This window comes from Cryobacterium psychrotolerans (genome assembly GCF_900101115.1).
Classification (GTDB): Bacteria; Actinomycetota; Actinomycetes; order Actinomycetales; family Microbacteriaceae; genus Cryobacterium; species Cryobacterium psychrotolerans.
This window is the reverse complement of the sequence record NZ_FNFU01000002.1, coordinates 204349-249960: the sequence shown is the minus strand read 5'-3', so window position 1 is coordinate 249960 and position 45612 is coordinate 204349. Positions and strand designations below refer to the sequence as shown.

Below are 45612 nucleotides of genomic sequence, written 5' to 3'. Positions count from 1 at the left end.
CGGGAGTGGATCTTGTCCCAGGTCCCGTCGCCGCTGAACCGGCGATGCCGTTTCCAGACCGTCTGCCACGGACCGAAATTCTCCGGCAGATCCCGCCACGGAATTCCCGCCCGGAACCGGTAAATGATGCCCTCCACGATCGAGCGATGATCCCGGAACGGTCGCCCCGCACTGCCATCCGAGCTCGGCATCAACGATTCAATCCGAGCCCACTGGTCATCGGTCAGGAGAGCAGTACGCGACATTCCTCCACCCTCCCAAACGAATCACGATTCGATTAGGAGACACGCCCTAGCAGGCTGGTCTGGCCTGCTGTTCCGGCCGCTACGGCCGGGTCGGTCAGGGGTGCAGCAGTCGGTCCAGGCCGCGGTTGATCTGACGCGCCCAGAGCGGACCGCGGTAGAGGAAGGCCGTGTAACCCTGCACGAGGGTCGCGCCCGCCTCGAGGCGTTCGGCGACCTGCTCGGGGGTTTCGACCCCGCCGACGGAGATCACGCAGAGGCCCGCGGGGACCGTGGCCCGGATGAGCCGAAGCACCTTCAGGGAGCGCCCCGCCAGCGGCGCCCCGGAGAGACCGCCGGCACCGGCCGCGGCAACGGTGGCGGCATCCGTCTTCAGCCCGGCACGGGAGATCGTCGTGTTCGTGGCGATGATGCCGTCCAGTCCCAGCTCGACGACCAGCCCGGAGATGCGCGTGACCTCCTCGTCGCTGAGGTCGGGGGCGATCTTCACCAGCAGCGGGGTTGCGCCGGCCGCGGAGCGGACTGCCCGCAGCAGCGGGGCGAGCTGGTCGAGTTCCTGCAGGCCGCGGAGGCCGGGCGTGTTCGGCGAGCTGACATTCACCACGAGGTAGTCGGCGAGCGGGGCGAGGGCCGCTGTGCTGGCCAGGTAGTCGGCGGTGGCGTCCTCGACCGCCGTGACCCGGCTCTTGCCGATGTTGATGCCGAGCACCGGCCGGCCGGCCGTAGCACGCACCCGGGTCAGGCGCGCCACGGCGGCGGCCGCGCCCCCATTGTTGAAACCCATGCGGTTGATCACGGCGCGGTCCGGAATGAGTCGGAACAGTCGCGGCTTCGGGTTTCCGGGCTGGGCGATCGCGGTCAGGGTCCCGACCTCGACGTGGCCGAAACCGAGCTGGCCGAGGCCGATGACGGCCTTGCCGTCCTTGTCGAAGCCCGCGGCCAGACCGAACGGGGAGTCGAAGGTCAGGCCCAGGGCGCTCACCGAGAGGTCGGTGCGCGGCCGGGTGAACCGCCGGACGAACCGCCCGACTCCGAGGGCGGGCAGCGCCCGGATGACGTCGAAGGCGAGGTGGTGGGCGCGCTCGGGGTCGATGCGGGTGAGCACGAGCCGGAAGAAGAGGGGGTACACGGGCTCTACAGCTCGGCCAGGGGGGCCTTGTCCGAGGCCTGCCCGTCGTGTTCGCGGCGCAGCTGGGTGATGGCCTGCTCGAAGTCCTCGAGCGAATCGAAGCCCTGGTAGACGCTCGCGAAGCGCAGGTAGGCGACCTCGTCAAGTTCCCGCAGCGGCGGCAGGATGGCCAGGCCGATGTCGTTGGCGTCGAGTTGGGACGCGCCGGTCTGCCGCACGGTTTCCTCGACCTTCTGCGCGAGCATCGCGAGGTCGGAGTCGGTGACCGGGCGGCCCTGGCAGGCCTTGCGCACGCCGGAGACGATCTTCTCGCGGCTGAACGGCTCGACGACTCCGCTGCGCTTGATCACGTTCAGGCTGGCGGTCTCGGTGGTGCTGAATCGGCGGCCGCACTCCGGGCACTGGCGCCGGCGGCGGATCGAAAGCCCGTCGTCGCTGGTGCGCGAGTCGATGACTCGGGAGTCGGGGTGGCGACAGAACGGGCAGAACATTGTGTTGCCAGCCTATCGTGCCGACGGTGGCGACCGGAGGCCCGGTGTCACTCCCCCGGGAATCGCGCAGCGACCGCGTCCCCGTGCGCCGGCAACGCCTCGGCATCGGAGAGCGCCCGGATGTGCCCGGACACCGCCTGGAGCGCCTCACGGCTGTAGCGCACCACCTGCTGCGGGCGGAGGAATGTGTAGGCGCCGAGTCCGGAAGCGAACCGGGCCTGGCCTCCGGTCGGCAGCACGTGGTTGGATCCGGCCGCGTAGTCGCCCAGGCTGACCGGCGAGTGCGGGCCGAGGAAGATGGCGCCGGCGTTCTCGATCAGGCCGAGCACGGCATCCGGGTCGCTGGTCTGGATTTCGAGGTGCTCCGGGCCGAACGCGTTGCTGAACGCGGCCGCGGCGGACAGATCGTCGACGAGGACCAGCGCGGACTGCCGGCCGCCGAGGGCCGCGGTCACGCGGGCGCTGTGGGCCGTGGATGCCGCGAGCTCGGCCAGCCGCGCGGCGACGGCGTCGGCCAGGGCCGGCGAATCCGTGACCAGCACCGCGGCGGCGAGTTCGTCGTGCTCGGCCTGGCTGACGAGGTCGGCCGCGATGAGCCGGGGGTCGGCGGCGTCATCGGCGATGACGAGGATGTCGGTGGGCCCCGCTTCCGCGTCGATGCCGGTCTGGCCGCGGACCAGTCTCTTGGCGGCGGCAACGTAGACGTTGCCCGGGCCGGTGACGAGTTGCACCGGGTCGAGCCCGATGCCGGGCACGCCGTACGCGAACGCCCCGATAGCGCCGGCGCCGCCCATCGCGTAGATCTCCTCGACGCCGAGCAGTCCCGCGACGGCGAGGATGGTGGGGTGCACGCGGCCATCGAAGTCGCTCTGCGGGGGTGAGGCGAGGGCGATCGAGGTCACGCCGGCCACCTGGGCCGGGACCACGTTCATGACCACGCTCGACGGGTAGACGGCTTTGCCGCCGGGCACGTACAGGCCGACGCGGGCGACCGGCTGCCAGCGCTGGGTGATCTCCGCGCCCTCGGCGATCACGGTCGTGACCCGCGGCGGCACCTGGGCGGCGCTCGCCCGGCGCACCCGGGTGATGGTCTCTTCGACGGCCGTGCGAACCTGCGGGTCGAGCCCGGCCAGCGCCTCACTGATGTGGGCAGCAGGCACCCGAACCTGGGCCGGGCGCACCCGGTCGAGGCGCTCTGCCTGGTCGAGCAGCGCAGCTTCTCCCCTGGCCCGGACGTCGGCGATCAGGTCGGCCGCGATGTCGCTGGCGGACGCCACGTCGGTGAGCGCGCGCGGCACGGCGGCCAGCAGTTCGGCCGGCGTCGGCCGGGTTCCTCGGAGGTCAATCGTCTGGATCATCGCGCTCCAGCATATCCGCCCTATCCTTGAACCATCGGTGCCCGGGAATAGGGTGGTCACCCAGGAGATTGAAGCAGCAGTATGAACGACACGACCTCACCCCCGCCACCGCGGCCGCCTGCCGCCATCCCTCCCCTCGAGGGCGACCCGCACGCTCCCGTCGACCTGGCCGCCTTCAAGCACGCGTTCCGGCGCCACGCCTCGGGCGTCGCCGTGATCACCTCCGCTCGCACCGACGGCACGCCGGTCGGCTTCACCGCCACCTCCCTCGCCTCGCTCTCCGCCGTCCCGCCCCTGGCGACGTTCAACATGGCCCGTTCGGCCAGCGCCTGGCCGGCGATCATGGAGAATGACCGCGTCGTCATCCACATGCTCGGCGTGCGCAATCGCTCGGTCGCCGAGAAGCTGTCCGGCCCGAACGAGCAGCGCTTCGACGGCGACCACTGGTACCGCGGCCCCTACGGCCTCCCGGTGCTGAGGGACGTGACGTCGTGGATGGTGGGGCGCATCATCGAGCGGGTCCAGGTGCACAACAATGCGGTGGTCGTGGTGCAGATCGAAGAGGGCGGCATGGGTGAGGACGACCAGGCCCTGCTCTACCACGAGCGCACCTACCGGGTGCCCGGCGACCGGGTCTAGCCGGCCTTCGACCCGCCGACTTCGACGGTTGCGGTCGAGATTGCCTGGTGTGCCGGTCGAACTCGACCGCGACTGTCACGGTCGAGGCGCGCCTAGTGCTCGCGCTCCTCGCGGCGACGCCGGCGCTCCGCCTCGGCCACCGCGGCCTCCTCGGGAGTGGGTGCGGTGCCGCCGAGGTGTTCCGGCTGCCACCACTGGCCGGCTCCGTCTACGGGGTAGTCGGTCTGCAGCGAGTCGACGAGCCGCTGCAGCGTGTCGTGCAGGCGCAGGGTCTGCTCCGTCGGGTCGGCCGCCGGGTCGACCCGGATCGGTTCGCCGATCGCGTAGCGGATCGGCGTGGCGAAGGCCTCCCGCAGCGAGGGCTGGTGGTTCTTGGTCAGCACGCGGTGGCCGCCCCAGACGGCGACCGGAATCACGGGGACGCCGGCCTCCGCCGCCATCCGCACGGTCCCGGTCTTCAAGGCGCGCACCGTGAACGAGGCGTTGACCCCGCCCTCCGGGAACACGCCGAGCAACTCCCCCGATTTCAGGGAGGCGACCGCCAGCGCATACGCGTCCGCGCCGGCCTTCATGTCGACGGGGATGTGGCCCATCGAGCGCAGCACGGCGCCCGCAAGCGGCTGCTTGAACACGGCCTCTTTGGCCAGGAAGCGGATCCGCCGGCGGTTCTTGTGCCACAGCATCCACTCGACAAGGGCGAAGTCGAGGTAGCCGAAGTGGGTGATCGCCAGCACGGCGCCCCCGGCATCCGGAAGGTTGCGCAGCCCGGTGACCTTCGGCTTCAGCCGCAGGGAGCTGAACAGCGCCCGCCCGACGCCGATCGCGGCCGTGTACACCGGCTCACCCATGTTCATCGGCTCGGCCATCCTCATCCACAAATCCTATCCAAAACCCCATCCCGCGAAACCGCAGTTGTGCGCGCTAAGACCCCCGAATAACGTGCACAACTGCAGGTTCGCGGGGTAGGGAGCGGGGTAAGGAGGGGCGGAGGAGGGGCGGAGGAGGGGCGGAGGAGGGGCGGAGGAGGGGCGGAGGAGGGGCGGAGGAGGGGCGGGGTCAGCTCAGGCAGTAGGGCCCGAGGAGGCTCTTCAGCTCGCCGAACAGGTCGGCACTCACCTTCACCTGGTGCGGCAGCTCGAAGACCCGGGCGGAGGCTCCCTTGACCAGCTTGAGGCGCACCTCGGAGTCGCCGCCGTGCCGGGTGAGCACCTCGCCGAGCGCCCTGACCGTGTCGGCGGTCGCCCGCGCCTCGGTCAGGGTGATCGCCAGGGGTCCGCTCTCGAAGCCCTGTCCGAGGTCGGGGCTGAGCAGGCTGAACGCATGCAGGTTCATCCCGTCGTCACGCAGGCTCACCCGCCCGCGCACGACGACGATCGAGTCGCTGACGAGGTCGGCGGTGAACTCGAGGTAGGCCTTACCCATGAACATGACGGTGATCTCGCCGCCGAAGTCCTCGACCTGGATCATGCCGTACTGGTTGCCGGATTTCTTCGCCGTGCGGTGCTGCACGCTCGTGATCAGCCCGGCCACGGTGACGGTGTCGCCGTCCTGGGTCGCCTCGGACGCGATCAGGTCGGCGATCGTCGTGCTGGCGTGCTTGGCCAGCGGGATCTCGAGCCCCGCGAGCGGATGGTCGGACACGTACAGGCCGAGCATGTCGCGCTCGAAGGCCAGCTTCTCCTTCTTGCTCCACTCGGGGCGCTCCGGCACCTGCTCGGTGTCCTGCGGGTCGTCGAAGAGGCTGTCGAAGTCGAAGCCGACCATGCCGTGCACTTCGTCGCGTTTGATCTTCACGGCCGATTCGACGGCGCCCTCGTGGATCTCGACCATGGCCCGCCGGGTGGCGCCGAGCGAGTCGAACGCGCCGGCCTTGACCAGCGACTCGATGGTGCGCTTGTTGGCCACCGGGAGCGGCACCTTGCGCAGGAAGTCGTGGAACGACTCGAAACGGCCCTTCTCGTCGCGGGCGCCGCGGATGGCGTCGACGACGTTGAAGCCCACGTTCCGCACAGCCCCCAGCCCGAAACGGATGTCGGTGCCCACGGCCGCGAAGAAGCCGATGGACTCGTTCACGTCCGGCGGAAGCACCTGGATGCCCATCCGGCGGCACTCGTTGAGGTAGAGCGCGAGCTTGTCCCTGGCGTCGCCGACGCTGGTGAGCAGGGCGGCCATGTACTCGGCCGGGTAGTGCGCCTTGAGGTACGCCGTCCAGTAGGACAGCACCCCGTAGGCGGCGGAGTGCGCCTTGTTGAACGCGTAGTCGGAGAACGGGAGCAGGATGTTCCAGACCGTGTTCACGGCATCCATCGAGTACCCGTTGGCCGTCATGCCGGCGGAGAAGCCCTCGAACTGCTTGTCCAGCTCGGATTTCTTCTTCTTGCCCATCGCGCGCCGCAGCAGGTCGGCCTGGCCGAGGGAGAAGCCGGCCAGCTTCTGGGCGATCGACATCACCTGCTCCTGGTAGACGATCAGGCCGTAGGTGTTGCCGATCACATCGACGAGGGCCTCTTCGAGCTCCTTGTGGATCGGCACGATCTCCTGCTGGCCGGTCTTCCGCAGCGCGTAGTTGGTGTGCGAGTTCGCGCCCATCGGGCCCGGCCGGTACAGCGCGATGACGGCGGAGATGTCCTCGAAATTGTCGGGTTTCATCAGCCGCAGGAGCGAACGCATCGGCCCGCCGTCGAGCTGGAAGACGCCGAGCGTGTCGCCGCGGGCGAGCAGCTCGTAGGCGAGCGTGTCGTCGAGCTCGAGGTCCTCGAGGATGGGGCGGTGGCCGCGGTTCACCTCGATGTTGTCGAGGGTGTCGTCGATGATGGTCAGGTTGCGCAGCCCGAGGAAGTCCATCTTGATCAGCCCGAGGGCCTCGCAGGCCGGGTAGTCGAACTGGGTGACGACCTGGCCGTCGACCTCACGCTTCATGATCGGGATGATGTCGATCAAAGGGTCGGAGGACATGATCACGCCGGCCGCGTGCACGCCCCACTGGCGCTTGAGGTTCTCCAGGCCGAGGGCCGTGTCGAAGACGGTACGGGCCTCCGGGTCGGATTCGATCACGGCCCGGAAGTCGCCGGCCTCCCGGTAGCGGGGGTGGTCCTTGTCGAACATGCCCGTCAGCGGCACGTCCTTGCCCATGATCGCCGGCGGCATCGCCTTGGTGAGCTTGTCGCCCATCCCGAACGGGAAGCCGAGCACCCGTGAGGAGTCCTTGAGCGCCTGCTTGGCCTTGATCGTGCCGTAGGTGACGATCTGCGCCACCCGCTCGTCGCCGTACTTCTCGGTGACGTAGCGGATGACCTCGCCGCGGCGGCGCTCGTCGAAGTCGACGTCGAAGTCGGGCATGGAGACGCGGTCGGGGTTGAGGAACCGCTCGAAGATGAGGCCGTGGCGCAGCGGGTCGAGGTCGGTGATGCCCATCGCGTAGGCGACCATCGAGCCGGCGCCGGAGCCGCGGCCGGGGCCCACCCGGATGCCGTTCTTCCGCGACCAGGTGATGAAATCCGCCACGACGAGGAAGTAGCCGGGGAAGCCCATCTGCAGGATGACGCCGACCTCGTAGTCGGCCTGCTTGCGCACGTTGTCCGGGATGCCGGCCGGGTAGCGCTGGTGCAGCCCCACCTCGGTTTCCTTGATGAACCAGCTCTGCTCGTCCTCCCCCTCCGGCACGGGGAAGCGCGGCATGTAGTTGGCCTGGGTGTTGAACTTCACGTCGCAGCGTTCGGCGATCAGCAGGGTGTTGTCGCAGGCCTCCGGGTTGTCCCGGAAGATGTGCCGCATCTGCGCGGCGGTCTTGAGGTAGAACTCGTCGGAGTCGAACTTGAACCGGTTGGGGTCGTCGAGGGTCGACGCGGACTGCACGCAGAGCAGCGCCGCGTGGGCGGTCGCGTCATGGGCGTGGGTGTAGTGCAGGTCGTTCGTGGCCACGAGCGGCAGGCCGAGCTCCTTGGCGAGCCGCAGCAGGTCACTCATGGTGCGCCGCTCCACGTCAATGCCGTGGTCCATGATTTCGCAGAAGAAATTCTCGCGTCCGAAGATGTCGCGGTAGTCCGACGCCGCCTTCTTCGCCTCCTCGTACTGCCCGAGACGGAGCCGGGTCTGCACCTCGCCGCCGGCGCAGCCGGTGGTGCCGATGAGGCCGGCGGAATGCTGGCTGAGCATCTCCCGGTCCATGCGGGGTTTGAAGTAATACCCCTCGAGCGACGCCCGCGAGGAGAGCCGGAACAGGTTGTGCATGCCCTCCGTGTTCTCCGAGAGCAGGGTCATGTGCGTGTACGCGCCGCTGCCGCCGACGTCGTCACGGTTCTGGGCGCCGGTGCCCCACTTCACCCGGGTCTTGTCGCGCCGGTCGGTGCCCGGCGTGATGTACGCCTCGGTCCCGATGATCGGCTTGATCCCCGCCTCGGTGGCCGTGCGCCAGAAATCGAAGGCGCCGAAGACGTTGCCGTGGTCGGTGATCGCGACCGCGGGCATCCCCTGCTCCACGGCCGCCTCGATCAGCGGTTTCACCCGCGCGGCGCCGTCGAGCATCGAGTACTCGCTGTGCACGTGGAGGTGCACGAACGAGTCGTTCGCGCCTCCCGAATTACCCTGAGGCGCCAAAACTGCTCCGAATTCGTGGGTGGTGGTGGTTGTCCAGCCTAATCGCCACAGAGGACAGAGAGGGCGTGTGCCAGGTCGTCCGGGTAGGGCGCGGTGAACGTGACCCATTCCCGGGAGTCGGGGTGGGAGAAGGCCAGCTGGGTGGCGTGCAGCCACTGCCGGGTGAGCCCGAGCCTGGCCGAAATGGACGGGTCGGCCCCGTACATGGCGTCGCCGACGCACGGATGCCGCTGAGCGGCCATGTGCACCCGGATCTGGTGGGTGCGGCCCGTCTCCAGGTGCACCTCGAGCAGCGACGCGGAAGGGAAGGCCTCGAGCGTCTCGTAGTGCGTCACCGAATGCTTGCCGCCCTCGACCACGGCGAATTTCCAGTCGGAGCGCGGGTGGCGCCCGATCGGGCCTTCGATCGTGCCGCTGAGCGGGTCGGGGTGGCCCTGCACGACGGCGTGGTAGATCTTCTCCACCTCGCGGTCGTGGAAGGCACGCTTCAGCGCCGTGTAGGCCGCCTCCGACTTGGCAACGACCATCAGGCCGCTCGTGCCGACGTCGAGGCGATGCACGATGCCCGCGCGCTCGGCCGCGCCGGAGGTCGCGATCCGGTACCCGGCGGCGGAGAGCGCGCCGAGCACCGTCGGCCCGGTCCAGCCGACGCTCGGGTGGGCGGCGACGCCGACCGGTTTGTTGACGACGACGATGCTCTCGTCGTCGTGCACGATCGTCAGGTCGGGTACCGGGATCGGCACGATCCGGACGGCCTCCTTGGGCTGCCAGCTGACCTCGAGCCAGCCGCCGGCACGCAGCCGGTCGGACTTGCCGACCGTGACGCCGTCGAGGGTGACGCCGCCGCCCTCGGCGACCTCGGCCGCGAAGGTGCGCGGGAAACCGAGGAGGCGGGCGATGCCGGCGTCGACGCGGACGCCGTCGAGGCCGTCCGGGAGGGGAAGTGAGCGGGTTTCCATCGTGGTGGCTAGAGTGCACTCTCTGTGGGAGCTGGACCGACGAGACCGTCGGCGGTGGAATCCGCCTTCGACGAGGAATCCTCTGCGGGTGCGTCCTTACCCGCCGCGGCGGGCGTGCGCACACCGTCGAGGCCGATGCCCCGGATGGTCAGGATCATGAAGATTCCCATGCTGACGACGATGGACATGTCCGCCACGTTGTAGATGGCCGGGATCATCCACGGGGTCGAGATGAAGTCGACGACGTGTCCCACCCCGAAGCCGGGCTCACGGAGCAGACGGTCGGTCAGGTTTCCGAGGACTCCGCCGAGCAGCAGTCCGAAGACGACCGACCAGGCGACCGAACGGATGCGGCCGGCGAACCAGACGATGAAGACGACGACGCCGGTGGCGATGATGGAGAAAATCCAGGTCATGCCGCTGGCGAGGGAAAATGCAGCGCCCGGGTTCCGGACGAAGTGCAGTTGCAGCACATCGTCCAGAACCCGGACAACATCACCCTCGGTCAGGTTGGTGACAACGAGGAACTTACTGATTTGATCAAGCGCGTACACGCCCAGCGCAACAACGGCCAGGACGAGTAGGGCGCGGAAGCTGACCTTCGCTGTTGAGCTACGCGCCAAAGCCCTGGAAGCTCGACTTCGGAGCGTTGCCTGCGTCGCTGCCGACTCCGGCACCAACCGGCGAGGTGGCGTCGAGGTCGCGCAACTGGCCCTCAATGTAGCTCTTCAGCTTCTGGCGGTACTCGCGCTCGAACGTGCGCAGCTCTTCGATCTTGCTCTCGAGCGTGGAACGCTCCTTCTCGAGGACGTTGATCTGGGCGCGCTGCTTCGCCTCGGACTCGGCGATCACGCGGGCGGCCGTGGCGTGGCCCTCGGCGATCAAGGCGTCGCGCTTCTCGGCGCCTTCCTTCACGTGCTCCTCGTGCAGGCGGCGAGCCAGCTGGAGCAGGTTCGTGGTGCCGGCCGTCTCGTCGGTCGAATCGACCACGGGAGCAGCGACGGGAACGACGGCTGCCTTGACCGGCTCGGGCACGGCAACCGGCTCCGGTGCGGCTTCGGCCACGGTCTCGGCGACCTTGGTGGGCGCTGCGGCCCCGTCGGCTCCGAGCTGAGCCCGGAGCTCCTCGTTTTCCTTGGTGAGGCGGCGCAGTTCGACGACGACCTCATCGAGGAAGTCATCGACCTCATCCTGGTCGTATCCCTCACGGAACTTGGTCGACTGGAACCGCTTGTTGACTACATCTTCCGGAGTTAGCGCCATGGCTTTCCACCCTTAGAACTAGGTTGTGAATTGAAAAGAAAACGTTCAGGTAACGCTAGCAGCGTCACTGGTCAAGGATACATCCCGCAGTTGGGGGGCCTATCCGATTCCGCGCAGCCACGCCGCAATCGTCATTCCGATGATCGTGCAGAGCATGGTGAGGCTCCAGCCGAAGTCGAAGGCGATCGGCCCGACGCGCAGGGACGGCACCACGCGGCGGAAGAACTTCAGCGGCGGGTCAGTGAGTGTGTAGACGAGTTCCACGAGCACGAGGAGGAAACCGTGGGGGCGCCAGCCCCGGTTGACGCCGCGCACGAGGTCGACGATGAACCGACCCCAGAGAACGAAGAAATAGAGCAGGAGAAGGAAGTAGGCGATGCCGGCCAGCAGGGATAACACTCTTCGATACTACGGGGCGTCGGGACTACGACTGCGCGAAGAAGGACGCCTCGGCGTCGGCTCCCTCATCGTCGTGGTCGCCGGAGACGACGACATGCGACGGTGACAGCAGGAAGACCTTGGCCGTGACCCGCTCGATCTTGCCGTACAGGCCCTGGGAGAGTCCGCTCGCGAAGTCGATCAGGCGGCGGGCGTCAGCGTCGCTCATCTGGGACAGGTTGATGATGACGGGGATGCCGTCGCGGAAGGATTCGGCGATCACCTGGGCGTCGCGGTACTGGCGCGGGTGAACGGTGAGGATTTCATTCATTTCGGATGCAGCCACATTCTTGGGGGTGGAGGTCTTGCGCAGGGGCGTCACCGGGGCGCGCCCGGCCGGGTTCTGACCGCTGGTTTTCTGCGAAGACGGGGTGGGAACGGCAGAGACGTTGGCCGCGGCCGGCGCCTCATACTCCAGCTCTTCGTCTGCCAGACCCAGGTAGACCATGGTTTTCTTGAGCGGGTTGGACATCTCGACCTCCGTGTTGGTGATGCTTCATCTTTGAGATTAACCGTGCTCCGGGCGTTTCCCGGTGATTGCGGTGCCAATTCGTAGGTGTGTCGCCCCTTCGACTATCGCGTCGACGTAGTCCGAGGACATCCCCATCGAGAGGAATCGCGCCTCCGGGGCCAATCGCCGAACCTGGTCCCCCAGCTCGCGCACGCGAGCGTAGGACCGGCGTGGTTCCGCCCCGAGCGGCGCGACGGCCATCAGTCCCAGCAGACGGATGCCCGGGGTCTCGAGGACCCGACCCACGAGCGGTTCGAGCAGCGCGGGGGCCACTCCGCCGCGCGCCGGATCCTCGGTGAGGTTGACCTGGACGAAGCAGTCCACGGTGGATTCTTCCGACGCCAGGGCGGCAGCCAGCGACTCGCGGTCCAGGGAATGGATCACGTCGGCGTAGGCCCGTACCTGCCTCGCCTTCTTGCCCTGCACCTGGCCGACGAAGTGCCAGGTGAGGCCCAGGTGCGCCAGTTCGGCGGACTTCGCCTGGGCCTCCTGGTGCCGGCTTTCCCCGAAATCCCGCACGCCCAGGGCGGCCAGTTCTTCGATCAGGGAAGCCGGGTGGAACTTGGTCACGACAATCGTCGTGATCTCGTCCGAGGACCGTCCGGCCGCCGCCGCGGCGTCGGCGACACCGGCGCGCACGGCGGCGAGACGGTCGGCCAACGGAGCCGGCGCTGGAATCACAGGCTCACTCATGGTCGACCGCCCCGCCCCCGCTCTCGCTACTCGTCCCGGCTCTCGCTACTTGAGGAAATCGGGGATGTCGAGGTCGTCGGCCTCGTCTTCGAACGCCGGGTCGGCCGCGACTGCCCCGCCCGGTGCCGGCTCGCCGCTGGACCAGACCGACGAACCGGTGTGCTCCTCGACGTACTGTCCCGAACCGGACTGACCAGAACCGGACTGTCCCGTTCCGGACTGTCCCGAACCGGACTGCCCCGAACCGGACTGCCCCGAACCGGACTGCCCCGAACCGGAGGACAGTGCGCCTGTGGTCGACGCCCCGCTCGAGGCGCTGCCGGCGGCGATGCCCGCGGCTACCAGGTCGGCACGGCGGACCTCGACCGGCTTGGCGCCCGGCTCTCCGCCGTCGAAGCCGGCCGCGATGACGGTGACCCGCACCTCGTCGCCCAGGGTGTCGTCGATGACGGCACCGAAGATGATGTTGGCTTCGGGGTGCACGGCTTCCTGCACGAGGCGCGCGGCGTCGTTGATCTCGAAGATACCGAGGTTGGAGCCACCCTGGATCGAGAGGAGCACGCCGTGCGCGCCGTCGATGGATGCTTCGAGCAGCGGGGAGGCGACGGCCAGCTCGGCCGCCTTGATCGCACGGTCGGCGCCGCGGGCCGAGCCGATGCCCATCAGTGCCGAGCCGGCACCCTGCATGACCGACTTGACGTCGGCGAAGTCGAGGTTGATCAGGCCGGGGGTGGTGATCAGGTCGGTGATGCCCTGCACGCCGGCAAGGAGAACCTGGTCGGCGGTCGCGAAGGCCTCGAGCATGCTGATGCCGCGGTCGCTGATTTCCAGCAGGCGGTCGTTCGGCACGACGATGAGCGTGTCGACCTCGTTCTTGAGCGAGGCGACGCCGGTCTCGGCCTGGGCCTGGCGCCGCTTGCCCTCGAAGCCGAACGGTTTCGTGACGACACCGATGGTGAGTGCGCCGATGGATTTGGCGATGCGGGCGACGACGGGGGCGCCACCGGTGCCGGTTCCGCCACCCTCTCCGGCGGTGACGAAGACCATGTCCGCCCCGGCAAGGGCCTCTTCGATTTCCTCTGCGTGGTCCTCGGCAGCGCGACGGCCTACCTCGGGGTCTGCTCCGGCGCCGAGGCCGCGGGTGAGGTCACGGCCGACGTCGAGCTTCACGTCGGCGTCGCTCATCAGCAGCGCCTGGGCATCCGTGTTGATGGCAATGAACTCGACTCCGCGGAGGCCAAGTTCGATCATGCGGTTGACGGCATTGACACCGCCACCGCCGATACCGACAACCTTGATTACGGCTAGATAGTTCTGATTGTTTGACACGTCCGGCCTCCGGGTGGAACCCTAAACCTCTAGTGGAGGCTTAAAGTTATGCTGAGTATGCAATTCCTAATTCCGAAGGTAAGCGCGCGCAGGCCACGTCCGGGGACGCGCCCCGCGTGTCGCGAAGAATCGGTCACAATTGCCTCGAGACGGCCGCCGGGCCGGCGCGCCGCGGCGGGTCAGCGACGGGTCAGCGACGGGTCGGCGACGGGTCAGCCACGGAGCATTGACGGGGCAGCGACCAGTCAGCGGAGGACTGCACTGTCGGGTGAGGACACATCGTATTCATCCACCTCGCCGACCGGGTGCTCGACCATCAGCGCGCCGAGCACGACCGCCTTGTAGTCGGACTCCTCGACACTCCCCCACACGACGCGAGCCCCGCCGTCCAGGGTCAGGGTGACGTCGTCCTTCGTGGCGGCAGCGACCGTCGTGAGCTGGGTGCGGATGCCGGCCGGCAAGGACTCGACGACGGCCGCGGCGGCCGTGAAGCCCGAGCTGCCGACCTCGGCCGTGATGGCCGGGTAGCCGTCCTGGGGCTCGTCGCCGCTCTCGATCACGACTCCGGCCGCGTCGACGAGATCGAAGCCCGAGTCGGACGGGATGACGCCGATCGGTTCGCGTTCGACGATGCGCACGACGATCGTGCCGGGCGGGCGGCTTTCGACGGCGTAGCTTCGAATGAGCCGGAACCGGGAGAGGTCGTCTCGGACGGCGGTGAGGTCGACGAGGGGCAGCGGGGTGCCGAGCTGGCCTTCCAGTGCCGCCCGCACCTGGTCGGCGGGGACCCGGTTCGCCCCGACGACCTCGATCGTGCGCAGGGCCATCAGGGGCGAGTAGGCGCCGGCGACGACGAAGGCAATGAGCGCGGCGAGCGTGCCGAGGGAGACCAGCCAGGTCGTGCGCCGACGCCGGGAGCGCCCGGTGAACCGGCGCACCTCCTCGCGTTCGTACTGCTTCCGCGCGCGCCGGGCGCCACGCAAGCGGCTGCGCGCAGCGGCCGGGGTGAGGACGGGGGTGAATCCGGGGCTGAGTCCAGGGGCGGGCTGCGGGTTCGCCGTCTCCCCGGCCTCATCGGTTCGCCGCAGCGGGAACACGGGGGCGAGCAAGGCAGGGGCGGGCACCGGTTCGCCCGGCTGGGTTCTGATCGGCTCCGTCTGCGCGGCGTCCCGGGAAGAGGGCTCCGCTGATTTCGGCGTGGCTTTCGGCGTGGATTTCGACCCGGATGCCCCGGGGCGCGCCGGGCGGCCCGGAACGGCCGGCGGGAGTGGCGCGGGGCGGTGTTCGAAGCCCTGGGGCCGCTTCATGCCCGGTCGCGCGTCATTCGCGCGCCCGGCCGAGGGACTCGAGCACCTGCGGCACGATCCGGTAGACGTCGCCGCAGCCGAGCGTGACGACGAAGTCGCCCTCCCGGGCGATCGAGGCGACGTAGTCGGCGGCGTCCTGCCAGTCCGGGATGAAGGCGACGTGGGCCGGGTCGCGGAAGCGCCCGGACACGAGCGCTCCGGTCACGCCGGGCTCCGGGTCTTCGCGGGCGCCGTAGACGTCGAGCACGATGGTCTGGTCGGCGTGCTTTTCGAGCGTGTCGGCGAATTCCTGGGCGAACATCCGGGTGCGGCTGTAGAGGTGGGGCTGGTGCACGGCGATGATGCGCCCGGGGCCGACGACGGTGCGGGCGGCGGAGAGCGCGGCAGCCACCTCGGTGGGGTGGTGGGCGTAGTCGTCGTAGACGCTCACACCCCGAACCGTTCCGTGCAGCTCGAACCGGCGCTGGGTGCCGCCGAACGCGGAAATGGCTTCGAGGGACGCCGCCGGGTCTAAGCCCAGGCCGACGAGCACGGCGAAGGCGCCCGCCGCGTTGATGGCGTTGTGCTTGCCGGGAACCCGAAGAGTGGTGGAGTAGTCCCGGCCCGCCCAGTGCACGGTGAAGCTCACGGGGCCGACGGTGCCGATGGTATGTACCCGGACGTCCGAGCCGGCGTCCTCACCGAACGTGATCAGCTTCTTGTCGGCCAGCCTGGTCGTCACGTGCACCGCGCCGGGATCGTCGGAGGAGATGACCACGAGCTCGGAGGCGTTGCGGGCGAATTCGACGAAGGCGGCCTCGAAGGCCTCGAGCGACCCGTAGTGGTCGAGGTGGTCGGGGTCGACGTTCGTGATCAGCGCGACGGCGGTGTCGTAGAGCAGGAACGAGCCGTCCGACTCGTCGGCCTCGACGACGAAGAGGTCGTCGGCGCCGCTGGCCGCGCTGACGCCCAGCGATTCGATCACGCCGCCGTTGACGAAGCTCGGGTCCTGGCCGAGTCCGAGCAGGCCGGTGACGATCATTCCGGTGGAGGTGGTCTTGCCGTGTGCGCCGGCCACGCTGACCAGCCGGTGTGACCTGATCAGCCAGGCCAGGGCCTGGGAGCGGTGCAGGACCGGGATGCCCCGCTCGCGGGCGAGCACGTATTCCGGGTTGTCCTGCCAGAGGGCGCCGGTGACGACGAGCGTGTCGGCGTCGCCCAGGTTCGCTGCGTCGTGCCCGATACTGATGCGTGCGCCCAGCTCGCGCAGGGCGAGCACGTTGTCGGATTCGCGCAGGTCGGAGCCGGTGACGGTGTGACCCGCGGCTAGGAACAGGCGGGCGATTCCGCTCATGCCGGAGCCGCCGATGCCCACGAAGTGCACCGCGCCGAGCTCGTCGGGAACGGTGAGGGTGAGGTCGGGTTCAATCACGGTCTGGGCTCTTCTCGGTGGGTCGGCGGGTGCCGGGTGACAAACAGGTGCTGGGTCAACGTTACGCGCCGCCGGCGCCGAATGACGGATTGGCTCGGGTCGGCACGGTCTCGCGGGTCACGGGGCCAGGGGTCACCGGGCGCGGCGGATCAGCTCGAGCATGCGGGCCGACCCGTCCAGCACGCCCACGGATGCCGCGGCCCGGCCCATGGCCTGCACGCGTTCCGAGTCCGCCAGCACGGGCACGAGTTCGCGGAGCACCCAGTACGGCTGGAAATCCGCGTCGTCGACGAGGATCCCGCCGCCGGCGCGGACCACGTCGGCGGCGTTGAACCGCTGCTCGCCGTTGCCGACCGGGTACGGCACGTAGACCGCCGGGATGCCGAGAGCGGCCAGTTCGCTGACCGTCGCCGATCCCGCGCGGGACACGGCGAAGTCCGCGGCGGAGAGGGCGAGATCCATCCGGTCGCAATAGCGGACCATGCGGTAGTGGTCCAGCTGCGGGTCGCCGACCTCGGACTTCTCCCCCGTGATGTGCAGCACCTGCCAGCCGGCGCCGATCAGCGCCTCCGCCGAGTCCAGGACCGTGCTGTTCAGGCTCCGGGCGCCCAGGGAGCCGCCGGTGACGAGCAGGGTGGGCCGGTCCGCGGAGAGGCCGAAGAACGCCAGCGCTTCCGGCCTCACCGCGGGCCGGTCGAGGTGCTCGATTTCGGGGCGGAGGGGCATCCCGACGAAGTGGGCGTGCCGGATCGGTGTGCCGGGGAACGCCACCCCGACATGGTGGGTGTAGCGCGCGCCGAGCTTGTTCGCGAGGCCCGGCCGGGCGTTGGCCTCGTGAATGACGATGGGCACGCCGGCACGCCGGGCGGCGAGGTAGGCCGGCGTGGAGACGTAACCGCCGAATCCGACGACCACGTCGACGTTTCGGGACCCGATCACGTCGGCGACCTGGCGCACGGCTCGGCCCAGCCGCGGCAGGAAGGTCAGCGCCTGCCGGTTCGGGCGCCGGGGAAAGGGCAGCCGCGGAACAATGACGAGTTCATAGCCCCGGGCCGGCACGAGGCGGGACTCGAGGCCCTCGCTCGTGCCGAGCACGAGCACCGTGGCATCCGGCTCGCTCTGGTGAATCGCGTCGGCGACGGCGAGCAGCGGGTTAACGTGGCCGGCGGTGCCGCCGCCGGCGAGGAGGTACGTGGTCACTGGGCTTCTGCCTCCGTGTGGTCGCCTCGGGCAAAGGAGAGCACAACTCCGATGGCGAGCAGGGTGGTGAGCAGGGCGGTGCCGCCGGCGGAGATGAGCGGGAGCGGGACGCCCAGCACGGGGAAGACCCCGAGCACGACGCCGATGTTGACCAGGGCCTGGCCGATGATCCAGACGAGAACGGCCGCCGTGCTGACCTTCACCTGCAGGCTGGTGCTCGCGCGCATGATCCGCAGGAAAGCAAAGGCCAGGAGGATGAACATCCCAAGCACGACGATCGCCCCGATGAGGCCGAGTTCCTCACCGATGATCGCGAAGATGTAGTCGTTGTCCGCCGCGGGCAGCCACGACCATTTGGCCTTCGAGTTGCCGAGGCCGACGCCGAGGATGCCGCCGTTGGCCAGCGCCCAGGTGCCGTGCAGCGGCTGCCAGCAGGCGGCGGAGATCGCGCCCTGCTGCTCGTCACACCCGGAGCCCATGAAGCTGAGGATCCGGGTCATCCGGTTCGAGCTGGACAGCGCCACCACGACGGCGACGACGGCTCCGGCCAGGAGGGGCAGCACGAGCAGGCGCAGCCGCACGCCCGCGAAGAACAGGGCGCCGAACAGGATGCCGGCCATGATCATGACCGTGCCGAGGTCGCCGCCGATGAGCACCAGGAGCACGGCTCCGCCGCCGACGCCGAAGACCGGGATGAGCACATGCCGCCAGTCGTCGAGCTTGCCCTCCTTCTTGCCGAGGATCACGCCGAGCCAGATGACCAGGGCCACCTTGATCACCTCGGAGGGCTGGAACTGGAAGCCGCCGAGGGTGAGCCAGTTCGTGTTGCCGGCAATCTCGTAACCGAGAGGGGTGAACACGACGAGGCCCTGCAGGAAGCAGGCGACGAGCAGGGCCGGCCAGGCGACGCGCTGCCAGAATTTCACCGAAAGCCGGCTGACGAGGAGCATCATCGGCAGTCCGACCAGGGCGAAGATGCCCTGGCGCAGGAGCCCGCCGAAGAACCCGGCGTTTTCGAGGTACGAATCCACCGACGAGGAGGAGAGCACCATGACCAGGCCGAAGATGACGAGGAACAGGGTCGTGCCGAGCAGGAGCAGGTAGTTCGCGGACTCGGCCCGGAAGACCCGGCCCAGGGTGATCCGCGCGCTGGCCCCGGCCGTGGCCGGCTCGGGCGGCGAGGAGGCCGGTCGCCCAGCCTGCTGCCGCTGCTGGTTGCGCTGGTGCTGGCTGAGCTGCTGCGCGTACTGCTGCGGCTGGGACTGCTGCGGCTGGGACCGCTGCGGCTGCCGTTGCGGCTGCTGCGGTCGGTCGGCTCTAGGCGCCCGGGTCCTGGGTGGATTCGTCATCCGGCTCGCCTCCCACGTGGTCTCGAACGGCTCTCGCAAACAATCGTCCACGCTCCGCATAGTCGGCGAACTGGTCCATCGAGGCGGCCGCCGGGGCCAGGAGCACGACGTCGCCGGCCTCGGCCAGGTCCGCCGCCACCCGGACAGCGTTCGGCATGACCTGTCCAGTGTCAACCGCGTCGATCTCGATGACCGGCAGTTCGGGCGCGTGTCGCGCGAATGCCTCACGCAGGGCGACCCGGTCGACACCGATGATGATGGCGGCCCGCAGACGCGCAACGTGGCTGCTGACCAGTTCGTCCACGTCGACGCCCTTGAGCAGTCCGCCGACGAGCCAGACCACGGAGTCGAAGGCCCGCAGAGAGGCGTCGGCGGCGTGCGCGTTGGTCGCCTTGGAGTCATCGATCCAGCGAATGCGTCCCGCCGTGGCGACGAGCTCGATCCGGTGCGCGTCGAGGCGGAAGGCCCCCAGGGCCGCGCCGATCGTCTCCGGGGAAACCCCGAATGAGCGGGCCAGGGCGCTGGCGGCCAGGATGTTGGCGACGACGTGCGGCGCATCCAGCCCGGCGGCAGCCAGCGCGGTCACCGTGGTCAGCTCCACCGCACGGTCGAAGCGGTCCTCGAGGAAGGCGCGGTCGCAGAGGATCCCCTCGACGATGCCGACGTCGCTGGGCCCGGGCACGCCCAGGCCGAAGCCGATCGCCCGCGCACCCTCCTGCACATCGGCGTCCTCGACCATGGCGAGGGTGGCGTCGTCGGCCTTGTTGTACACGCAGGCGACCCGGGTGTTCGCGTAGACCTTCGCCTTCGCGTCGCGGTACGCGGCCGCGGAGCCGTGCCAGTCGAGGTGGTCGTCCGCGACGTTGAGGCACACGCTCGCCCACGGCACCAGGGCGCCCGGTCCGGTGCGCGGCAGGTGGTGCAGCTGGTAGCTGGAGAGCTCGACGACGAGAACGTCCCAGCCCTGCGGGTCCCGGATGGCGTCGAGCACGGGCACACCGATGTTGCCGCACGGCGCGGCGCGGCGGCCGGCCGCGGCGAGCATGGTCGCGGTGAGTTGAACGGTCGTGGTCTTGCCGTTGGTGCCGGTGACGAGGATCCACTCGGCGGGAGCGCCCACCTTGTCGCGCAGGCGCCAGGCCAGTTCGATGTCGCCCCAGACCGGGATGCCCGTTTCCGCTGCCCAGAGCAGCAGCGCGTGGTCGGGATGGAAGCCGGGCGACACGACGATGAGCTCCGGCCGGTGCTCGAGGAGTTCGGCCGGCGGGGTGTCGAGTTCGGCCTGCACCAGCGCGACGCCGAGCACGTCCAGGAGCCGGGCGCGCTCGTCGGGCGCCGCTCCGGCCACCACGAGCACGTCGGCGCCGAGTTCGGCGAGTGTGTCCGCGGCCGCGAAGCCGGTGACACCGAGGCCGTAGACGGCCACGCGCAGCCCGGCCCAGTCGGCGTGCCAGCTGGTCAGCGCATCGAGCCTGTCACGCACCGGATCGGCGGGAACGGAGCGGTCAGGATCAGGGAGGGCAGGGCCTTGCGGCACTAGCGCGCCAGCCATTCGAGGTAGAACGAGCCGACGCCTGCGGCCACGAGCAGCCCGCCGATGATCCAGAAGCGCACGACGACGGTCACCTCGGCCCAGCCCTTGAGCTCGAAGTGGTGGTGGATCGGGCTCATCAGGAAGATGCGCTTGCCGCGGGTGAGCTTGAAGAAGACGCGCTGCACGATCACGGACCCGGATTCGATCACGAACAGGCCGCCGATCAGGATCAGCAGCAGCTCGGTGCGGCTGAGCACGGCCAGGGCCGCGATGGCGCCGCCGATCGCGAGCGAACCGGTGTCGCCGAGGAAGATCTTGGCCGGGGAGGTGTTCCACCAGAGGAAGCCGATCAGGCCGCCGACGATCGCGGCGGAGACGACGGCCAGGTCGAGCGGGTCGCGGATCTCGTAGCACCGGTACTGGTCGGCCGCGTCGGCGCCGCCGAAGCAGGACTGGTTGAACTGCCAGAAGCCGATCACGACGAAGGAACCGATCGCGAGAATCGAGGAACCGGTCGCCAGGCCGTCGAGGCCGTCGGTCACGTTGACGCTGTTGGAGGTGGCCGCGACGATGAGGCAGATCCAGAGCACGAAGAGCGCGGTGCCGACGATCGCCCCGAGGGCCATGAAGTCCAGCGGCGTGTCGCGGATGAACGAGATGTGCGTGGACGCCGGGGTCAGCCCCTGGCGGTTGGGGAACTGCAACGACAGGTAGGCGAACACGCCGGCCACGAGCACCTGGCCGGTGATCTTCGCCCAGCCGCCGAGCCCGAGGCTCCTCTGGTTGCGCGTCTTGAGGAAATCGTCCACGAAGCCGACCAGGCCGAGGCCCACCATCATGAACAGCACAAGCAGCGGCGAGGCGGTGATCGGTTCCCCGACCATCAGCTTGGCCGAGAAGAAGCTGATCAGCACGCCCAGGATGACGATGATGCCGCCCATGGTGGCCGTGCCGCGCTTGGCGTGGTGGCTCTTCGGACCGTCGTCGCGGATGAACTGTCCCCAGCCCAGCTTCTTGAACAAGCGAATGAACAAGGGGGTGAGGAAGAGGGTGAACGCGAGCGACATGGCTCCGGCGATCAGTAGCGCTCTCATGAAAACAGGTCTCCCAGTCGATCGCCCAGAAAGCGCAGGCCCGCGGAGTTCGAAGACTTCACGAGCACAGTGTCCCCCGGTTGGAGTGAGTCGCGCAACAATTCGAAGGCCGCGTCTGGCGTGTCGACGAATGCCGACTCGCCGTCCCACGAGCCCTCGTTGATGGTGCTGATGTGCATCCGGCGTGCTGCGGCGCCCACGACGATGAGCTGGGAGATGTTCAGCCTGACCGCGAGCAGTCCGATCCGGTCGTGCTCCTCCCCCGACAGTTCGCCGAGTTCGGCCATCTCGCCGAGCACCGCAACCGTGCGCATCCCGGGCTCCCTGATCTGGGCGAGTGTCTTGAGTGCGGCGGTCATCGAGTCGGGGCTGGCGTTGTACGCGTCGTTGATGATCGTCACGCCGTCACGTCCGCCGAGGACTTCCATCCGCCAGCGTTCGGCCCTGGCCACGGATTCGAGGCCCGCCACGATGTCGTCGATTCCCACTCCGAGTCGCTCGGCGGCGGCCGCCGCGGCCAGCGCGTTCGTCACGTGGTGCTCGCCCAGCACCCGGAACGACACGGTCCGGCTCTCACCGGAGGCCAGGCGGAGCACGAACGTGGTGCCGCTCCTGGTGGCCTGCACGTCGCTCGCGCGCACCGCGGCCGCATCGCCCTGGCCGAACCAGACGACCTCGGCGCGGGTCTTCGCGGCCATGCCGGCGACGCGAGGGTCGTCGGCATTCAGCACGGCGAGATCCGTCTCGACCAGATCGGTGACCATTTCGGCCTTGGTGTCGGTAGTCGCCTCGATGCCGCCGAACTCGCCGGCGTGGGCGAGGCCGACGTTGAGCACGATGCCGATATCGGGCCGGGCCAGCCGCGTGAGCCGTGCGATGGATCCGGTACCGCTGGCACCCATCTCGACGACGAGGAACCTGGTCTCTTCGCTGAGGTCGAGCATGGTCATCGGTGCGCCGACCCAGTTGTTGAAGGATCCGCGCGCCGCGACGGTCGGGCCGACCCGCTCGAGTACCGCACGCAGGAGGTTCTTCGTCGTGGTCTTGCCGTTGGAGCCGGTCACGCCGACGATCTTCAGCCGGCCACGCGCGCGGACGCGGGTCACCACCTCGGCGGCCAGCGCGCCGAGCGCGACGACGACATCCGGCACGATGACCTGGGCGACGGGCAGGTCCAGGTGCCGCTCGACGATCAGGAGGTCGGCCCCCCGCTCCACCGCGGTGGGCGCGAAGAGATGTCCGTCGGTGACCTCGCCGGGTTTGGCGACGAAGATCGCACCGGGCTCCACGCCGCGGGAGTCGGTGTGCACGGGCCCGGTGATGACCGATCCGGCGGTGAGCGTGCTGCCGTCGAGGCAAAGCTCACCCGAGACGGCCCGGGCGATCTCGGCCAGGCTGAGGGCGATCATCAGAGCCACCCGGCGTCGCGCAGCGCCTGGCGGGAGTCTTCCCGCGCGGAGTAGGGGATCTTGACGCCGGCGACCTCGTGGTAGTCCTCGTGGCCGGGGCCGGCGTAGAGGATGACGTCGCCCTCCTTCGCGAGGGCCAGTGCGGCGCGGAAGGCCGCCCGAGGGTCGGGGACCTCGTGGAACTCCCCGTCAGGAACCGCGGCTCGTGCCGCCTCGAGCAGGGTGGCGCGGATGGCGGCCGGGTCTTCGAAGCGCGGGTGGAAGTCGGTCACGACGACGACGTCCGCGCCGCGGGCGGCGATGGCGCCCATGTCGGCACGTTTGGTGGTGTCGCGATCGCCGTCGGCGCCGAACACCATGATCAGCCGGCCGTCGGTGGTCTTCCGGATCGCGTCGAGGGTGTTGAGGAAGGCGTCGGGGGTGTGCCCGTAGTCGATGTAGACGAGCGGGCCGCGGTCGCCGGAGATGCGCTCGGCGCGCCCGGGAATGTACGCGGCGATGCCGCCGTCCCGGTCCAGCGTGTGTGCGATGGCTTCGAGGTCGTAGCCGGATTCGACGAGCATCACGATGGCCAGGGCCGCGTTGGCGGCCATGTACCAGCCGAGCAGGGGCACGCGGGTTTCCAGGCGACGACCCTCCGGGCCTTCCAGCGCGAACTGCGTGTACAGGGCCGTTTCCTCGATCACGAACATGCGCCAGTCGGCGTCGATGTCCGGCCTCGTGGTGAGGGTCGTCACCGGGATGCGGCAGTCGTGGACGATGCGCCGGCCCCATTCGGAGTCGACCGTCACCACGGCGCGACGGGACCGGTCGGGCTCGAAGAGTGCGAACTTGGCCTGGAAGTAGTCCTCCATGACCTCGTAGTCGTCGAGGTGGTCGTGGCTCAGGTTGGTGAACCCGGCGACGTCGAACACGAGCCCGTCGATCCGGTGGCGGCTGAGCGCCTGGGCGGAGACTTCGATCGCGACGGCGCGCACCTCGGCCTCGCGCATCCTGGCGAGCAGGGCGTGCAACTCGCTGGCTTCGGGGGTTGTCAGCGCGCTGGTCACGGCGAGGTCACCGATCCGCCGTTCGGCGGTCGAGGTGAGGCCGGCGACGATTCCGAGCTGGTTCAGGATCGCGAAGAGCAGGTAGACGACGCTGGTCTTGCCGTTGGTCCCGGTGACCGCGAAGAGCGTTGCGGGGTTCTCCGCGGTGCGGTAGATCCACGCGGCGACGGAGCCGAGCGCGGCCCGGGCATCCGGGGTCACGAGCACGGGCAGGCCGCTTCCTGCCGCGATGACCGCGCCGGCGGCGTCGGTGAGGATGGCTACGGCGCCGGCTTCACGGGCACCCTCGGCAAAGGATGCGCCGTGGCTGTTTTGGCCGGGCACGCCGACGTACAGGTCGCCGGGCTGGACGGTGCGCGAGCTCAGGCTCACGCCGGTGACTTCGAGTCCGTCGATGTCACCGCGCAGCTCGAGCCCGAAGTCGTCGACGAGACCGGACAGGGAGCGGGAGATGGGATGCTGAGGACGGAGCGCCGAGGGCGACAGTTCGGTCACGGGGCTCACTTTCTTACCAATTGGCAGGGAGTTCGGGTGCTGGAGTGCCCGACGGGACTGCCCGGTACTTCTTCAACGCCTGGCTCATGACCTTCTGGAAGATCGGAGCCGAGGCGGCAGACGTATTCATTTTAACAGGATCCGCGAGGCTCACCGACACGACGAACTGCGGCGCATCCGCCGGGGCGAAGCCGGAGACCGAAACCAGGTAGCCCCTGGAGTAGCCGCCTTTGCCGTTCGGCATCTGGGCCGTGCCGGTTTTCGCGGCCACCCGGTAGCCGGGAATCTCCCACTTGGACGCCACCCAACTATTGGCGTAAACATTCTCGAGCACGTCCGAGGTGTCGTGGGCGGCGGCGGCCGAGATGACCTGCCTCCCCCTGGAGCTGGGCTTGTCCCGCACGCTGTCGTCGGCCTGTCGGCATCCCGCAACCAGCGTCACGGGCATCCGCACGCCGTCGTTGGCGATGGTCTGGTACATGCTCGCGACCTGGAGCGCCGTCGTGGTCAGGCCCTGGCCGAACATCGTCGCGTACGCGGTTTGGGGGTCCCATTTCTGGTACGGGTGCAGGATGCCGGAGTCTTCGCGGGGGAAGCCGGTTTCGGTCGGGCTGCCGACCCCGAACTTCTTCATATAGTCATAGCGCTCCTGATCGCTGAGGAGCTCCCCGAACTTCGACATCCCGGTGTTCGACGACTCGATCATCACGCCGGTCAGGGTGAGTTTCTCATCCTCGTGCCGGTGGCTGTCGTTCACGTTGGCGCCGTTAACGGGCCGGTATCGGTACGGCGCGACGACGTGCGTCTTGATCGTGGCCTTGCCGGAGTCGAGAACGGATGCCGAGGTGAGCGTCTTGAATGTCGACCCCGGTTCGAAGGAGTCGGTGAAGGCCCGCGAGCCGCGGTTCTTCGGGTTTTTCGTGCCGCTCACGTTGTTGGGGTCGACACTCGGGTAGTCGGCCACGGCAAGGAGCCTGCCGGTCTTGACCTCCTGCACGACGACCGTGCCCCAGGCGGCGCCGGTCGCCTGCGCCTGTTCGGCGAGCACCTGCTGGACGAACCACTGCAGATCCCTGTCGATGGTGGTGACGACGTCCCCGCCGTCGACGACCTGCTCCGCGGTGACGGTGCTGCCCGGGATGCGCACCCCGTCGGCGCCCTTCTCGTACGTCTCCACGCCGTTGGTGCTCGCAAGGCAGGAGTTCTCTCCGACCTCGAGGCCCGCCTGGGCTTCACCGTCAGAGGAGACGAAACCGACCACGTTCCCGGCGACGGCGCCGTTCGGGTACACCCGGCTCGGGTTCTTCTTGAAGTAGATCCAGGGGATGTCGAGGTCGCCGACCTCGCGGAACACCTCGACGTCGACCTTCCTGTCCACGTAGGCGAAGTCGGAGTCCTTGTCGCCGGCCAGGGCCTCGGAGATGATCCCGAGGATCTCATCCCCGGTCTGCCCGGTCACGGCCCCGATCTCGGCTGCGGCCTGAGCGACGGTGACCGTGACGGTCCCGGCGTCCGTTGTGCGGGTGAACTCCCCCGCGTTCCGGGGGGAGATCGTGATGTCGTAGCGCATGACGGTGCCGGCGAGCACGTCGCCGTCGGAGGAGAGGATGTTGCCGCGGGAGCCGTAGACGGTCTGTTCGACGGAGCGGTTGCCGAGCGAGTCGGCGCTGAGGGTGTCGGCCCGCACCACCTGGATGTCGATGAGCCGCACAACGAAGACGCCGACGACCGCGAAGAGCACGACGACGGTGACGGCCATGCGACGCCGGCCCGAGATGGTCTGGCGAGCCCCGGTGTTCAGCGGCATCGTCACATCCTCACTGCGGCCGGGGCCGCGTTAGCGCGTTGACTCAGCGAGTAGACGGGGACGGAAGTCCGCTGGGCGGAGTGGCGGGAGCGGCGGGAGCGGGAGCGTGAGCTGCCCGCGCGTCCGCCGAGCGGCCGTGGGTGCCCGCGGGGCCGATGCCGGTGCCCTGGGCCCCGGCCGGAGGCAGGTCCGTCACGAGGGGGACGCCGGCGAGGAGAGCGTTCGGTACGAGGCCGGACGCGCCGCTCCGGACGTCGGCGGGCGTGCCGGTGGCCGAGACGGGTGCGCCGAGCACGGCCCCGTCCGACAGTCGAAGGTAGGCGGGGGTGGAGTTGCTGACCATGCCGAGGGCCGCAGCGTTCGCGGCCAGGTTCTGCGGCGATGACACCTTGACGAGGTCCTCGCTCAGGCTTTCGGCGGTTCGTCCGAGCTCGACCTGGCTCGCCTGGAGGGTCGAGATCTCGTAGGCGCCCTGGGAGATTCCCACACTGAGCAGGAGCTGGGTGATCACGATCGCGGCCATGCCGGCGCCCGCGGTCAGGGCGTAGACGATCCGGGGCCGGGCCCGACGCTCGGCGCGCGGCGCGACGGCCTCGATGTGGCTGCGCGCCGCCGGGAGGGCCTGGGCCCACGAGTCCTGGCCGTTCGGCCGGAACACACGGGCGAGATTGTCGCTCATTCGACCCTCCTCAGTCGTTCGGCGGCACGGAGCCGCACGGATGTTGCGCGCGGGTTCAGCGCCTTTTCTTCATCGGTGGCTTGTTCGGAGCCTCGGATCAGCAGTGTGAAGACCGGCTTGTGTTCCGGCAGCTCGACCGGCAGCCCGGCCGGCGCGCTCGAACTGGACGCCTTGGCGAACACCTTTTTCACGATCCGGTCCTCGAGCGACTGGTAGGCCATGACGACGATGCGGCCGCCGACCGTGACGGCTTCAAGGGCGGCCGGGATGGCGCGTTCGAGAACGGCGAGTTCCTGGTTGACTTCGATGCGGAGCGCCTGGAAGACCCGCTTGGCCGGGTGGCCCATGCGCTGCACGGCGACCGGGGTGACCGCGGTGATGACGTCGACCAGCTGGCCCGAGCGCTCGAAGGGGGTCTTTTCACGGGCGTCGACGATGGCCTTCGCGTAGCGGGCCGACAGCTTCTCTTCGCCGTATTCCTGGAAGATGCGTCGCAGCTCCGCCTCGCTGTACTCGGCGATGATGCGCTGGGCGGTGAGGTCGGAGGTGCTGTCCATGCGCATATCGAGCGGCGCATCCTTTGAATAGGAGAAGCCGCGTTCGACCCGGTCGATCTGGAGCGAGGAGACGCCGAGGTCGAACAGGATGCCGTCCACCTCGTCGATGCCGAGGCCTTCGAGTGCGTCCAGGATGCCGTCGTAGACGGTGTGCACGAGGTGCACGCGGCCGCGGAAGGGCTTCAGCCGCTCCTCGGCGATCGCGAGGGCGTCGAGGTCGCGGTCGAGCCCGACAAGGATCAGCCCGGGAAAACGCTGGAGCAGCGCTTCGGCGTGGCCGCCCATGCCGAGGGTGGCGTCGACGAGCACGGCGCCGGGCTTCTGCAGTGCGGGCGCGAGCAGCTCGATGCAGCGCTCGAGCAGGACTGGGGTGTGGATGTCGTTGATGGCCATAGTTCTTGCCGGGTCCTGGTCCCTGGTGCCTGATCCCCATCCATTCTTTCCTGGCACCGGGGAAGTGTGTCAGGCATGAACGGCTGGGAGTCAGGCGCCAGGGGCTAGAAGAGTCCCGGGATCACCTCCTCCGTCGTGTTGGCGAATGAGGTCTCTTGTTCGGCGAGGTAGGTCTCCCAGGCCTCGCTGTCCCAGATTTCGACTCGGCTGCCGGCACCGATGACGGTGAGCTCGCGGTCGAGTCCCGCGTAGGCGCGGAGGTTTGCGGGGATGGTCACCCGGTTCTGCTTGTCCGGCGTCTCGGCGCTGGCGCCGGAGAGGAAGACGCGGAGGAAGTCGCGGCCCTGCTTGCTCGTGATGGGCGCCTGGCGGATCTTCTCGTGCAGGTCCTCGAACTCACGGGAGCTGAAGACGTACAGGCAGTTCTCCTGGCCCCGCGTCATCACGATGCCGGTGGAGAGTTCGTCCCGGAACTTCGCCGGCAGGATGATGCGGCCTTTGTCGTCGAGTTTGGGGGCATACGTTCCGAGAAACATGCATCCCCCCTTTCTCGACCGGCCGTGTTCCGAGTATGGCTCCACTTTACTCCACTATCCACCACATCTAGGCAGAAATACACGATTTCTGATCCGATTTACCCCGAAAGCCCCCCAGTCCGCGGGGCAGGGGCAAGTGGAGGGATTTTGCGCGTCCAGGGACCGTCGGGGCGGTTTTCGGGAGCCGAAGCCCGTTTTCGGGCAAGAAAAAAGGGCCGATCAGTGGATCGGCCCTGTGATGGGATCGGTGCGGCGGTTGCCGCCACGTTTGTGGAGGGACGGTGGAGAACCCGGGAGCGAGGCTGGTTCAGCGCGCGCGACTCAACTCGCGTGCTTCAGCGCTGGTCGTCCTGGCGGCGGTCCCAGCGTTCGTTCAGGCGGTCCATGAATCCCTGGTTGGCACCGGCGCGCTGACGCGGTCCGGATCCCGGGCGACCGGCGGATGCTCCGCCGGTACTGCCGCGGACGCCCTTCCCCGGTGTGATGGCAAGCAGGACGCCGGCGAACATGATGATGAATCCGAGCACCCCGAGCCACAGTTGCTGCAGTGCCACGCCGGCGATGAGTGCGCCGATCCCGGCGACCGCGAGGAGGACACCCACTACAACCGACCGGTAATCGGGTCGAAGCCGCGTCACCCCTGCCGTTGACACGAAGTCAACGTCATTGTGATAGAGGCTGCGCTCCATCTCTTCGAGGAGTCGCTGCTCTTGCTCAGAAAGCGGCATCTCATTCCCCTCCAATTTCGGGATCGAGCGGGTTAGGTACTGATTCTAGTCCAGCTGGGATGGCTAGGCTAGGCACGTGGCTGATAGCAATCGTCTTGTCGAACAGGTTCAGGTCCGCATCGACGAATTCCTCAGCACGCGTGTTCCAATTGTCGCCGCCATCAGCCCTGATCTCACTCCCCTGGTCGCTTTCTCACGGCAGTTTCTCAGCGGTGGCAAGCGTTTCAGGGCGCTCTTCTGCTACTCCGGCTGGCAGGGCGCCGGGTCGAGTGCCCAGGACCTCTCCCCCATCATTTCCGCGGCCGCCGCGCTCGAGATCTTCCATGCCGCGGCGCTCGTCCACGACGACATCATCGACAATTCGGACACCCGCCGGGGCTCGGCATCCGCGCACAAGCTGTTCGAGGGCATGCACGGCGAGAACGCCTGGGCCGGAAGCCGGAGCGAGTTCGGTCGCGCCGCCGGGATCCTGCTCGGGGATCTGCTGCTCGGCTGGAGCGACGAGCTCCTGGACGAGGGCCTCGACGCCGCCCCCGACCAGACTGCCGCCCGCCTCGCCCGCGCCGAGTTCAACCGGATGCGCACCGAGGTCACCGCCGGCCAGTACCTCGACATCCTCGAGGAACGCGCCTGGCTGACCCAGCCGGAGGCCGAGCTGCTGGACCGGGCCCTGCGCGTCATCGTTTACAAGTCCGCGAAGTACAGCGTGCAGGCGCCGCTCGTGATCGGTGCGGCCCTGGCGGGTGCGAGCCCGGCCCAGCTCGATACGCTCCGGGCCTTCGGCCTGCCGCTCGGAATCGCATATCAGCTCCGGGACGACCTGCTGGGCGTGTTCGGCGACGCCGCCGTCACCGGCAAGCCCAGTGGCGACGACCTCCGGGAGGGCAAGCGCACCGTTCTCGTGGCGCTCGCGCGCCAGGGGCTCTCCGACACGATGCGCCACGACCTGGACGAACAGCTCGGTGACCCCGCCCTCGACGAAGCGCGGATCGCCGCCCTGCAGCGCGTGATCCTGGCCAGCGGCGCCGTCGACCGGGTCGAGGCGCTGATCGAAGCCAACGTGGCGGAGGCCGTGCTGGCGTTGGAGGATTCGCCGATCGGTGAGGACGCCAGGGAACAGCTCCGCTCCCTGGTTGAGAGGGTCACGCGCCGCGCGTTCTAGCGTCCACCAGGTCCGAGCGCCCACCAGACCTGGGCGCGTGCTGATGCGACCGAACGGCCCTACCGGGGCACGGCACTCGCTGCGCGCTCGACTGCCGCGAGGCACAGCTCGACGTCGGCGGCATCCGTGGACCAGTTGCTCACCGAGATCCGCAGCACATCCCGGTCGTGCCAGCGGGACCCGGACATCCAGGTGGTTCCCTCCGCCAGCAGCCGCTCCGTCACCCGGCGGGTTCTGTCGTCCTCGCCGAAACTCACGCAGACCTGGGTGAAGACGACGTCGTTGAGAACTTCGGCTCCCGGTATCCGGGCCATGCCGGCCGCCAGCGCCCGGGCGTGCTCCGCGAGCCGCTCCACCAGCGCCACCGTTCCGGACCGGCCGAGCGAACGCAGGGCCGCCCAGACCGGGATCCCGCGCGCACGGCGGGACAGCTCAGGGACCTTCTCGAACGGATCGCCCGGGCCGTTCTCGTCCGCGACCAGGTAGGCCGTGCGGACCCCGAAGACCGAGCGCACAACGGCAGGCCGGGAGACGATCGCAAGGCCGCAGTCGTAAGGCACGTTGAGGGTCTTGTGCGCGTCCGTCGCCCAGGAGTCCGCGGTCTCCAGTCCGGACAGGTGCTCGCGGTAGAGCGGGCTCGCGGCCGCCCAGAGTCCGAAGGCGCCATCGACGTGCACCCAGGAGTCGTGCCCGTGGGCGATGGCCGTGGCCTGACCGATCGGGTCGAACGATCCGGAATGCACGTTGCCGGCCTGCAGACAGACGATGGCCGGGCCGGTTCGGCGGTCCATCGCCTCGGCCAGCGCGTCCGCGCGCAGTCGGCCCTGCTCGTCCACCGCGATTTCGACGGGCGCGCCCAGGCCCAGGTAGCGGAGTACAAGGTCGATGACCTCGTGACGCTCCCGGCCGACATAGACCGTGATGCGCGGCGCACCGAACAGTCCCTGGGCGTCGAGGTCCCACCCGGCCCGGCGCAGAAGGTACTGCCGGCCGGACGCGAGGCCGACGAAGTTCGCCATCGTGGCTCCCGTTGTGAAGCCCACGTCCGCGTCGTAGGGCAGGCCCAGGAGCTCGATCAGCCAGGCGCCGGCGGCTTCCTCGAAGGCGGCGGTCGCCGGTGTCGCGAACCGCAAGGCCGCGTTCTGGTCCCACGCGCTCACCAGCCAGTCGGCGGCCATGGCTGCCGGCAGGGTTCCGCCGATCACCCAGCCGAAGAAACGGCCGGACGGCATGGCCATCAGACCGGGCTCGGCGACCGCCGCAAGTTCATCGATGACGTCGGCCGGGTCCATGGGCTGGTCCTGCAGGGCCATCGACAGCCGTGCCGCCAGCTCGCCGACGCCGATCCGGGGGCCGACCGGGCGCTCGGGGACCGAACTGAGCCAGTCCATGGCGTGCGCCTTCGCTCGTTCCAGCGCCTCACCGTAGGCGTCCGCCTGAGCCGACATGACGGAAGTGTACTGCCGCCCCGCCCTGCGGGAAAGGCTGTCGCTCGGGGAAGCTAGGCGAGTGCCTGGGCGACCCGTCGCACCTCGGCCTTACGGCCGGCTCGCAGCGCGACGATGGGCTCGGCGCTGAGGCTGTCGTCAACCTCGAGCAGCCACTCCATCGCCTGCTCGTCGGTGAAGCCGTCATCGGAGAGCACGATCAGCGTGCCGCGGAGTTCGGGCACGGGCGCACCGTCCCGGATGAAGAGAGCGGGAACCTGCAGCTTGCCGTCGCGGCGCACCGCCAGGAGTTGCTTGTCGTCAATCAACTGCCGCACGCGGCTCTGGCTCTGACCGAGCAGGTTGACGAGGTCGGGAATGGTCAGCCACTGCTGCTCTGAAATCGAGTCGGTCACGGATCAAGCCTGCCATGAAACACCGGGAGCGACAAACATCCGCGCGAATGAAATCCCACGAGTTTACTCAAACCACACCCGTCACGTTGATTGACTCTGATACCTATCTATGCCAGCGTTGGGGGCATACGCAACACAGGAACGGGAGTGCCATGTCGGCTGAGTCGCAGAGTATCCCCGCAGGGGATGCCGCGCCGGGCGACACGCCCCGCCGGCCCGGCTTCCTGGCGGCCTGCTGTTCCCGCGGCCTGTTCGCGAGCATCCCGATCGTGATCATCAGCACGATCGCGATGACGCTGAATCTCGCGTCGCCGGCCGATGCCGCGACGATCGTGAAGAAACCGCCGAAGGTCAAGAGCACCCTCCCGGCCGCCGTCCCGGCGCCGAGCCCGGGCGCCGTCGCTGCCAGCGCACCGGCCAGGGCCGTCCCCGCCCAGTACGTCGTGGTCGAAGGCGACACCGTCAGCAGCATCGGCGGGCGGTTCGGCCTGTCGACGGCATCCGTGCTCGCGCTGAACGGCCTCGGCTGGTCGTCGATGATCTTTCCCGGCCAGAAACTCACCCTGACCACCCACGCAGCTGCCCCGACCGCCGTCCCCGCCAAGAAGCCCGTTGCAGCGGAGATCACGCGCTACAAGGTGAAGGTCGGTGACACGATCAGCGGCATCGCGGCCGCCCACGGCCTGTCGACCGCCGCTGTACTCAGCGCGAACGGCCTGGGCCGAGCGAGCATCATCTTCCCCGGCCAGGCGATCGTGCTGCCCCACGGTGCCCCCGCTGCGAGCTCCGCCGCGGCCGCGACGACTCCGGCCCCGGCGCCCGTGCCGACCACCGCCGCCCGGCCGGCGGCGGCGGCCCCCGGTCCTGCGCCGTCCAGCTACACGATCGCCCGCGGCGACACGATCAGCACCGTCGCCGCCACCGCCCGGGTGCCGGTGCAGGCAATCCTCGACGCCAACGGCCTTGGCTGGTCCAGCATCATCTACCCCGGGCAGGTCCTGAAGATCCCCACCATCACCCGGTTGACGGCCGAGATGCGCGTGAACGCCGAGATCATCGTCGCGGTCGGCCGCAGGGCCGGCGTCAGCGACCGCGGCCTCGTGATCGCGCTGGCCGCCGCCGCCCAGGAGTCGGGGCTGCGCAACGTGCAGCACGGCGACCGCGACTCGCTCGGGCTCTTCCAGCAGCGGCCCAGCGCCGGCTGGGGAACGGCCGCGCAGGTGCTCGATCCGGTGCGCGCCAGCCGCGCCTTCTTCGGCGGTACCGACAACCCCAACCGCGGCGTGACCCGCGGGCTGCTCGATATTTCCGGGTGGGAGTCCTTGACGGTCACCCAGGCCGCCCAGGCCGTGCAGGTCTCGGCCTACCCGAACCACTACGCCAAGTGGGAAGTCTCCGCGCGCCTCTGGGTCGCCGAGCTCGACTGACCTGTCGCCAGGGTCTGACGTGCCCCCCAAACACCCGGCTCACGGTGTTTTATCGGGGTTCTGGCGGCCGCGTTCCCTAGACTCGACGGGTGAGTGATAGCCCAACCGATCCGATGATCGGCCGTCTGATCGATGGCCGCTATCAGGTGCGCTCGCGGATCGCGCGCGGCGGCATGGCGACGGTATACCTCGCGACGGACCTCCGCCTCGAACGGCGTGTGGCCATCAAGATCATGCACGGCCACCTCGCCGACGACAACAGCTTCAAGGCACGCTTCGTGCAGGAGGCGCGTTCCGCCGCGCGCCTCGCGCACCCCAACGTAGTCAACGTCTACGACCAGGGGCAGGATGCCGACATGGCCTACCTGGTCATGGAGTACCTCCCCGGCATTACCCTGCGCGACCTGATCAAGGATTACGGGCGGCTCACGCCGGAGCAGACCATGGACATCCTGGAGGCCGTGCTCGGCGGCCTGGCCGCGGCGCACAAGGCCGGGATCGTGCACCGCGACCTCAAGCCGGAGAACGTACTCCTCGCCGACGACGGCCGGATCAAGATCGGCGACTTCGGACTCGCCCGCGCCGCGAACAACAACACCGCGACCGGGCAGGCCCTGCTCGGCACCATCGCCTACCTCTCCCCCGAACTCGTCACCCGCGGAATCGCCGACGCCCGCAGCGACATCTACGCGCTGGGCATCATGACCTACGAGATGCTCACGGGCGAGCAGCCGTACGTGGGCGAAGCCCCGATGCAGATCGCGTACCAGCACGCGAACGACACCGTGCCCATGCCGAGTGCCAAGGTGCCCTCGGTCCCCCGCGAACTCGACGAACTCGTGCTCTGGGCGACGGCCCGCGACCCTGAGCAGCGGCCGAGGGACGCGCGCGTCATGCTCGACCAGCTGCTCGAGGTGGAAAAGCTGGTCCGCCCCGCGTCCGCGGGCACCGGCATGGCGCCCACCATGATGTTCCCGGGTGGCTTCGGCGACGCCTCGGCCACAGCGGACACGCAGATCCTGGGACCGCAGCCCCTCGCCGCTGCGGCGACCGCCTTGCCGAGCAGCAGCGCGATGCTGGCCACGAAGGCCGACAAGCGCAAGCGCCGAGGCTTCTGGCTGTTCACGCTCGTCGTTTTGCTCGCGGCCCTGGCCGGGGGAACCGGCTGGTACTTCGGCTCCGGTCCCGGCTCACAGATCGCCGTCCCGAAACTCACGTCGCTGACGCCGGAGAAGGCGGCGTCGGCGTTGACCGAGCTGGGCTTCACCGCGAAGCCGGGCGAGGAGTACAACAATGAGATTGCCGCGGGACTCGTCTCGAGCACCAATCCCGGCGCCGGCGCACGTCTGGCCAAGGGCAGCGCCGTGACGGTCCTCATCTCGAAGGGCCGCCAGCCGATCACACTCCCAGCCCTGGCCGGCCTGAGCCAGGACGAGGCGGAGACCGCGATCACCGACCTCGCGGCGCTGGTGGGCAGCACGGACGAGGTCTTCAACAGCTCACTCGAGCAGGGCACGGTCGTCGCGGCCAGCCGCGAGAGCGACGGAGGCGACGTCTCCAAGGGCGGCCCGTACTTCGAGGGTCTCGCGGTGAACCTCGTTGTCTCCCTGGGCCCCATCCCCGATGTCACAGGCAAGTCCGTTCCCGATGCCACCGCCATCCTCAAGGCCAAGGGGCTGGGCGCGGAGACCGGAGAGCAGCGATACAGCGACACGATCGCCAAGGACGCCGTGATCAAGATTTCCGCAGCCAAGAGCGGTCCGGTCCGTGCGGGCGACGTGCTCGTGCTCACCACCTCCCGGGGCCCGGAGCCGGTCGAGGTCCCGAACGTCATCGGCAAGCCGTGGAATGAGGGCAAGAAGATCCTCACGGACCTCGGCTTCAAGCTCAAGTACAACCCCGGCGCGGATGCGGTTGCGGCCCTGCTGACCATCGAGGCCACGGACCCGGCCGCCGGACAGACAATCCCCAAGGGCGCCACGATCGCGCTCACGCCCAAGTTCTAGCGAACCTCCCGCCGAACCGTGAGTTCGGCACGTTCATTCCGGTGGGAAGGGTCCGAACTCACGGTTCGGCGAGCCGGAAGGGTGACGTGTTAGGAGGGCTGTTCCTCTGAACTTCCTTCGTCGGTTCGCGTGGCCTTCTGTCGGAGTTCGGCGCTGATGGCGGTGCCGATTATGGTCTCCGATTCGGTCACGTAGGTGTGGCCGGTCGGGGTTGTCCAGGTGAGGGTGCCGGTTCCGTCCTTGGCCTGGCTGACTTTCCAGCCGGCCTCGTGTTTGAGGGCGTGGCTGACGGGGCAGAGGTGGGCGAGGTTGTTGTGGTCGGTTCGTCCGCCGAATGCCCAGTCGAGGCCGTGGTCGATGTCCGAGCGGCTGGCCGCCCGGCTGCACCCGGGGTGCCGGCAGGTTCCGTCGCGCACCTGAAGCATCGTGCGGAGCGAGGCTGGGATCGTGTACCGGTCCCGGCCCACCGAGAGCACCGCGCCGGTCTCGGGGTGGGTCAGGATCCGCACCGCGCTCGGACACTTCGCCGCCAGCGCCCTGGCCGTGTCGGGATCGATCGGCCCGTACCCGTCGAGGCTGCCGGGCTCCTCGGTGACACCGAGGAGGGTGAGCATCGGGACCGTCACGATCAGGTTCGGCCGGAGCCCGCCCAGGCTGCCGGCCGTCCCTGCGGTCTCCGTGCAGCCGGGCTCCGTGCCGCCGGCCTCCGTGCAGCCGGCCTGCGTGCAGCCGGCTTGCGTGCAGCCAGTCTCCGCGCAGCCGGTCTGCAGGAGCAGGTCGCGGAACACGTCCGCCCGCAGCTGGGTGAGCGTGCGCGGCTCGTCCGGCCCCTGCAGGGCGATCGCCCGGTCCGTCACCTGGCCGTAGATGCCGAGGGCGTCCGACGCCGGCAGGTAGGCGCTCAGCCAGCCCATCCCGTCGCGGGCCGGGTCGAACCGTACGGCCCGGTCGGCCACGCTCCGCACATGCCGGGCCGTGATCGACTCCGGATGGATCCTCTCCCGCAGCTTCCTGGTCTTCCTTTCGAACTGCGACGCGGTCAACCGGCCGGCCGACGGCAACGCCTCCTGCTCCAGCTGCCGGGCCGCCGCCTCCGGAAGTCCCGCGGTTTCGTTGACGAGGGTGATCGCCTGCCGGTAGCCGATCCGCCCCGCGGCCAGGGCCGCCAGAGTGTCGGGCAGGTCGTGGACCAGGGCCCGGCTGCTCTCCAGCAGGCTCAAGGCGGTCGACTCCGGGATCCGCAGCGCGCAGGCCAGCTCGGCCACCAGCGACCGGCGGGTCAACGCCGGACTGAACGCGCTGCCGTCGAGCTCCCGCTCGCTGCAGACCCGCGCGGCGTCGATCGCGACCACCCGCGCCGCGGCCTGCACCGCCATCGCCTTGTCGATGGCGGTGACGTCGTCGATGAGGGCGCCGAGTTCCTCCAGGTGGACCGCCGCTGGTGTCAGCGGGCCCGGGTCAACGCCCGGGTTCGCGCCGCCCGGGTCAACGCCCGGGTTCGTTCCCGGGCCAGCGCCCGGGTTAGGGCCGGCCGGGAGTGCCCGACCGGGTGGTGCTGTGAAGGTTTTCATACGCCAACGGTACGGCGAACCACCGACATTCCTACCGCCCGAAAGCACCCTTGACCGGCCCTTGTGCATAACTTCCGGCCCGCCCGACCTGTGGAGGACAGGCGCAGGAACCGCACCCCTCGCGCCGCGGCCCGGCGCACCCCTTGCGCAACACCAACACGCGATATATCGTGTTCAGATGAGACGCGATATATCGCGTGCAGATGTTTTGTAAGAATGAAGGAGCAGAAGTGGAAAAGTGGTTAGTCACCCCCGGGCAGACCAAGGTCATCGACGTCGAACTGGTGCGGAATCTCAAGGTCGGCATGATCGCCGGCAAGGTTGACGTGATCGGACACGACGAGCAGGGCGCCCGCGTCGAGGTGCACAGCGTGACCGGCAAGGACCTCAAGATCTCGATGGACGGCGACACCCTCGAGATCGACCACCCGCAGTTGCGCTGGGACAACTTCATCGACGTGTTCGCGTCGTTCCGCGGCACGGCCAGGGCGGACGTCAGCATCATGGTGCCGCGCGACGTGGCCTTGAAATTCGGTGTCATCTCGGCCAGCGCACTCGTCTCCGGGCTCCGCAACGGCGCCCGGCTGAGCACCGTCTCCGGCGACATCGTCGTGGATGATGTGGTCGGCGACCTGGAACTCAACGGCGTGAACGGCGAGATGTCGGTTCAGGGTCATGCGGGCAACATCACGGCGCACACGGTCTCGGGCGAGATCACCGCGAGCGGGAGCATCCGCCGCTTCTCCCTTGACGGGGTCAGCAGCGACGTCTTCCTCGACATCGAAGGCACGCCGGACGAGATCAACACCAACACCGTCAGCGGCAACCTCACCGTGCGCCTCGGCGCCGACGTGGCCACCCGCTACCGCCTCAACACGGTGTCGGGCACCCTGCAACTCGACGACCAGACCATCAAGGGCACGCTCGGCAAGGGATACGAGGCCAGCAGCGGCGCGCTCGACGGCGCCTGGCTGGAGCTCCGGGCGAACTCCGTCTCCGGCAATATCTCGGTCGTGCGCCGTGCCAATGGGAGCCAGTCTCCCGCCGGCGAGGGGTCGACGGATGCCTCCGGGCAGGCCCGGGCATGACCCCCGTCTTCGCGCACGGCAGCCTCCGCCTGTACCTGCTCAGCCTTTTGGCCGAGCAGCCGCGACACGGCTATGAGCTGATCCAGGCGCTCAGCGAGCGGTTCGGCGGCACCTACAGCCCGAGCGCCGGCACGATCTACCCGCGGCTGTCCAAGCTCGAGGAGGATGGGCTCGTCACCAAGTCGACCGACGGACGGAAGACGGTCTACGTGATCACGGATGCCGGCCGCACCGAGCTCGCCGCTCGCGCCGGTGAGCTCGACGCGATCGAGAGCGACGTGACGGATTCGGTCCGACGCCTTGCGGACGAGGTGCGGATGGGCGTCAACGCGGCGATGAAGAGCCTGCGGGCCGACCTCGCCTCGGCCGCCCGGCAGGCCAGGGACGAGTCGGCCGGCCAGGCCGGGCACGGCGCCACCTCGAACCAGCACACCGAGTCGAACCTGGCGCTGCACGAGGCCGACATGGTGCTGAATGAGTTCCGTCAGAAGTTGCGCGCGGACCTGCGCACTCAGGCCTCCCGCGGGCGCGTGCCGGCGGAAGCCGTTCCGGAACTCCGCCGGCGCCTCGCCGAGGTGCGCGCCGACATCCTCGCCTCGCTCACCCGGTAAGCCCCGTGAGGGGTCGCATATCGACCTTCGTTTGCCCGCTGAAGGTCGATTTGCGACCCCTCAGGGGGAAGGTCAGAGGGGGTGAGGTCAGGGGGGCCTCAGGGGGTTACGTCGGGGGCCACGCCGGGCGTCGGGTGGTAGATCATCGTTCGCTCGCCGGAGCGGTCCACCTCGTGCAGAGACATGAGTTCACCGCAGATCGGGCAGACGGACCGCGCCTTCTCGGCCCGCACCTCGGCATCCGGCACGTCGGTGTACGGCCCGAGCGGCGGCGGCCCGATCCAGGGCAGCAGGGTCCGGTTGAGCCAGGCGGTCAGGCTTCCACGCTCTCGTGCAGGTTTGCTTAGTGCCATAACCGTTAGTCTACTAACCAATGGGACGGTGAACGCCGCCCGCGATTGGAGACGTCGATGGCCACGGATGAGTCGAACCTGCTCCGCCTCGAAAACCAGGTCTGTTTCGCCCTCGCGATCGCCTCCCGCAGCGTGATCTCGGTGTACCGGCCGATCCTCGAGCCCTATGGCCTGACGCATCCGCAGTACCTGGCGCTGCTGGCGCTCTGGGAGCGGAGCCCCCGGTCGGTGAAAGACCTCGGCGCCGAGCTTCGTCTCGATCCGGCAACGCTTTCACCACTTCTCAAGCGGCTGGAGGCGGCCGGCCTGGTCACCCGAAACCGCAGCGTGGTCGACGAACGCCTGCTCGAGGTCGCGCTGACCGAGGCCGGTGCGGACCTCCGCAGTGAGGCCGAGACGATCCCCCCGCGCGTGATCGACAGGCTCGGGATGACCATGGACGAACTCGAGGCCCTGCGGGTCTCCCTGTGGCGAGTGATCGACGCCGCCGGGACTCCGTAACGGATCGCGTGCGACTCCCCGCTGTGGCGCGCCGGTCCTGCAGCATTTGACAGGGGGGTGCAACAGAGTAGTGTCGTCCCTCGTGGCACCAGAGGGAACCCCCAAAATACCGGAAACGCGTTCACCGAAACGGTGGATCATCGGCGATCCGCTGCCGAGCGAGCACCTCGAGGGCCAACTGCTCCCCAAGCACCTCGCCCTGCCGATCTTTGCGAGCGACCCGCTGTCGAGCGTCGCGTACGCCCCGCAGGAACTTTTGATGATCCTCACCCTCGGCGGGCTCGCCTTCCTGAGCTTCGCGCCGTGGGTCGCCGGCGTCGTCGTGCTGCTCCTGATCACCGTCGTCGCGTCCTACCGGCAGCTGATCAAGGCCTACCCCTCCGGCGGCGGTGACTACGAGGTCGCGCACAAGAACCTCGGCGAGAAGGCCGGCCTCGTCGTCGCATCCGCCCTGCTCGTCGACTACGTGATGACGGTCGTCGTCTCGGTCGCCAGCGGCGTGGACAACATCATCTCCGCGATCCCCGAACTCAATCCGTTCCGGGTCGAGATGGCCGTCGTGTTCGTGATCCTGCTCGCCGCGGTCAACCTGCGCGGGGTGCGGGAGTCGAGCAAGGCCTTCGCCCTCCCGACCTACCTCTTCATCGCCAGCGTCGTCGTCATGGTCGTCGTCGGCCTCACCAGGACGATGCTCGGCGATGCCCCGGTGGCCGAATCGGCCGGATTCGACGTAGAGGGCGAGAACCTGGCCCAGACCGCGTTCATCCTGTTGCTGCTGCGCTCCTTCGCCAGCGGATGCAGCGCGCTCACCGGCGTCGAGGCAATCGCCAACGGGGTGCCGGCATTCAAGCACCCGAAGGTCAAGAACGCGCAGTCGACGCTCGCCCTGATGGGCGGCATCGCCATCGTGCTGTTCATCGGGCTCACCACCCTCGCGCTGATTGCGCAGGTGCATTACGCGGAGAACCCCTGCGACCTGATCGGCTGGGACGAGTGCGCGACGAATCCGCAGCGCAGCCTGATCGCCCAGATCGCCGCCGCCACCTTCGGCAACAACTCGATCATGTTCTTCGTGTTGCAGGCCACAACCGCGGCCATCCTGCTGCTGGCGGCCAACACCGCCTTCAACGGTTTCCCGCTGCTCGGATCGGTGCTGGCGAAGGACTCGTACGCGCCGAAGTCGCTGAGCACCCGCGGCGACCGCCTGATCTACTCCAACGGCGTGCTGATCCTGGCCCTGGCGGCCATCATCATCATCATCGTCTACCGGGCGAACCTGACGCTGCTGATCCAGCTCTACATCATCGGCGTCTTCGTCTCCTTCACCCTGGGCCAGACCGGCATGGTCAAGCACTGGATCGCCCTGCTCCGCAAGAATCCGCCGAACCGCGGAGAGATCATCCGGAGCATGTCGATCAACGCGTTCGGCGCGCTGCTCACCGGGGTCGTGCTCATTGTCGTGACCGTGACGAAGTTCACGCACGGCGCCTGGCTCGTGTTCCTGCTGATGCCGGTGCTCTTCGTGCTCATGCTCGGCGTCAACCGCTACTACCGGGATGTCGCCAAGGAGATCGAAGTCGACCCGGTGACCACCTTCGGATCCAAGGGCGACCACGCGATCGTGCTCGTGGGCAAGATGCAGAAGCCCGTGCTCAAGGCCCTCGACTACGCCATCGCCGCGCGGCACGAGAGTCTCGAGGCCGTGCACATCTCGATCGACGACCAGGAGACCAAACAGCTCAAGCGAGACTGGGTGAAGCAGAACATCCAGGTGCCGCTGCGCATCGTCTCCTCGCCGTATCGCGACATCAGCTGGCCGCTGATCAGCTACATCAAGGATCGCCGCGAGGAGCACGGCTCCGAGGTCGTCACGGTGTACACGCCGATTTACATCGTCGGGCACTGGTGGGAGAACCTGCTGCACAACCACAAGGCCAGGCGCCTGCGCCAGAAACTCATGCTCGTGCACGGCGTGACCATCGCACTCGTGCCGTGGCTGCTGGACTCCTCTGAACTCATCTACGGGCGCCGATCCCGGCCGATCCCCGGCCAGGACCGTCGCGGCGAGCCGGTGCGTCCGCGCCCGGTGCCGCGCAAGCCGCTGACACCGGCCGCGGTGGAAGCGGCGAATCGGGCTGCCGCGACGGCGAAGCCCCCGGTCGTCGGCTCGACCCCGCCGCAGTCCCGGCCGTCGGCGTCGCGCCGTCGGAAGCGCAAGTAAACCAGATGCCGCTCGCGCTGGCAGCTTTCCTCGGCGGCGTGCTCGGCACCGGCCTGCGCCTGGCCACCGACCTCGTTTTCCCGCATGCGGATGCCGGCTTCCCGGCCGGCACGCTCGGCGTCAACGTGCTCGGGGCGCTCATGCTCGGCTGGCTGGTCGGCGGGCTGTGGACGCGCCCGGGCATTCCCCGCTGGTTGAAGGTCGCGCTCGGTCCCGGCCTGCTGGGATCGTTCACGACGTTCTCGGCCGTGACGGTGTCGCTTGTGGAGCAGTCCTCCGCCGGGCTGTGGGGACTCGCGGGCCTCTACCTCCTGGCCACCCTCGCCCTCGGCTTCGGCGCCGCGGCGTTCGGCCTCTGGGCGGGCAGCCGGCTCGCCCACCGGCCGATCCCGGTCGAGATACCCGACGACGGGAGCACGCTGTGAGCGGCTGGGTCGCCCTGAGCGTGCTGGCCTGCGGGGGCGGGGCAGCGGTCATCCGTTACCTCGTGTCCCGGGCGCTGCCGGTGCGGCCCGGTCACATCCCCGGCGGCGTGCTGCTCGTGAACGTGACGGGCGCGATGATCGGCGGCGCGGCGCTCGGGCTCGCCGAGCGGGCGGCCATCTCCGAGGACCTCCGACTGATCATCCTGACCGGGGTATGCGGCGGCCTCACCACCTTCAGCACCTGGAGCGTCGAAACCCTCGAGCTCGTCGACAACGGACGCTGGCGGGCCGGCCTGGTCAACGTCGGCGTCACCCTGCTGCTCGGCGTCGTCGCCTGCGCCGTCGCCTACCTCCTCGCCCGCTAGGTTTCCCCCCGCACCTCCCCCGCGAAACCGCAGTTGTGCGCGTTATTCGTGCGTTTTAGCGCGCACAACTGCGGTTTCGCGGGGGCTGAGGTCAGAGCAGGGCCATGACCTGGCGGGCGATCACGCGACCCGCCCTGGCCGCACCGATCGTGCTCGCCTGCGGTCCATAGCCGGCGAAGAATATGCGCGGGTCGGTCCAGGATGCCCCGGCGCCCACCGTCACGCCGCCGGCCTTCTCCCGTAGCCGGAGCGGTGCCAGATGGCGGAGCTCGGGGCGGAACCCGGTGGCCCAGACGATGGCGTCTGCCTCGGTGAACCGGCCGTCCGCCCAGCGCACGCCGTGCGGTTCGATCGCCTGGAACATGGGCTCGGCAACGAGCAGGCCGCGCTCGATTCCGGCCGCGATGCGCCGGCTGACCGGGACGCCGGTACCGCTGACGATGCTGGGCAGGGCGCGGCCCGAGCGGGCCGCCTCGTCCTGGGCGGCGACCGCTGCCGAGGCTCCCTCGAGGTCGAGCTCCCCGGTGTGCACCCAGTCGATGGGTCGGCGCGCCGCCCAGGTCAGCTCCGCGGCGACACCCTCCAGCTCGAGCAGGAAACCGATGGCCGAGGTGCCGCCGCCGACCACGACGACCTTCCGGCCGGCGAAATCCTCGGCGGAGGTGAAGGTCGCGGTGTGCACCTGCTGCCCGGCGAAGGACTCCGCCCCGGGGTAGTGCGGCAGGAAAGGAGCCCCCCAGGTTCCGCTGGCATTGACGAGGACATGGGCGCTGATCTCCTGGTCGCCGTATGCCGCGGACCGGGTGGAGACGACGAGGTCCGCCCCCCGGTTGGCCACGGAGGTGACGCTCACCGGCCGCACCACCCGAAGATCGAAGTGCGCCTCGTAGCGGTGGTAGTACTCCGCGACGACCTCGCGCGCGGGCCGCGACCGGTCCGCGGTGTCGAAACTGATCCCGAGCGCGCTCATGCCGGGCAGGTCGTTGACCCGGTGGGCGGTGCCGAGGCGGAGGGCCGGCCAGCGATGCTGCCAGGCTCCGCCGGCATCCGGGCCCCGATCGAGGACGACAAAGTCCGTTCCGGCGACGAGATGGAATTTGCGCAAGTAGTGGGCGACGGACAGTCCGGCCTGCCCCGCGCCGATGATGACGACGGGCACGGTCAACTGGCTCGCCATCACACCTCATTCCAGCATCCGCGCCTGTGAACGGCGTCGGCGAGCGCTTGCGCCCATCATGCTAAACTAGCGCCTAGATTTCACCATTCCGTTCGGCAACTCCCGAGTGACTCATTCCTCACTCGGCCTGGCATCGTTAGGGGGTCACGCATGGGGCGCGGCCGTCAAAAAGCAAAGCACACCAAGGTTGCCCGCGAGCTGAAGTATTTCAGCCCGGACACCAACTACAACGCGCTCGAACGCGAGCTCACGGGGCATCCGGTCACTGATCCGCGCCTCGATGAGGACCTGGCCAAGTGGCCTGAGTACGACGCGCCCAAGCCGGATACCGACGACGAGTACGTGGACACCTACGCGACCGAAGACGAGCAGAAGCGCGCCTAGGCGGCAGTTACCGGCATGACGCGCGGCGACTCAGCCGCCGGATGCGCCGAGTGTCGCCGTTTACGCCGAGTGTCGCCGTTGGAACGGCGACTCTCGGCGCTTTCTGCGACTCTCGGCGCTTCCTGCGACTCTCGGCGACAGGGGTGCGCGGGGTGAGAGCCAAGCGGGATGCGGACGGGATGCGGCCGAGCGGGCACGCTGGCCGCGGGCGCACGGATCTAGTGGGCGAACGACCCGACGAGGCGCACCGCGCCGCCGTTGACGCCCTTGGCGCCCTGCTCGAAACCGGCGAAGTCTCGCGGCGCGGTCGACACCCGGCCGGCGACCCAGGACGGGATGCCGTCGGCCGCGAGGCGTGCAATCACAGAGGAGGCGGAATCCGCGGCCACGACCGCGAACATGCCCACGCCGAGGTTCCAGGTGCCCTCCGAGCTTTCCAGGGACGCCCCGGCCATGTCGCTGAGCACCCGGAACACGGCTGAAGGCGACCAGGTGGCGCGGTCGACCTCGACCCAGGACCCGACGGGGAGCACGCGCGCGAGGTTCGCGGCGATGCCGCCGCCCGTGACATGGCTGAGCGAGTGCACGGCTCCGGCCAGGTCGGGGTCGGCCAGCACGCCGAGCAGCGGGCCGGTGTACAGGCGCGTCGGCTCGAGCAGGACCTCGCCGACGACGCCGCCGAGGTCATCCGACGTGTCGGTGTAGCCGATGCCGCGCTGGGACAGGATGTGGCGGACGAGGGAGTAGCCGTTGGAGTGCAGGCCCGAGGATGCCATCGCGACGACGATGTCGCCGTGACGCACGTTCTCGGCGCCGAGCACCTGGTCGGCCTCGACCACGCCCGTCGCTGCGCCGGCGACGTCGTAGTCATCCGGACCGAGCAGTCCGGGATGCTCCGCGGTCTCGCCGCCGACGAGGGCCGTGCCGGTCTCGGTGCAGGCCCGGGCTATGCCCGCGACGATGGACGCGATCCGCTCAGGGACGACCTTGCCGCAGGCGATGTAGTCGGTCATGAACAGCGGGCGCGCGCCGACGACGACGATGTCATCGACGACCATGCCGACGAGGTCCTGGCCGATGGTGTCGTGCTTGTCGATCGCCTGGGCGATGGCCACCTTGGTGCCGACGCCGTCGGTCGAGGTCGCCAGCAGCGGTCGGCGGTAGTCGGTCAGGAACGACACGTCATAGAGTCCGGCGAAGCCGCCGAAGCCGCCCATCACCTCGGGGCCGTGCGTGCGGGAGACGGCGGCCTTCATCAGTGAGACGGCCAGGTCGCCGGCAG

At 69.0% G+C, this 45612-nt stretch carries 43 protein-coding genes (1 of these 43 only partly in view); 11 read left to right on the top strand and 32 right to left on the bottom strand.

Annotated features, from left to right (window positions below; genetic code table 11):
• The 4 genes from BLQ39_RS02790 to hisD all read right to left on the bottom strand — a co-directional run.
• On the bottom strand, positions 1–245 hold a 245-nt coding region (locus BLQ39_RS02790; protein WP_143006458.1), incomplete at its 3' end, for a transposase.
• A 94-nt stretch (positions 246–339) separates the two neighbouring features.
• Positions 340–1371 (bottom strand): quinone-dependent dihydroorotate dehydrogenase, encoded by a 1032-nt coding sequence (locus tag BLQ39_RS02785; protein WP_092321557.1) that lies wholly within the window; start codon positions 1369–1371, stop codon positions 340–342.
• 5 nt (positions 1372–1376) lie between these two features.
• Positions 1377–1862: a transcriptional regulator NrdR gene (nrdR, locus tag BLQ39_RS02780; RefSeq protein ID WP_092321556.1), complete on the bottom strand. Its 486-nt coding sequence runs from the start codon at positions 1860–1862 to the stop codon at positions 1377–1379.
• Positions 1863–1909: 47 nt separating this feature from the next.
• Positions 1910–3220 (bottom strand): histidinol dehydrogenase, encoded by a 1311-nt coding sequence (gene hisD, locus BLQ39_RS02775; protein WP_092321555.1) that lies wholly within the window; start codon positions 3218–3220, stop codon positions 1910–1912.
• A gap of 81 nt (positions 3221–3301) precedes the next feature.
• Here hisD and BLQ39_RS02770 point away from each other — a divergent pair, with 81 nt between their 5' ends.
• Positions 3302–3859 carry a flavin reductase family protein gene (locus tag BLQ39_RS02770; RefSeq protein ID WP_092321554.1) on the top strand — a complete coding sequence of 186 codons (558 nt, stop codon included), beginning with the start codon at positions 3302–3304 and terminating at the stop codon, positions 3857–3859.
• 92 nt (positions 3860–3951) lie between these two features.
• Here BLQ39_RS02770 and BLQ39_RS02765 read toward each other — a convergent pair whose 3' ends face one another.
• The 22 genes from BLQ39_RS02765 to BLQ39_RS02660 form a co-directional block, all read right to left on the bottom strand.
• Entirely contained in the window at positions 3952–4731 is a 780-nt protein-coding gene (locus BLQ39_RS02765) for a lysophospholipid acyltransferase family protein (RefSeq protein ID WP_241977118.1), read from the bottom strand.
• Between the two features lie 184 nt (positions 4732–4915).
• Positions 4916–8383, bottom strand: a complete 3468-nt coding sequence (gene dnaE, locus BLQ39_RS02760; RefSeq protein WP_241982799.1) for a DNA polymerase III subunit alpha — start codon at positions 8381–8383, stop codon at positions 4916–4918.
• Between the two features lie 110 nt (positions 8384–8493).
• Positions 8494–9414 (bottom strand): RluA family pseudouridine synthase, encoded by a 921-nt coding sequence (locus BLQ39_RS02755; RefSeq protein ID WP_092321551.1) that lies wholly within the window; start codon positions 9412–9414, stop codon positions 8494–8496.
• 8 nt (positions 9415–9422) lie between these two features.
• Positions 9423–10037 carry a signal peptidase II gene (gene lspA, locus BLQ39_RS02750; RefSeq protein ID WP_174775313.1) on the bottom strand — a complete coding sequence of 205 codons (615 nt, stop codon included), beginning with the start codon at positions 10035–10037 and terminating at the stop codon, positions 9423–9425.
• Complete coding sequence (locus tag BLQ39_RS02745) at positions 10027–10677, bottom strand: DivIVA domain-containing protein (RefSeq protein WP_092321549.1); 651 nt, start codon at positions 10675–10677, stop codon at positions 10027–10029. The genes lspA and BLQ39_RS02745 overlap by 11 nt, the downstream gene beginning before the upstream one ends.
• Positions 10678–10776: 99 nt before the next feature.
• A complete protein-coding gene (locus tag BLQ39_RS02740) occupies positions 10777–11076 on the bottom strand; it encodes a YggT family protein (protein WP_092321548.1) in 300 nt (99 codons plus the stop codon).
• Between the two features lie 25 nt (positions 11077–11101).
• Positions 11102–11587, bottom strand: a complete 486-nt coding sequence (locus BLQ39_RS02735) for a cell division protein SepF (protein ID WP_092321547.1) — start codon at positions 11585–11587, stop codon at positions 11102–11104.
• 36 nt (positions 11588–11623) lie between these two features.
• Positions 11624–12319 (bottom strand): YggS family pyridoxal phosphate-dependent enzyme, encoded by a 696-nt coding sequence (locus tag BLQ39_RS02730; protein ID WP_092321546.1) that lies wholly within the window; start codon positions 12317–12319, stop codon positions 11624–11626.
• Positions 12320–12364: 45 nt separating this feature from the next.
• Positions 12365–13648: a cell division protein FtsZ gene (gene ftsZ, locus BLQ39_RS02725; RefSeq protein ID WP_241982798.1), complete on the bottom strand. Its 1284-nt coding sequence runs from the start codon at positions 13646–13648 to the stop codon at positions 12365–12367.
• Between the two features lie 245 nt (positions 13649–13893).
• Entirely contained in the window at positions 13894–14772 is an 879-nt protein-coding gene (locus BLQ39_RS02720) for a cell division protein FtsQ/DivIB (RefSeq protein WP_166784371.1), read from the bottom strand.
• A 196-nt stretch (positions 14773–14968) separates the two neighbouring features.
• Complete coding sequence (gene murC / locus BLQ39_RS02715) at positions 14969–16366, bottom strand: UDP-N-acetylmuramate--L-alanine ligase (RefSeq protein ID WP_092321544.1); 1398 nt, start codon at positions 16364–16366, stop codon at positions 14969–14971.
• Positions 16367–16498: 132 nt separating this feature from the next.
• The gene (locus BLQ39_RS02710) at positions 16499–17566 is read right to left on the bottom strand and encodes a UDP-N-acetylglucosamine--N-acetylmuramyl-(pentapeptide) pyrophosphoryl-undecaprenol N-acetylglucosamine transferase (protein ID WP_092321543.1); all 1068 of its coding nucleotides are present in this window, start codon (positions 17564–17566) and stop codon (positions 16499–16501) included.
• Entirely contained in the window at positions 17563–18915 is a 1353-nt protein-coding gene (ftsW, locus tag BLQ39_RS02705) for a putative lipid II flippase FtsW (RefSeq protein WP_092321542.1), read from the bottom strand. The genes BLQ39_RS02710 and ftsW overlap by 4 nt, the downstream gene beginning before the upstream one ends.
• Complete coding sequence (murD, locus tag BLQ39_RS02700; RefSeq protein WP_092321541.1) at positions 18884–20467, bottom strand: UDP-N-acetylmuramoyl-L-alanine--D-glutamate ligase; 1584 nt, start codon at positions 20465–20467, stop codon at positions 18884–18886. The genes ftsW and murD overlap by 32 nt, the downstream gene beginning before the upstream one ends.
• Positions 20452–21543 (bottom strand): phospho-N-acetylmuramoyl-pentapeptide-transferase, encoded by a 1092-nt coding sequence (gene mraY, locus BLQ39_RS02695; RefSeq protein WP_092321540.1) that lies wholly within the window; start codon positions 21541–21543, stop codon positions 20452–20454. Before mraY ends, murD begins: the two co-directional genes overlap by 16 nt.
• Positions 21540–22952, bottom strand: coding sequence for a UDP-N-acetylmuramoyl-tripeptide--D-alanyl-D-alanine ligase (locus BLQ39_RS02690; RefSeq protein WP_092321539.1), 1413 nt, complete (start codon positions 22950–22952; stop codon positions 21540–21542). The genes mraY and BLQ39_RS02690 overlap by 4 nt, the downstream gene beginning before the upstream one ends.
• Positions 22952–24496 carry a Mur ligase family protein gene (locus BLQ39_RS02685; protein WP_092321538.1) on the bottom strand — a complete coding sequence of 515 codons (1545 nt, stop codon included), beginning with the start codon at positions 24494–24496 and terminating at the stop codon, positions 22952–22954. The genes BLQ39_RS02690 and BLQ39_RS02685 overlap by 1 nt, the downstream gene beginning before the upstream one ends.
• A 13-nt stretch (positions 24497–24509) precedes the next feature.
• Entirely contained in the window at positions 24510–26303 is a 1794-nt protein-coding gene (locus BLQ39_RS02680) for a peptidoglycan D,D-transpeptidase FtsI family protein (RefSeq protein ID WP_092321537.1), read from the bottom strand.
• A 43-nt stretch (positions 26304–26346) separates the two neighbouring features.
• On the bottom strand, positions 26347–26982 hold the full coding sequence (gene ftsL / locus BLQ39_RS02675) for a cell division protein FtsL (RefSeq protein WP_092321536.1): 636 nt from the start codon (positions 26980–26982) through the stop codon (positions 26347–26349).
• A complete protein-coding gene (gene rsmH, locus BLQ39_RS02670; RefSeq protein ID WP_092321535.1) occupies positions 26979–27932 on the bottom strand; it encodes a 16S rRNA (cytosine(1402)-N(4))-methyltransferase RsmH in 954 nt (317 codons plus the stop codon). Before rsmH ends, ftsL begins: the two co-directional genes overlap by 4 nt.
• A gap of 104 nt (positions 27933–28036) precedes the next feature.
• Positions 28037–28468, bottom strand: coding sequence for a division/cell wall cluster transcriptional repressor MraZ (mraZ, locus tag BLQ39_RS02665; protein WP_092321534.1), 432 nt, complete (start codon positions 28466–28468; stop codon positions 28037–28039).
• Between the two features lie 335 nt (positions 28469–28803).
• Entirely contained in the window at positions 28804–29196 is a 393-nt protein-coding gene (locus BLQ39_RS02660; protein ID WP_092321533.1) for an SCO2097 family morphological protein, read from the bottom strand.
• Positions 29197–29272: 76 nt separating this feature from the next.
• Between BLQ39_RS02660 and BLQ39_RS02655 the strand changes: the two genes are divergently transcribed.
• Positions 29273–30358 (top strand): polyprenyl synthetase family protein, encoded by a 1086-nt coding sequence (locus BLQ39_RS02655; protein WP_092321532.1) that lies wholly within the window; start codon positions 29273–29275, stop codon positions 30356–30358.
• 59 nt (positions 30359–30417) lie between these two features.
• On the opposite strand, the gene BLQ39_RS02650 is transcribed toward BLQ39_RS02655, so the two are convergent.
• Complete coding sequence (locus BLQ39_RS02650; protein ID WP_092321531.1) at positions 30418–31806, bottom strand: pyridoxal phosphate-dependent decarboxylase family protein; 1389 nt, start codon at positions 31804–31806, stop codon at positions 30418–30420.
• A gap of 53 nt (positions 31807–31859) precedes the next feature.
• Positions 31860–32201 carry an Rv2175c family DNA-binding protein gene (locus BLQ39_RS02645; protein ID WP_092321530.1) on the bottom strand — a complete coding sequence of 114 codons (342 nt, stop codon included), beginning with the start codon at positions 32199–32201 and terminating at the stop codon, positions 31860–31862.
• 152 nt (positions 32202–32353) lie between these two features.
• Between BLQ39_RS02645 and BLQ39_RS02640 the strand changes: the two genes are divergently transcribed.
• Together BLQ39_RS02640 and pknB are read left to right on the top strand one after the other, a co-directional pair.
• Complete coding sequence (locus BLQ39_RS02640) at positions 32354–33628, top strand: muramidase family protein (RefSeq protein WP_241986897.1); 1275 nt, start codon at positions 32354–32356, stop codon at positions 33626–33628.
• 89 nt (positions 33629–33717) lie between these two features.
• Positions 33718–35634, top strand: a complete 1917-nt coding sequence (gene pknB, locus BLQ39_RS02635) for a Stk1 family PASTA domain-containing Ser/Thr kinase (RefSeq protein ID WP_092321529.1) — start codon at positions 33718–33720, stop codon at positions 35632–35634.
• Positions 35635–35723: 89 nt separating this feature from the next.
• Here the strand turns inward: pknB and BLQ39_RS02630 are convergent, their stop codons facing one another.
• A complete protein-coding gene (locus tag BLQ39_RS02630) occupies positions 35724–37205 on the bottom strand; it encodes an HNH endonuclease signature motif containing protein (RefSeq protein WP_143006456.1) in 1482 nt (493 codons plus the stop codon).
• Between the two features lie 230 nt (positions 37206–37435).
• On the opposite strand from BLQ39_RS02630, the gene BLQ39_RS02625 reads away from it, so the two are divergent.
• Complete coding sequence (locus BLQ39_RS02625; RefSeq protein ID WP_241977148.1) at positions 37436–38293, top strand: DUF4097 family beta strand repeat-containing protein; 858 nt, start codon at positions 37436–37438, stop codon at positions 38291–38293.
• A complete protein-coding gene (locus tag BLQ39_RS02620) occupies positions 38290–38904 on the top strand; it encodes a PadR family transcriptional regulator (RefSeq protein WP_092321527.1) in 615 nt (204 codons plus the stop codon). The genes BLQ39_RS02625 and BLQ39_RS02620 overlap by 4 nt, the downstream gene beginning before the upstream one ends.
• Positions 38905–39002: 98 nt before the next feature.
• On the opposite strand, the gene BLQ39_RS02615 is transcribed toward BLQ39_RS02620, so the two are convergent.
• Positions 39003–39257: a hypothetical protein gene (locus tag BLQ39_RS02615; protein ID WP_092321526.1), complete on the bottom strand. Its 255-nt coding sequence runs from the start codon at positions 39255–39257 to the stop codon at positions 39003–39005.
• 57 nt (positions 39258–39314) lie between these two features.
• Here BLQ39_RS02615 and BLQ39_RS02610 point away from each other — a divergent pair, with 57 nt between their 5' ends.
• The 4 genes from BLQ39_RS02610 (at position 39315) to crcB (ending at position 42769) form a co-directional block, all read left to right on the top strand.
• A complete protein-coding gene (locus tag BLQ39_RS02610; RefSeq protein ID WP_092321525.1) occupies positions 39315–39758 on the top strand; it encodes a MarR family winged helix-turn-helix transcriptional regulator in 444 nt (147 codons plus the stop codon).
• An 82-nt stretch (positions 39759–39840) separates the two neighbouring features.
• Positions 39841–41979, top strand: a complete 2139-nt coding sequence (locus BLQ39_RS02605; RefSeq protein ID WP_092321709.1) for an APC family permease — start codon at positions 39841–39843, stop codon at positions 41977–41979.
• Positions 41980–41984: 5 nt separating this feature from the next.
• Positions 41985–42404, top strand: a complete 420-nt coding sequence (locus BLQ39_RS02600; RefSeq protein ID WP_092321524.1) for a fluoride efflux transporter FluC — start codon at positions 41985–41987, stop codon at positions 42402–42404.
• Positions 42401–42769 (top strand): fluoride efflux transporter CrcB, encoded by a 369-nt coding sequence (gene crcB, locus BLQ39_RS02595; protein ID WP_166784362.1) that lies wholly within the window; start codon positions 42401–42403, stop codon positions 42767–42769. The genes BLQ39_RS02600 and crcB overlap by 4 nt, the downstream gene beginning before the upstream one ends.
• Before the next feature lie 91 nt (positions 42770–42860).
• Here crcB and BLQ39_RS02590 read toward each other — a convergent pair whose 3' ends face one another.
• Positions 42861–43946, bottom strand: coding sequence for an NAD(P)-binding domain-containing protein (locus BLQ39_RS02590; RefSeq protein ID WP_092321522.1), 1086 nt, complete (start codon positions 43944–43946; stop codon positions 42861–42863).
• A 150-nt stretch (positions 43947–44096) separates the two neighbouring features.
• Here BLQ39_RS02590 and BLQ39_RS02585 point away from each other — a divergent pair, with 150 nt between their 5' ends.
• Positions 44097–44330, top strand: a complete 234-nt coding sequence (locus BLQ39_RS02585; RefSeq protein ID WP_092321521.1) for a DUF3073 domain-containing protein — start codon at positions 44097–44099, stop codon at positions 44328–44330.
• Between the two features lie 218 nt (positions 44331–44548).
• Here the strand turns inward: BLQ39_RS02585 and purM are convergent, their stop codons facing one another.
• Positions 44549–45612, bottom strand: the 3' portion of a protein-coding gene (gene purM, locus BLQ39_RS02580) for a phosphoribosylformylglycinamidine cyclo-ligase (RefSeq protein ID WP_092321520.1). 40 nt of this gene lie beyond the right edge of the window; the window shows 1064 of its 1104 coding nt (coding positions 41–1104); the start codon falls outside the window, past its right edge; its stop codon occupies positions 44549–44551.

Coding starts and splice junctions, on each gene's coding strand:
- nrdR (WP_092321556.1), bottom strand. CDS start 1,862: ATGTTCTGCCCGTTCTGTCGCCACCCCGACTCCCGAGTCATCGACTCG.
- hisD (WP_092321555.1), bottom strand. CDS start 3,220: ATGATCCAGACGATTGACCTCCGAGGAACCCGGCCGACGCCGGCCGAA.
- BLQ39_RS02770 (WP_092321554.1), top strand. CDS start 3,302: ATGAACGACACGACCTCACCCCCGCCACCGCGGCCGCCTGCCGCCATC.
- BLQ39_RS02765 (WP_241977118.1), bottom strand. CDS start 4,731: ATGAGGATGGCCGAGCCGATGAACATGGGTGAGCCGGTGTACACGGCC.
- dnaE (WP_241982799.1), bottom strand. CDS start 8,383: ATGCTCGACGGCGCCGCGCGGGTGAAACCGCTGATCGAGGCGGCCGTG.
- BLQ39_RS02755 (WP_092321551.1), bottom strand. CDS start 9,414: ATGGAAACCCGCTCACTTCCCCTCCCGGACGGCCTCGACGGCGTCCGC.
- BLQ39_RS02745 (WP_092321549.1), bottom strand. CDS start 10,677: ATGGCGCTAACTCCGGAAGATGTAGTCAACAAGCGGTTCCAGTCGACC.
- BLQ39_RS02735 (WP_092321547.1), bottom strand. CDS start 11,587: ATGTCCAACCCGCTCAAGAAAACCATGGTCTACCTGGGTCTGGCAGAC.
- BLQ39_RS02730 (WP_092321546.1), bottom strand. CDS start 12,319: ATGAGTGAGCCTGTGATTCCAGCGCCGGCTCCGTTGGCCGACCGTCTC.
- ftsW (WP_092321542.1), bottom strand. CDS start 18,915: ATGACGAATCCACCCAGGACCCGGGCGCCTAGAGCCGACCGACCGCAG.
- murD (WP_092321541.1), bottom strand. CDS start 20,467: ATGGCTGGCGCGCTAGTGCCGCAAGGCCCTGCCCTCCCTGATCCTGAC.
- mraY (WP_092321540.1), bottom strand. CDS start 21,543: ATGAGAGCGCTACTGATCGCCGGAGCCATGTCGCTCGCGTTCACCCTC.
- BLQ39_RS02690 (WP_092321539.1), bottom strand. CDS start 22,952: ATGATCGCCCTCAGCCTGGCCGAGATCGCCCGGGCCGTCTCGGGTGAG.
- BLQ39_RS02680 (WP_092321537.1), bottom strand. CDS start 26,303: ATGCCGCTGAACACCGGGGCTCGCCAGACCATCTCGGGCCGGCGTCGC.
- ftsL (WP_092321536.1), bottom strand. CDS start 26,982: ATGAGCGACAATCTCGCCCGTGTGTTCCGGCCGAACGGCCAGGACTCG.
- rsmH (WP_092321535.1), bottom strand. CDS start 27,932: ATGGCCATCAACGACATCCACACCCCAGTCCTGCTCGAGCGCTGCATC.
- mraZ (WP_092321534.1), bottom strand. CDS start 28,468: ATGTTTCTCGGAACGTATGCCCCCAAACTCGACGACAAAGGCCGCATC.
- BLQ39_RS02660 (WP_092321533.1), bottom strand. CDS start 29,196: ATGCCGCTTTCTGAGCAAGAGCAGCGACTCCTCGAAGAGATGGAGCGC.
- BLQ39_RS02650 (WP_092321531.1), bottom strand. CDS start 31,806: ATGTCGGCTCAGGCGGACGCCTACGGTGAGGCGCTGGAACGAGCGAAG.
- BLQ39_RS02640 (WP_241986897.1), top strand. CDS start 32,354: ATGTCGGCTGAGTCGCAGAGTATCCCCGCAGGGGATGCCGCGCCGGGC.
- BLQ39_RS02630 (WP_143006456.1), bottom strand. CDS start 37,205: ATGAAAACCTTCACAGCACCACCCGGTCGGGCACTCCCGGCCGGCCCT.
- BLQ39_RS02620 (WP_092321527.1), top strand. CDS start 38,290: ATGACCCCCGTCTTCGCGCACGGCAGCCTCCGCCTGTACCTGCTCAGC.
- BLQ39_RS02615 (WP_092321526.1), bottom strand. CDS start 39,257: ATGGCACTAAGCAAACCTGCACGAGAGCGTGGAAGCCTGACCGCCTGG.
- BLQ39_RS02610 (WP_092321525.1), top strand. CDS start 39,315: ATGGCCACGGATGAGTCGAACCTGCTCCGCCTCGAAAACCAGGTCTGT.
- BLQ39_RS02600 (WP_092321524.1), top strand. CDS start 41,985: ATGCCGCTCGCGCTGGCAGCTTTCCTCGGCGGCGTGCTCGGCACCGGC.
- BLQ39_RS02590 (WP_092321522.1), bottom strand. CDS start 43,946: ATGGCGAGCCAGTTGACCGTGCCCGTCGTCATCATCGGCGCGGGGCAG.
- BLQ39_RS02585 (WP_092321521.1), top strand. CDS start 44,097: ATGGGGCGCGGCCGTCAAAAAGCAAAGCACACCAAGGTTGCCCGCGAG.